We start from the raw sequence: 51383 nt of genomic DNA, 5'->3' as shown, positions 1-51383 counted from the left end.
GTATAGGAAAGGTCGAGGTTCCAGAAACGGTCAATGATATCCCAAGTGGAACGAGCGATAGCATGAGGGTTCGGATAGTATTTACGCAGCATTTCAACAACGAAGTTCTGATAGGCGGAATGCCCGCCGGGATTTACAGGTAACATAAAAATCGCCTCCAATCGAAAAATATCTTATAAACAAGGGCGCGAAGCGCCGCATTTTTCGATGGATTTGTCAAGTGTTTTGATAAAAAAAGTGGGGGATTTTAATAAAAAAGGAATCTGAAAGCCTTATTAATCAAGGCTTAGAGATTCCGAGAGATTATCTTAACATTAGGAGGAAAACATAGATCAACATTTTTGTAATTGTATAGTAACAAACTGCAAGCATCATCCACTTAATCATTCGGAGGGCTGCGATTTATGTATTAAGAAAAATCTAAAATCAGGTGAAATCCCGACATGTTTCTGGCTACGGATCTTAGATGACATTTGTGGCAATAAGAGATATCGTTTTGCTGATTTCACTGATTTCTATCAGAAGCATAAAGCAGCTTATGAAAAGAAAGAAGCCGAAGGAAAAACGGAAACAAACTAAAGAAATATTTTTGTTCAGGGCTAGATTTTTATCTTTATTAAAACAATCCCCAAAACTTTCATTGGAATAGAAGAATATGTTCTTACAGTGTGATAAATAATTAACCGGCAATTCTGTTTGCCTGCCTTGTGTTTACGCTTACCTGCCCGCTCTATATCTGGTCTATATTAGGAATGTAAAGAAAAGAGCAGGCCGACAACTTTATCAGGATTCGGCCTGCGTACAAGTTTTAGCGAATTCAAATGAATTCTGTTTATATTACAGCCATACAGCCCAGTCGCCATAATCGAATGTTCCGCTACCGTGATGCAGTTGCCCTCTGGCTTGGAGCTGTCGGAAAGCATCGCGCATCTGGATAAGGATTTCAGGTTGAATGTCCAAAGTATGGTGTGCCGGGAACACACGCTTCACCGGCAGAGCCGAAACCTTCTCCAAAGAAGCGAGATACGCCTCCGGATCGGTGGATGGATAGTAGGCAAACAGCGTATCTTTATAGACCAAGTCGCCGGTAAAAAGATGGCCGCGATCCTTTTCCCAAAAGCACATATGCCCCGGTGAATGTCCGGGAGTATGCAGTACCTGAATGCATCGGCCTCCAATATCAATTTTGTCGCCGTCCTTCAGCACCCTTTCCGGTGTACCCTGAAAGAATTCATATTTGTTTACATCATAGCCTTCCGGCAACTCACAGCGGTCCACTACCATGTCTTTGATCTGTTCCATAGTCAGAGGAAATTCGCCGTTGAGCCAATTCAGTTCTTCCTCATGAGCATAAAAAGCCGGAAAATATTTATGACCTCCAATATGATCCCAATGGATGTGCGTGGCAACAACGGTAATCGGCTTGTCCGTCAGCTTACTTACCACGTCATAAATATTACAGATACCGAGGCCGGTATCAATCAGAAGACTGCGCTCAGAACCATTCAGAAGATAGCAGTGCGTTTCCTCCCAATGTCGATACTCGCTGACGATATATGTATCTGTGTTAATGCTGTCTATTGTAAACCAATCGTTCATAGATTTATTCCCTTCAAATTCTTATTTGTTGTTATCATACCATATACAGGTATGTTTTTCCACCATCCTTATGCAAGTTAACCGGACTATATTGGATCTATAACAAACATAGAGCCGTTGCATCGAGAGGCAGATGCAACGGCTCATTTTCAAGATTAGCGCGATTTTCTATGGTGGTAGATCCAACGCAGTTTCAGAGGGGGTGATCATAATCTCCCCGGTAAATGGCGATTCGTTATACTCAATCCTCAAAAACTGGTTTGATATATTTTTTGATAAGTTCGATTCTATCCTTGGCATCCGGTATGAAAAGTGAAGCAATGGAAATCACAATTTTTTTCTTTGTATTGACATAGATTACATTGCCGCCGTCGCCCAGAGCCGCATAACTATCTCCGTCAATGATCCACCAAAGATAGCCATAGGCCAGATTGCCCCATTGGACGCATCGGCTATGTTCCCTTGTGCTCTCAGCTATCCACCCAGCCGATACAATTTGTTCGCCGTTCCAAATGCCGTCGTCTAGATATAGTTGACCTATTTTTGCCATATCTGCGGATGTCAAGAAAAGACCCCAGCTTGCCGTGTTTATTCCTTGCGGGTCAACAACCCAGCCACTGGTGTTTTTATCATTCATAACGGCGATATGCTCTTCTTTATTACGCAGCACCACATTGTGCGTAACATTGATCTCCAGTGGCGAGAATAAATGTTCCGTAGCGAATTCAAGTATGGACTGTCCTGTCGCCCTTACAAGGATACCTGACAAAATATGGGTTCCTCCTATGGCGGAATAATTGAATTTCCCGATAGCTTTATCCCCGCCCAATAAATCGAGTGCATCCTGAATCGGATTCTGGCTTGTGAAGAACTTTTCGTATGGTTCCGTCTTATATTTATATGGAGCTGTCATGGTAAGCAAATTTTTAATCGTAATTCCCTGTATTGTTTTTTCACCAGTTTTAACAGTGTAATCGGGGAAAAAGTCCAATACCTTCCGGTCTACACTTTTGATGTAGCCTTTATCAATGGCAATACCAATCAACGCAGAAAAAACACTCTTTGTCACCGAATACACATGAATAGCGTTATCCGCGGTATATCCATTAAAATAGTTTTCATATAATTTTATGCCGTTTTTTTGTACAATAATGCCCGCGATATTGCTGTAGTCACTGTTTATTATATTTTCAAGCTCTTTAATTTTTTCTTTATTCATAAAATTTTCTCCTTTTAAGTTATAAAGGATATCCTCAAATAAAGGATAAGGCTATTAAAAATCAATTGCAAGAGCTTTTTTAAATTAATAAAAATTTCACATCCATCCGTAATAATCTTTCCAATAGCTGAATGCTCCCATATCAAGGAAGCCTCTGGCTCAGCACGTGAAAACTATGTTTCAGGAATGTTTGATGAATATAGCTCAATAAATACACGGTAATTAAAGAGCAAGAGTAAAGCAGAAAAGAAAGATAATAAACAAAAGCAGTTTACCAGGCAGCTCATTAATACAAAGACCGTTAGCCTAGTAGTGGTGGGGTAAGAAAAATACCGTTACGAAAACGCATTTCTATGGAGGCATTCATTATTTCACTTTTCGTATGTGATTCTTCTTAAGCCATAGTTGCTATGAATGACAGAAACATTTCACTGTTGTTGTTTAAGGTATAGATATTTTCTGTTTCAAAGAAAACACCAACTGGCGATGGCATGGCAGCTAGCTGACGGACATATCCGATACAGTCCAGGAGGTTGCGGGCGAAGCGGGAGACTGATTTGGTTACAATCAAATCTATCTTTCCTTCTTTTGCAATTCAGTATCTTTTATCTGTGTTTCATTTGCTTTCATAATCGATTTTGCTCCATAAATGATTTATTTCATAAATTATACATGCCGTACAGTTAAAAGAAAATGAACCACAGGCTAATAAGTATACCTGTGGTTCATATTTTGAAAAATATTATAGATTTTTTGTCTTTAGCCATTGATTTTCATGAAGGATTTTTTTTGTGGCGAGAGCAATTTCACAAATTATTACTTTTTCATAGCTTGTACAGTCACTAAGTATTTTTTTCATATCTGTATGATACTCTAGGGGATCGCTATTTAGATGTCCGCAGAGAAGCTGGTCTACTGTTACGTCAAGAGCATTTGCCAGTCTTACAATTACTTCCAGGCTTGCCTGCTTTTTAGCGGTTTCAATACGGCTAATGTAGGTAGTAGACATTTCAATCTGTTCTGCCAATGCTGCCTGTGTGATTTTCTTATTGGAACGTGTTTTTTTTATTTGGCGTCCAATATGTTTGAAGTTTAGCATCATATTATGTTCCTCCTATGTATTGTTTTTAATTTATTTATATAGCATTTAATGCTTCCGATACTGTTATTGATAAAGATATTAACAAAGATTTATCACCTAACAAGAGGAGCATCCTGGATATTATGATTAATCATGGTGGTACATTGTATAAAGCAAAACACAAGTGTAGTAAATGTGGTACCGAAAAAAGCGATAACCCCAAGGATCATCTTCAAAAGCTGCTGTGCTTGGATTGATTTTTCCGCGAAATAACATGGCTCACTGGGTGATACGATGCAGTGAGGAATGGCTGGCTCCAGTCTATAACAGAATTCACACGGAATTAATGAAGTGTGAATGTCTGTATACGCCATGTTTTGAATCACTTACAATATTAACTCCCAATCATTTAATTTAACTTGATTTTTATTTTCCAAGTGGTAAAATTAAAAAGAAAGCAATAATAATTTAGCATTGTTTACAAATTAAACTCCCATGCCTTGCACTGCTCGGCACCACAATAAATGAAACCGTGCAATGGCAATAAGCAGGAAGTACGTTAATTCGGTGCAACTACTTCGGGCAAGTTATATTCCGGATAAAGCTTCATGACTCCGCTTCAATAGAGAATGATGAAAGTACTGGCAAACGACTTTTTGAAAGACTAGAAAAAGAAATTCAAAGAATTAGTGCTCATCGTGGAGCAAAACGGGCTTATGTTGCAGCTGCACATTCCATGCTGGTGGCCATTTACCATATCCTAAAAGATGGATTAAAATTTCAGGATTTAGGGTCTGAATATCATAATCAGTTCAACAAGGAATGAAAGATAAGAACCTACCTGAAAAAGTTAAAGGCATTAGGCTGGGAACAACCATGCGCCATGGAAGGTCAGCCAGCTTAATCATAATTTTGTGTTCTAAAAGCTTGATAGGGGGAAGTCTGTGCTTTTTTGGCTACCCGGTAGTTATTTTTTCATAGTAAAAGCTGGATGATGTTTAACAGAATCAAATTAAATTATAAACATGATAATGTGGTTTATACTTAATGAAGAAGGCAGGATATTTTATGGATAGAGCAGGATTGATATTAGAGGGCGGAGGAACAAGAGGTGTATTTAGTGCTGGGGTATTGGATTATTTTATGGAACAGGAATTGTATCTACCCTATGTAATCGGAGTATCAGCTGGGGCAGGAATCGGTGCAAATTATGTTTCGCGTCAGCATGGAAGAATTAAAAAAACCATGATTGATTATTTAAGAGAAAACAGTTATTTAAGTATTAAACACCTGATACGAAAAGGATGTTTTGATATGATCCCTCTAAAGTAGACAGAAAAAATAATTAAAAATATTAGGATAACGCGATCAGATTACTGGTCGCGTTTCCTTATATACTTTAAACNGTCACCGAATACACATGAATAGCGTTATCCGCGGTATATCCATTAAAATAGTTTTCATATAATTTTATGCCGTTTTTTTGTACAATAATGCCCGCGATATTGCTGTAGTCACTGTTTATTATATTTTCAAGCTCTTTAATTTTTTCTTTATTCATAAAATTTTCTCCTTTTAAGTTATAAAGGATATCCTCAAATAAAGGATAAGGCTATTAAAAATCAATTGCAAGAGCTTTTTTAAATTAATAAAAATTTCACATCCATCCGTAATAATCTTTCCAATAGCTGAATGCTCCCATATCAAGGAAGCCTCTGGCTCAGCACGTGAAAACTATGTTTCAGGAATGTTTGATGAATATAGCTCAATAAATACACGGTAATTAAAGAGCAAGAGTAAAGCAGAAAAGAAAGATAATAAACAAAAGCAGTTTACCAGGCAGCTCATTAATACAAAGACCGTTAGCCTAGTAGTGGTGGGGTAAGAAAAATACCGTTACGAAAACGCATTTCTATGGAGGCATTCATTATTTCACTTTTCGTATGTGATTCTTCTTAAGCCATAGTTGCTATGAATGACAGAAACATTTCACTGTTGTTGTTTAAGGTATAGATATTTTCTGTTTCAAAGAAAACACCAACTGGCGATGGCATGGCAGCTAGCTGACGGACATATCCGATACAGTCCAGGAGGTTGCGGGCGAAGCGGGAGACTGATTTGGTTACAATCAAATCTATCTTTCCTTCTTTTGCAATTCAGTATCTTTTATCTGTGTTTCATTTGCTTTCATAATCGATTTTGCTCCATAAATGATTTATTTCATAAATTATACATGCCGTACAGTTAAAAGAAAATGAACCACAGGCTAATAAGTATACCTGTGGTTCATATTTTGAAAAATATTATAGATTTTTTGTCTTTAGCCATTGATTTTCATGAAGGATTTTTTTTGTGGCGAGAGCAATTTCACAAATTATTACTTTTTCATAGCTTGTACAGTCACTAAGTATTTTTTTCATATCTGTATGATACTCTAGGGGATCGCTATTTAGATGTCCGCAGAGAAGCTGGTCTACTGTTACGTCAAGAGCATTTGCCAGTCTTACAATTACTTCCAGGCTTGCCTGCTTTTTAGCGGTTTCAATACGGCTAATGTAGGTAGTAGACATTTCAATCTGTTCTGCCAATGCTGCCTGTGTGATTTTCTTATTGGAACGTGTTTTTTTTATTTGGCGTCCAATATGTTTGAAGTTTAGCATCATATTATGTTCCTCCTATGTATTGTTTTTAATTTATTTATATAGCATTTAATGCTTCCGATACTGTTATTGATAAAGATATTAACAAAGATTTATCACCTAACAAGAGGAGCATCCTGGATATTATGATTAATCATGGTGGTACATTGTATAAAGCAAAACACAAGTGTAGTAAATGTGGTACCGAAAAAAGCGATAACCCCAAGGATCATCTTCAAAAGCTGCTGTGCTTGGATTGATTTTTCCGCGAAATAACATGGCTCACTGGGTGATACGATGCAGTGAGGAATGGCTGGCTCCAGTCTATAACAGAATTCACACGGAATTAATGAAGTGTGAATGTCTGTATACGCCATGTTTTGAATCACTTACAATATTAACTCCCAATCATTTAATTTAACTTGATTTTTATTTTCCAAGTGGTAAAATTAAAAAGAAAGCAATAATAATTTAGCATTGTTTACAAATTAAACTCCCATGCCTTGCACTGCTCGGCACCACAATAAATGAAACCGTGCAATGGCAATAAGCAGGAAGTACGTTAATTCGGTGCAACTACTTCGGGCAAGTTATATTCCGGATAAAGCTTCATGACTCCGCTTCAATAGAGAATGATGAAAGTACTGGCAAACGACTTTTTGAAAGACTAGAAAAAGAAATTCAAAGAATTAGTGCTCATCGTGGAGCAAAACGGGCTTATGTTGCAGCTGCACATTCCATGCTGGTGGCCATTTACCATATCCTAAAAGATGGATTAAAATTTCAGGATTTAGGGTCTGAATATCATAATCAGTTCAACAAGGAATGAAAGATAAGAACCTACCTGAAAAAGTTAAAGGCATTAGGCTGGGAACAACCATGCGCCATGGAAGGTCAGCCAGCTTAATCATAATTTTGTGTTCTAAAAGCTTGATAGGGGGAAGTCTGTGCTTTTTTGGCTACCCGGTAGTTATTTTTTCATAGTAAAAGCTGGATGATGTTTAACAGAATCAAATTAAATTATAAACATGATAATGTGGTTTATACTTAATGAAGAAGGCAGGATATTTTATGGATAGAGCAGGATTGATATTAGAGGGCGGAGGAACAAGAGGTGTATTTAGTGCTGGGGTATTGGATTATTTTATGGAACAGGAATTGTATCTACCCTATGTAATCGGAGTATCAGCTGGGGCAGGAATCGGTGCAAATTATGTTTCGCGTCAGCATGGAAGAATTAAAAAAACCATGATTGATTATTTAAGAGAAAACAGTTATTTAAGTATTAAACACCTGATACGAAAAGGATGTTTTGATATGATCCCTCTAAAGTAGACAGAAAAAATAATTAAAAATATTAGGATAACGCGATCAGATTACTGGTCGCGTTTCCTTATATACTTTAAACAGGTATAGTAGATGGGAAGGCACATTAGTACTGTGCTTATATTGAAAAGCTACGCCCCATTACCGGCTGCCTCCGCCTCCTCCGCCAGAGAAACCTCCACCGCCTGCAGGACTTACGCCGCCGGTCCCGGCCATGTTTGATTTTGGCGTCGCAGCGCTCGAAATATGGTTCGTCATGGTCATAAGGTATATCATACTGTAGGCGTTGCAGCCGTACATGCCTGCGAAGGAATCAAAATGTGCAGGATCAAGGTCTTTCATACTTTCGAGGACCTGCTCTCCAATGTCAAACAAGGTGGCGAACACAAGATAATCCCCCCAAAGCTCTCTTGGAACTGTCCTGTCTTCCCTTTGCCTGCGCATTTCCGTCAGGTACTTTTGGAATCCAAGTATCCTGACAGCCTGCTCAAAACCCGAAACAGTAAATCGGACAGTACTTTTTATGTCCGTTGCTGCTGCACCTGAACGGATTAATTCTTCCTTGCCGTCACTTTTCACTTCTTCCGCCCATGCAGTGAGCTTTTCATAAAGCGCCTCCGCCCGTTTTTTTATGTCAGAGGTCCAAAGAATGCCGTCCCTATCGGTGTCGAAGGTTAAGATTTCATACAGCGACTGCTCCACCCCTGGGTCAGGTGTTTTATCCGGGCTGAATACGATAGCTTCTTCTTTTTTAGGTCTTTTTACATTTCGCTCTCTTTCGCGCTCTTCAATGCGGATATATCCCGCCTCCTGCCAGCGGATGAGATATGCGCCCATAAGCTTTTCACAGGAAATGCCTTTGCGCAGCAATTGCATGGTGGAATATATAGCAGGAATGCTGCCGCCAAAAGGGACTGACCAGTCCGCGTGTATTTGTGTCTTTCCGGGAAGCCGCACTGTAGTACCGTCTGCCAGCTTGTATCGTGAAGAAAAGAAGGCAATTAAAATGAAGGTCATGACAATAACCGCCCCTAAAACAGCAAAGACTATATATAAAGCCGTATCTGAGTTTTCATTTTCTGCGGATTTCTGCAACTTTTCAAAAGACATATCGGTTTTGGGGGCCAGCGGGAACAAGCTTCTGTCAAAGCGGCAGAGTACATTCACATAGTCCCTGCTGCCCAAAGCTTCAGAAGAAAAAACATTAAGACTGCCATCGTTCCCGTTCCCGGCTTCTCCCGTAAAGCCATAAGCCCAGATGCGGGCGTTGTCTGCCGTCAGGCGTGTATCCGGCATCCAAATCTTAATATAAGTTGATTCCGGAGCACTTGAAAGCTCTGATATAAACTGATGATAAAATCCAGCGTAGTCGCCATAATCTTTTACCAATCCCTCCAGGGTATATCGGATGGTATATTGATGGTCACCGTAACTGCCAATGCCCCAGCAGAGTTCATATCCATCGGAAGTTTTCAAGATGCCGCAGGTACCGGATTTTTCCTCTCTGGAGAGATTTGTGTCCCAGTCGTCCAGAGTTTTGTATTGCGTTCCTGATTCGTCCCATACAAGAAGAGAATGGACGCTCATTCCATCCATGTTATCCAAAGCCTTGTAATATTCTGTGCCGCTGGATACACCGCGCACATCCCAGGTCTCCGTTATGACCGCAGAACCATCACTCTGAAGAATGACATCCAGATTAATAGACGGTATGGCATCTTCTGCCGCAAATACCGGAGTTGCACCCAGGACGAACAGTACTGTGAACAGTACGGAAATAGTAAGCAATCTTTTTAGTTTTAATTTCATTGGCCTTCTCCTGTCTTGTAAATATCTATCAATAAGTTGTAGACATACCCATTATAATAAATAGCGAGCAGTTCAAGTCTCTGCTTATAGTTGAGCATACCACATATTTTAGTGATATTCTACCATCTTTATGTAAGTATTGTCTGGACTATTTTTTGTATATAGGAAAAATCAAATGGAAGCCTAACATTACGTCAGGCATTGAATATTTAGTTAAAACATGATAGACTGTCTAATAACATTAAAAGTGAATTTTCGTTGAAAGGAGTGAACAATTTGAATTATCAGGAATTATTACAAAAGAAGGCTCTGTACGACCAGAATAAGGATTCACTCCCAGAGGTCACAGTAAAAAGCTACGCAAAAGCGTTTGATCTGGAATACACGCACCATTCCACAGCAATCGAAGGAAATACTTTAACCCTGCTGGAGACAAAGGCGGTGCTGGAGGAAGGGCTGTCTGTTGGAGGTAAGACCCTCCGGGAGATTTATGAAGTCGTTAATCACGATAAGGCGTACCAGTATGTGAAGGATTGTATTGCGCAGGGAAAACCGCTGGAAGAAAGAATCGTAAAAGATATCCATGCCATTCTAATGGAGAATATTATGACAGGCGGTATTTACCGTAGTGTGGATGTCTATATTTCCGGTGCTGCCCATACGCCTCCGACGCCGAATGAAATGTATCGGCAGGTCAAAGCATTCTACATGGATCTGCAGGAAAAAAAGGCAGAGAACATCATTGAGCTTGCAGCCTGGACACATGCCGAATTTGTTAAAATACATCCTTTTACTGATGGAAACGGCAGAACCTCCAGACTAATTATGAATTATCAGCTGATGGCACATGGGTTCCTCCCCGTTTCAATCCCAAAGGAAAGACGTCTGGAATATTTCAATGCCCTGGAAGCCTATGCAGCAGGTCAGGAATTGAATCCATTCTCCGATATGATCGCTACACTGGAAGAACAGCAGCTTGACCGATATCTTGGGATGACCAAAGTTTTAGAGCAGACACAGCGGCAACAATTTTAATACAATATAGAAAATAGAAAAAGACCGGCTAATGCCGGTCTTTTTCTATGGGTGCTATAGAATCCAAAGGGCCTTTAATAACATGACACAGTCCCTTGCACCCTGAATATACAGGTACTCCTGAACGGGAATGCCTTAATGCGTCATTATCCTTTGATACATCGACATATTTACTCGGACTGATACCAAAAACATGCATAAAGGAACGGTAGAAAGTCCTCATACTGTTAAAGCCGGCACCCATAGCAGCCTGCGTAACGGATTCCTCACCATCTAAGAGCATACCCGCAACCTGCCTGCAGCGTAATGCGTTGACATATTCACTGATACTGCACCCTACATGCTTGTTAAAGATGTGAGAAAACCGACTGGTACTGTAACCGAACTCATCGGCAACGGATTTAAGAGACAGTGGGTTTTTGTAATTGTTGTTAAGATAGGTGAGAATATTACGCACCAAAGCATCATCATCTTTTGCTAATAAATTTTCCAGCGGAATGTTTTCTGTCAGCAAAGCCAGAATCACATGAATATACCCTCTGGCAGCCATTGAATCGGGTTTTTTATGCTGCAGGCCGCAGCAGTATCTCATGCAGCGGGCCACTTCCCGGGTTATGGATTTATCCGATATTCGGCATAAGGAAAAGGTCTTTCTCCTTAATATCTTTTGAAAGGCCGGTATATAGGAAAGAGGGATAATCATCACAATTGTATCTGATCTTTCAGGTGTTAAATACCGGTGTACAGTATAGCTTGGCACCAGCAACAGTTCTCTGCCTTGTATACAGTGAAATTTTCCGTTTAAGGTTGCCTCCATGATGCCGCTGCGCACATATACAAGTTCCAGGGCACTGTGGAAATGTGGGGCACAATTATTATTCAGTGAATACCAGGAGGAAGGCTCAGCCTGGCTGTCCCGGGATATTTCGTAATTATACAATTGATTATACATTTGAATTCTCCTTTTACAGAAAATACATTGCAGCAAATTATGGCACAAATTATGTCTTTTACGGCAAGCCAACACTCTTTTATTGTATTATAATTAAATCATAAAAAAATTACAAGTACCTTATTACTCAACTTTAACAATGAAAGGATAAAGCATATGAAACCATTAAAGCTAGGAATTATAGGGTGTGGAGGCATTGCAAATGGAAAGCACCTGCCGTCCATTCAAAAAGAAGGCAGCGCCGAAGTGGTGGCCTTTTGCGACATCATTGAGGAGCGTGCCAATGAAGCTGCAAAAAAATATGGCACAGAGGATGCCAAAGTATTTACTGATTATCATGAATTAATCAAGCTGGACTTAGATGCGGTTTATGTTTGTACGCCCAACCGTTCCCATTGTGAAATCACGGTGGCCGCACTCACTGCAGGTAAACATGTAATGTGCGAAAAACCCATGGCAATTAATTACACTCAAGCTATGGAAATGGCAGAGACAGCGAAGCGAACCAATAAACTGCTTACCATCGGTTATCAGAATCGCTATCGTGCAGACAGTGCTTATCTCAAACAGGAATGTGTAAACGGTGAATTGGGAGATATATATTATGCAAAAGCAAAAGCTATTCGCCGGCGCGCAGTTCCAACTTGGGGCGTATTTTTAAACGAATATGAGCAGGGCGGCGGTCCTTTAATCGACATCGGAACTCATGCACTTGATTTAACGCTGTGGATGATGAATAACTATAAGCCCAAAAGTGTGGTAGGTACCGTATATCATAAGCTCAACGGTGAGACACAGCCTGCTAATGCCTGGGGACCATGGAATCCGGATCGGTTTACTGTAGAGGACAGTGCTTTTGGATTTATCATTATGGAAGACGGTGCTACGATTACGCTAGAGGCCAGCTGGGCACTCAACTCACTGGATGTACATGAGGCTAAAACTGTTTTGTGCGGTACCAAAGCCGGTGCGGATATGTTGAATGGACTGATGATCAACGGTACAAAAAATGACCGTCAGTACGAGTTAAAACCCCACCTGGAAGCTGGAGGAGTTGCTTTTTATGAAGGGAATGTAATTACTCCGGAAGTGATAGAACAACAAACTTTCTTTCGTGCTATTCAAGGTAAAGGTGAGTTGGTGGTGCTGCCGGAGCAGGCTGCGGTAGTTACACAAATTCTGGATGCTATTTATCAATCTGCCAGAGAAGGACGTCAGATTATATTATAAAATAACAGGAGGTATTATATGAGTCTAATTAAAGAGTTCAACCTTCAGCTCTATTCGCTGCGCGAGCTGACCAGGAACGGTTTTTCCGATGTACTGAAAAGGGTTGCTGAAGTCGGCTATACCGGAGTGGAGTTTGCCGGCTATGGAAACCTGACAGCCGGACAAATGAGTGGATTATTGGAAGAAAACGGTTTAAAATCTATCAGCAGCCATGTACCTCTGGAACGGTTAATCAATGCTCTGGATGAGGAGTTAAGCTATAACCGCCAGATTGGAACGCAGGCCATCGTCGTGCCTTATTATCCCGTTGAAACTGTCCATGATGTGGAAATTCTGGCAGAACAGCTTGCACCGATTGCCAAAGCCGTACGCAGCGCAGGTTTTGCCTTTGGTTATCACAATCATGCCCATGAATTTGCAAAATCAGAAGATGGGATAGCTCTTTTGGATTTATTAATGCAATTGACGGATCCCCAGGATGTTGTATTGGAATTGGATGTGTATTGGGCAACCTATGCTGGAGTGGATGTGCTGGAATACATACAAAAACAAAAGGACCGTATCCGCCTGCTGCACTTAAAGCAGATAGCCGACTTTGAAAGCAAGAGGTGTGTGGATTTAGACGAAGGCGTGCTGGATTTTGGAGCAATTGTACGCAAAGGGTTGGAAACCGGTGTGCAGCACTTTATTCTGGAGCAGGAGGAGTTCGCTGTCTCACCGTATCAAAGCATAGAAAAAGGCTATAAACACATCATGAACTTATAGATTTTCGAAAGGAGAATTGGTATGAAATTAGGAGTGTTAACAGTTCCGTTGTATGATCGAAGCGCTGAAGAGGCATTCCGGTATCTGAGCAGTCTGGGGGTACAGACAGTAGAGATCGGTACCGGAGGCTCACCGGGCAGCAAACATTCTAACCCGCAGGAATTGCTTTCAAGTGAGAGTAAATTGTCAGCTTATAAGGATATGCTGAAGAAATATAATTTGGAAATTAGTGCATTGAGCTGCCATTCCAACCATGTACATCCGAATGCGGAAATCCGTGCTCAGGCCGCTGACGATTTTACTCAGACCCTGCGCTTAGCAGAAAAGATGGGAGTCGACACCGTGGTGAGCTTTTCCGGGTGCCCCGGTGACTATGAGGGTGCAAAATACCCTAACTGGGTGACTTGCTCCTGGCCCACGGATTACCAATATGTCCTGGACTATCAGTGGAACGAGGTTCTGATTCCATTTTGGAAGGGCGCAGTTGCTGAGGCAGCCAATTACGGTGTCAATAAGATCGCGTTGGAGTTACATCCTGGGTTTTGTGTATACAATACCGCTACACTGCTGCGTTTAAGAGAAGCAGTTGGTGATGCGATTGGTGCAAACTTCGATCCAAGCCACTTGTTCTGGCAGGGGATTCGTCCGGCAGAGGCTATCAAAGCACTCAAAGGAGCAATATATCATTTCCATGCAAAGGATACCAAAATTGATGCCGCAAATACGCAAATCAATGGGGTATTGGATACAGGGAGCTATGGTAACCTCTCTGACCGCAGTTGGCTGTTCCGTTCAGTCGGCTGGGGGCACGATGCCGGTGAGTGGAAGGAAATCATTACTGCTCTGCGTTTGATTGGCTATGACGGAGCCGTCAGCATTGAGCATGAAGACTCTTTCATGTCCATTGAGGAGGGACTGGAAAAAGCCGTTGCATTTTTAAAAGATATCATCATTCATGATCGGCCTGCACAAGCATGGTGGAATTAAAAATCAGGAGAATATTAATATTATGGATAACAAAAAACTCAATATCGCCTTGATTGGATATGGGGGCATGGGAAGCTGGCATACTAAGACACTTTCAAATATTGATGAAGCCAGCTTATGCGGTATTTGGGACATTGACCCGGTCCGAAGGGAAGCTGCAGCCGCGGACGGAATTCATGTCTATGGATCACAGCAGGAATTATTGGCCGATGAATCGGTGGAAGCAGTAACCATAGCCACCCCAAATGATACCCATTTGCCTATTGCACTTGCAGTTATGGGTGCCGGCAAGCATGTGGTTTGTGAAAAACCTGTGGCGCTTGGAAGTGACGAATTAGAACAGATGATCAACTGCGCTAAAAAGAACGGTGTATTGTTTACAGTACACCAAAATCGCCGCTGGGATGAGGATTATCTGACTGTCAAAAAACTGTATGATCAGCAAATAATGGGCAAAATATTTAATATTGAGAGCCGGGTACACGGCTCCCGTGGAATACCGGGTGACTGGCGTAATCAAAAGCAGCATGGCGGTGGAATGGTGTTGGACTGGGGTGTACATCTGCTGGATCAGATGACTATGATGCTTAAGGGGCGTAAACCCAAAAGTGTTTTTGCGCAGCTGACGAATGTCACTAACGAAGCGGTAGACGACGGCTTCCGTGCCCTCTTTCAGTTTGATGACCAATTGACCTTTTTGGTAGAAGTGGGCACCAGCAACTTTATCTCTATGCCTCGCTGGTACATTCAGGGAGAAAACGGCTCTGCCATTATACATGACTGGGAGCGGAATGGTGAAATTGTCATGGTTTCGGATTGGGAAAAACGTGATGCTGTGCCGGTGGTAACCGCAGCAGGTCTGACCAAAACCATGGCACCCCGTACTGATGAGACAGTTAAAAAATATCCGTTACCGGAAGTTCATTCCGATATTCGGGATTTTTACCGAAATATTCGCGCCTGCATCCATGAGGGAGCACAACCGCTCATTCGTCAGGATGAGGTTATGGAAGTCATGAAAATCATGGAGGCCATCTTTCGTTCCGCAGAGCAGAATTGTGTAGTATACTTATAGTAAACCTATTGATGATATTTTAAAATACATCTAATTGTTATATATGCTGCTTATAAAAAGACACCGCTCACAGTGCTCTGAACCCGAAGCTTTGAACAGATTTTATGCTGGCTTCGAATTTGCTAATGAAATTTTTCAAACAAAAGATTGAGATTTCCGTTCCCATCGTATATGATAAAGATATGATATCGTTTTCAGGAATATTTCATATTAATATGCATTTTACCGGAGGGAGCTCGTTATGACAATCAGTGAGATCGCTAAGATGGCGGGAGTTTCGGCTGCGGCTGTGTCCAGATATTTAAATCAGGGATATATCAGTGAGGATAAGAAAGAAAAGATCAGGAGGGTTATTGAGGAGACGGGGTACCGTCCTTCCGTACAGGCCCAGATGCTGCGCACCAAGAAGACCAGGATGATCGGCGTGGTGCTTCCGAAGATCGATTCGGAGGCGGTCAGCCGTGTGGTTGCGGGCATCAGCCAGGGGCTGTCTAAGCGGGAGTATGAGCTGCTGCTGGCGAATACGGAAAATAATATTGAAAAGGAACTGGATTATCTTAAAATTTTTAACAATGACAGGGTGGATGGCATCATCTTCATCGCCACCCTGCTGACGGCCAGGCACAAGGAGCTGATTAAGGCGCTCAATGTGCCTGTGGTCGTGGTTGGACAAGCCTGCGAATATGCTTCCTGTATTTACCACGATGATAAAAATGCGGCCAGGGCGCTGGCAGAGCTTTTGCTCAAACGGGGACGGAAGAGGATCGCTTACCTTGGAGTGACGAGGAGGGACGCAGCGGCGGGAGAGCAGCGCTATCAGGGATTTATGGAGGCCATGGGGCAGGCGGGCAGGAAGCCCGAAGAGACGGATATGTACGAATGCGAATTTACCATGGTATCCGGCTATAAGCGGTGCAGGGAGGCATTTTCAAGGAATCCGTCTATTGATGGGGTGTTCTGCGCAACTGATACCATTGCCTTAGGCGCTATGAAATATCTGCGGGAGCTGGGAAAACGGCTTCCTGAGGAGGTGAGCCTGACGGGAATCGGCCATACGAGGATTTCGGAAATAACAGTTCCGACTCTGACCACGGCCCATTATTATTATGAGGAAAGCGGAAAAGAGGCCGTCTCCCTGCTGTTTGAGCTGCTGGAAAATGAAAATGTGCCGAAGAAACGGGTGATGATGGGATTTGAGGTGAAGGAACAGAAGTCGGTTTGAGAGAAGCGGTAAAGGCTGTTTAAAAAAAAGAGTCATTTGTTGTAAAAAAGCGTTTTAAGAAGAGACAGTTTAGTAAAATGTAACAATAATATGAAATTGATTTCATATATATTACCAATATATTTTTACAATTAACCATTGTATAATTCAATTACAATATGAAATCGATTACATATAGGGCGTAGGAAATAAGGAAAGGGAAAGCGGCAGGTTCCCTACGCCTCCTTAAACGTAATCAAAAACGCTTTTTTCAAAGGGAAAGGGAAGGTATTCAAATGGACTATGGCAAAACAGCGGCATCAATCATTTCATGTATCGGCGGGAAAGAAAATATTATTTCAGCGGCTCATTGTGCCACCAGGCTCCGTCTGGTGATCGGGGACAATGGAAAGTGCAGAAAACAGGAAATTGAAGCCATCGACGGAGTCAAGGGCGTGTTCGAGGCCTCGGGCCAGCTTCAGGTCATTTTAGGCACGGGAGTGGTCAACAAGGTGTATGATGAGTTCGTCAAACTGGCGGAAATTCAGGAAGCTTCCAGGGAGGAGGTAAAGCAGGCTGCGGCTTCCAGACAGAACGTGTTCATGCGGGCTATCAAGACATTGGGAGACATCTTCGTCCCCATCATTCCTGCCATCGTGGCAAGCGGACTGCTGATGGGCTTGCTGGAAGGGTTTTCTAACGTATTCCCGGCCATGTCCCAGTCAGGCACCTACACCATCATCCATTTATTCAGCAACGCTGCCTTTGTATTCCTGCCGGTCCTGATCGCCATCAGCGCGGCAAAAACCTTTGGCGGCAACATGTTCCTGGGTGCGGTTATTGGCATGATTATGATCCACCCGGACTTGATGAACGCCTGGAGCGTGGCAGGGGCTGACTCCGTGCCAACGGCCAGCGCCTGGTTCGGCCTTTACAACATCAACTTGGTGGGATATCAGGGGCACGTGATTCCCGTGGTCATTGCGGTATTTGTAATGAGCTCAATTGAAAAAAAACTCCACAAGGTGGTGCCGGAGATGATCGATTTATTCGTAACGCCCCTGGTAACCGTTCTCGTAACAGGCTACTTATCCCTTACGATTTTAGGCCCTGTATTTTCCGCTCTGGAAAATCGGGTGCTGGGTGGAGCGCAGTTTTTGATCAGCCTCCCTTTTGGAATCGGCGCTTTCTTTATCGGGGGCGTTTACGCTCCTACCGTGGTAGCGGGAGTCCATCATATGTATAATGCCATAGAGGCAGGCATGCTAAGCTCCACAGGAGCCAACACCTGGATGCCGATCGCAACGGCCGCCAATGTGGCCCAGGGCGCGGCCGCTCTGGCTCTGGCCATAAAGACCAGGAATAAAAAGACAAAGGCCCTGGCCTTTCCTGCTTCCCTCTCTGCTTTCTTAGGAATTACAGAGCCTGCCATCTTCGGTGTGAATATCCGCTACGTAAAGCCATTTATTGCCGGCTGTATCGGCGGGGGGATAGGTGCTTTGTACGCGTCTGTCATGGGAATCAGCGCCACCGCATACGGCATTACGGGGCTGTTCGGATTCCTGATTACCGCCAATTATGCGCTTTCTTATCTGATTACCATGCTCATTGCAGGAGGTGCTGCATTTGTTATATCCTGGATTCTATATAAGGATGATAACGGAAAGGTTTGAGAAAAATGAGAGCTGACCGCGGCATGTTTTATCCCGCTTACCATCTGGCCCCCCCTGACGGGTGGCTCAACGATCCCAACGGTCTGTGCCAGATGGATGGGACTTTCCATTTTTATTTCCAGTATGTGCCGGAAAGCCCGGAGGGCGGCTTAAAACACTGGGGCCATTATGAGTCCCGTGATTTGGTCCGCTGGAATTATACCGGCATCGTTTTATCCCCGGACAGTCCCTATGACAGGGACGGCGTGTATTCCGGCTCGGCCCTGACAGAGGACGGGAACATTTACCTCTATTATACGGGTAATGTGAAAGAGGAAGGGGATTACGATTACGTATCAGAGGGCAGAGGGGCCAACACCATACTGGTGAAGACCCGGGACGGCCATTTCATGGGTGAAAAGCAGTGCCTGATGACAAATGAGGACTATCCCGCTGATGTGAGCTGCCACGTAAGGGACCCAAAGGTATTTAAAGAAAATGGTCGGTATTACATGGTTCAGGGAGCCAGGACCAACAGGGATCAGGGCGTTGTCCTGGTGTTTGAATCCGATGACAGGCTGCATTGGCGGTACATCAACCGCATTCAGACCGGAGGTGACTTCGGATATATGTGGGAATGTCCTGATTTATTTGCCCTGGACACTGTTTCCGTCCTTTCCGTATCGCCACAGGGTTTAAAGGCAAAGGAGCTTCGGTTCCAGAATCGGTACCAGTCGGGATATTTCCTGATGAAAGGGGATTATAAGGCGGAAGGCGGTTATGAATTGTCGGAGTTTCGGGAATGGGATATGGGCTTTGATTTTTATGCTCCTCAAACGTTTTTGGATGAAAAGGGGAGAAGAATCCTGGTTGGATGGGCAGGGATGATTGATTGCGAAGAATATAACAATGCACCGGCCATAGAACAGGGCTGGCAGCATATGTTCACTCTTCCCAGAGAGCTGACTCTTAAGGAAAATGTCATCTGCCAAATGCCTGTGGAAGAGGTCCGGGGGCTGAGAAGGTCCGAAGAGCTTATACAGGATAAAAAATTTTTCTGCACTATGGCTTCAGAGATTCAGATAGATAACATGGAGAACGAGACCATGGAAATCAGTTTCTGCGGCAGTCTCATACTGGCCTATAACAGGGAGAAGCAGGTCTTTTCCATGGAATTCAAGGACGGATCAGGCAGCGGCAGGAGCGTTCGAAGGGCAGAGTTAAAGGATCTGAAATCTCTGGATATCCTGATGGATCATTCCATTATGGAGGTCTATATTAACGGTGGATTCTCCGTGTTCACCACCCGGTTCTACATGGAGAACGAGGAGCTGGAAGTAAAGACGGATGGGGTTACGGGCATTGTAAGGAAGTGGAATTTGGAAAAATAGAAATAGAACATGAATGAGTTAAACCCCGAAAGCCTCCAATCCATATTCCAGTGGGCAACGAATATAACTAATAAAATTAATAGTAACTAATAAATTTACTGATATATTCCTCTTTCAAAGTATTCTGTTTATAATATAGCCAAGCTCATGAAAGAGCAAACAAATTTATTTTAGGAGGAACAAACAATGAAAGTAAATGCATATCTTGAAATCACGATGAAAATTGAAAATGCAAATCGTCCTGCTGCAGCAAAGGTATATACAGATTATCGCGAGCCATTTCTTAAGAAGATTGAAGGTGCATTGACAAAAGACTTGCTGATCCGGGAGGAAGATGTTCAGGTATTGCACGGATTTGACAGTGTAGAACATGCACAGGCATATTTAAGCAGCGAGATGTTCAAAAATGATGTATTTGTTGGACTTAAACCACTATGGAGTGCAGATCCGGATGTTAAAATCTACAGTGTTGCTTAATGGTATCTAATATTAAAATTCTGTGCGGTTATGAAACTGCACAGAATTTTTTTCTAAACAACATCTCTAAAATTTTTCATTTTCCATTCACAAATTTCCATGCACAATATATATGAAACAGGCCTAAAATACCATAGTCCAAGCACAATAAATCAAAAAAACAGCGAAAATAATATTGATGGATTTATAGTACTTTTTCTGTATTTTCATGCCAAACCATGCCCATAATAAGGACGCGAGCGAACCGACGGAGGCAATTATCATTTCCGTACCCAATAGAGCGGCAAAAGAATTATAATACGGTACGACATATCCCGTAAGGCAGGTCATACCGTAAAAATATATTTTGACGTTAACAAACTGCAATAAGAATCCCGTACAGAACAAAGGCTCCTTAGCCTTGCCGCTTTCATCCGGCCTGCTTCTGACAATATGTATGGAAAGCCACAAGAGATAAACCGCGCCAAAATACTTCATTATAGTCAGTATGGGTGACAGGTAATGACTCAGTCCGAAAATAGCAGCGGCGCAAATGGCCTGTACGCAATAATATCCGCATACGATGCCGAAAAATAGCATTTTTCCCCTTTTCCATCCATAGGCCGTTATGGTGGTAAGCGTTAAAATGTTTCCCGGACCAGGCGTGAAAGAATTAATTAACATGTAGGCAATGAGTGCAGTTAGTGTAGAAACAGGCATAGCAATACTCCCTCCATTATATCTGGCTTATTTTGAAATCTTCTGAAATTTTTTGAGATAAAAATAGTATAGCACCCAAAAGCGCTATACTAAATTATGAGTTTTGTATGTATTGATATAGGTTGAAACTATATACCCTCTGCGTATTTTTCTAACGCAGCAAGATAGATGTGCCCCAGTTCATTTAGAACCATATCCTTGTGCGTAATTGTGCCTACCTCTATCTTTTCGTCCACATCCAGCTGTACGGCAATGATATCATTGCCGTGTAAGTAAGCTGGAAACACTCCGGACGAAATCGTATAAGCATTCAGACCAATGATAAAATTCACGACAGCAGCGCGGTCGCTTACGCGTATCTGTTTTGCTGCCGTTCTTGTGGACAGGATTTCCTCAGAATAATAAAAAGAATTGTAAATGCCCTGATTGTAGGTGATGCATGGGTAATCCTCCAGTTCATCAAGCGTAACCATGTCCTTACCCGCCAGTGGATGGTTCCTGAACAGAAACACATGTGGCTTTGCATTAAAAAGGTGTTTGAATATCAGGTCGTTGTCGGACAACAGTTTTTCAATGACAGTTTCGTTCGCATAGCTCAGATAAATAATACCGAGGTCACTACGGAGACTCTTCACGTTTTCAATTATATCATGGGTTGTACCCTCGTGAAGCGTAAAATCATAAACCTCTCCGCCAAACTGCTTTACCAATTCCACGAATGCATTTGCGGCAAATGTATAGTGCTGTGTGGAAACGGAAAAGCGTTGCTTCCCATTCTGTTCATTCAGATACTTGCCCTCCAGCATATCCATCTGCTGCAACACCTGACGGGCATAGCCGAGAAATTCCAACCCCTCTTCCGTGATCTGCATTCCCCTCGGAGTACGCAGGAACAGAGTCCTCTTTGCTTTCAATTCCACCTCTTTAATGGCATTTGAGAGACTCGGCTGAGAGATAAACAGTTGCTTTGCAGCCTCATTTATGGAGCCGCATTCCGCTACTGTAACAATATATTTTAGTTGCTGTAATGTCATAGAACCCCTTCTTTTCCTAAAGATAGATATAACAACGTAAATAGTTACAGGCATATGTTGATTCATATAATATAACAAGTTATTTATCAATAAGCAAGTGTGCAAAATGCACTGGAAAAAATAGATAAAGGCATACAATCAATAAATGAAATATTGGAGGAATTATAATGATAAACCAAATGAAAGATTTATCACAACGTAAAGCTGCAACAGCCGATAAAATTATAGCTTCTGTCATACTTTTCCGCTCTGGTATTTGCAGCTTTGTGCTATCTGGCAACTGATTTTGCAAATTTACTTTTGCCCAACTACGAAAATTTTAAAGCAATTATTGATACGGTACTTAGCGCACCTATGGCTATTGGGGAATTGTCACTTGCCTTTTGGCTTTTATTGAAAGGAGGCAAGCGGCATAATATATCAAGCTGTGACAATAAAGCGTTCAAGCTGGCACAATGTGACATCTCAGATGTGTTGACCTGTGTCAAATTTAATGATAAAATTAACTGGATTTAATTAAAATTTAAGTTAAAGAGAGACACAGGCATGTCAAAAATTAAGAAGAATGTGACGTTGCAAATGATAGCAGACCGTGCAGGGGTCAGCACAGTAACGGTATCCAATGTACTCCTGGGGAAAAAGGGTGCAAGTGAAGAGGTGCGCGGCAGTATTCTGGCTCTTGCAAAAGAGATGGGATATCACAAGAAAGAGGGGGATGAATCTGGCGGATCAAAACGGATTGGGGTCGTGATTGCGGAACGTTATGTAAAGGAAACCCCCTCCTTTTATATGGATATTTATAAACGGATTTCCCAGGAAGCGGCAAGACAAGGAGCTTTAACTATACTGGAGGTAGTAGACCAAGCCAGGGAGCGGCTGGAGGAGCCCCCTATTGTATTTTCTAATGCCGCAATCGATGGAATCCTGATGTTAGGAGAAGTAAATCCGGGATTTCTGGAGACAGTCCGGACGAATTCGCTGCAGCCTGCGGTATGTGTTGATTTTTATGACGCGGACAAGGATATGGATTTTATCATTACAGACGGTTTCCGGGGAATGCAGGCAATTACGCAACGGCTGATTGATTATGGCCACCGTCAGATTACGTTTGTAGGAACCCCGGGAGCAACGGGCAGCATTATGGATCGCTATATGGGATACTGCAAGGCTCTTTTGCTGAATCATATTCCGGAGCTGCCGCCTCTTCAAGATCGGAAAAAAGAGGGATATGCTTCAGTAGCGGAATTTGAATTGCCGGAGGTTTTGCCTACAGCCTATGTATGCAACTGCGAAAAAAGTGCTGCACTGCTGATAAAAAAACTCAGGGAAAAGGGAATCGCCGTACCGGATGAAGTGTCGGTTGCTGCATATGACCGTGTGCATGGAAGCCAGGTAGAAGGTTTGGAATTAATGACCTATGAGAATGATGAGAAAATAATGGCGGAAATCAGCGTTTCTACTTTACTGAAACGAATTCATAAAAACGGTACTCCAGCAGGAATCCGTCTGATGCAAGGGAAAGTACATGAAGGAAATTCGATTATGTATAGGAGGAAGCCAGATGGCAGGTTCTGTTAAGCTGAAAGATATTGCGGATGCGCTGGGAATTAGTGTGGTAACCGTATCCAATGCCCTTTCCGGTAAAAAAGGCGTCAGTCATGATATGAGAAACCAGATTATTGTAAAGGCACAGGAGCTCGGATACGATAAGGTGAAAAGCGTGAAACCGTTACGTTCTACTTTGACGATCGGGGTGGTAGTGGCACACCGGTATATTGATGTGGGTGGTTCTTTTTATTGGGCGATGTACCAGCAGGTCGCATTTGCAGCAGCAAAGAAGCAGAATCTGACGATGCTGGAGATTATCGGAACAGAGACAGAACAGCAGATGGAACTGCCTAAGATGCTTAAAGAAGGTAACATTGACGGACTGATTGTCATTGGAAAGATGGAGGAAACATTCATCAAAAAAATGATTGGTATGATAAAGCTTCCGGTAGTGTTGATGGACTTTTTTTCAGATGCTCTGACTTGTGATGCAGTTATGTCAAACAACTACATCGGCATGTATAAGATGACCCGCTATCTTTTGAAGCGTGGACATCGGGATATTGCATATGTAGGAGAGATTGCCACTGATGAGAACTTGTGTAACCGTTACTTTGGTTACCGGAAAGGGTTGGAGGAGTGGGGGATTTCCCTGAATCCGGATTGGGTGATTGATGATCCCAGGCTGGTGCAGAGAGCGGCGGAGTTCGTGCTTCCGAAGGTGATGCCAACGGCCTTTGTCTGTTGTAATGATTTGACGGCAGGCATCGTGTATGACAAGTTGATATCAGCAGGGTACAGGATACCGGAAGATGTTTCGGTAGTAGGATATGATGATTATCTGTATGGGCATCCTTTTGCAAAGAAGCTTACTACTTACCACGTTGATATGAAGGAAATGGCGCAGACAGCAGTCAGGATTCTTCTTAAAAAAATTAGAGGTGACCGTAGTTATTGTGGTGTACGCTATCTGGATAGCTTTGTTGTGGAACGTGACAGCGTGAGAGCAATAGAAAAATAAATCTGGTAGAAGAAACGGCAGCGGCAACGCTGCCTTTTTTGCTGTTAAAATAACTTAATTTATTGTGAATAATTTAATTAAAGAAAAAGTAAAAAACAAATCAAAACGATTACATGGCTACATAATGCACAAAAAACACATGAAAAAAATCATAAAGCGGACAAAAATGCGGTAAAAACAACTTTACACTTGAGATTAAAATATGGATATGCTAAGATTAAATAAACTTAAAAAATAATTAAAAATAAAGTAGGGGAGAAGGATATGAAATTAAAGGAAAGAAAAAAAATTATTGCTTGTACATTGGCCGGAGTGATGGCATTTTCCGTTACTGCGTGTGGAAACGGAGGAGATACCGGGATCGGAGCGAAGGGAAAAATGGCTGAGAAGGTGAGTCCGGGTATTACCTTTGAACAGATTAAGCTGGGAGAGGATTATACGGATTTAAGTGCAGATTTGAAATTCCTTACGCATAAGACAGATGTTATTGACACTACCTTTACCAAGTATGTGAAAGAGTTCAATAAGATTTATCCGAATATTCACATCGAATATGAAGGAATCACCAATTATGCAGATGATATCACCACCAGGCTGACCACCGGAGATTGGGGGGATATCTGCATGATTCCGACGACGGTAGATAAAGATGAACTTGAGAACTACTTTACCTGCATGGGGGATTACGACACGCTTTCTAAAGAATACACTATGCTTCAGAATTACAGCTACGGCGGAAAGGTATATGGAATTCCTTCCATGGGAAACATCCAGGGAATTGTTTACAATAAAAGGATATTTGAGGAGGCAGGAGTGACAGAGGTGCCCAAAACCCCGGATGAGTTTCTGGCTGCGCTCCAGAAAATAAAGGACAATACCGATGCGATTCCGCTGTACACTAATTTTGCAGCCGGGTGGACCATGGGGGCCTGGGATGCTTATATCGATGCATGTGCGACTGGGCAGGCGGATTTTGCACATGAGGAAAGAGTGAAGGGCGAAAATCCCTTTGCTGACAGAGGGGATCAGACAGGACCTTATGCTGTATACAATACACTTTATCAGTCAGTAGCACGGGGCCTTACAGAGGACGATCCGACGACCACCGATTGGGAGGGCAGCAAGGCCCGTTTGAATAACGGTGAGATTGCCTGTATGGCCTTGGGTTCCTGGTCCATTATCCAGATGAAGAATGCGGGAGAACATGGGGATGATGTGGCGTATATGCCATTTCCGATTTCTGTAGATGGAAAGCAGTACACCAATGTAGGTCCGGATTACAATTATGGCATTAACTGCAATCGTACGGCTGATGAGCAGACGGCTGCAATGGTGTATGTAAAATGGCTGGTGGAAGAATCTGGATTTGAAACGGATGAGGGTGGTGTGCCGATTCAGGCAGATGCAAAACTGCCGGATTTTCTTGAGTCGTTTCATGAGGTAGGGCTTTTATATGATGTTCCAATTCCAGAGGGCGAAGAAACCTTAGACAATGATGTGAATAATGAGTCTGAGCTGGGAATTAATGTTTCCGGAGGCATGGCAAAAAGCGTAGTAGAAGCGGCTATTGACGGGCATCCGGCCATGGATGAGCTGGCGGCGGAGTGGAACGGGAAGTGGACAGCAGCACAGGAAAAATTCGGAATTACCCATTAAATGTGGCCGGGAGGGAAGATCATATGAAGGAAGAGAAAACTTCATTGAGCTTTACGGAACATATAGGGCGCTTTGTAAAGTGGATACAATCGGGAAAAGTGAATAAGAGGCTCTGTATTATCACATTTATGCTGTTCCCATTGCTGCTGTTATTGGTATTTACATATATTCCGTTTTTCAAAATGGTTCAGTTTAGCTTTTATGATATGAAATATATCGGTAACAGGGAATTTATAGGTCTTGGAAATTATGCCGAAGTGTTCTTGAGAAAAGATTGCTTTCAGGCGCTGAAGCTGAGCGCATATTATATTATTGCATCCTTTGTGCAGCTTGGATTTGCATTGTGGTTTGCATCCGTTCTGAGTTTTCGTGTCAGGGGAGCAGGCGTGTTTAAGGGACTGATGTTCTTTCCTTATCTGGTATGCGGAATTGCAGTTGGCTTTATCTTTAAATTTTTCTACACCAGAGGTTTTGTGCTGGATACAGTGCTGCAGTGGTGCGGATTTAATCTGGAATCTCTTCCTTACTGGCTGAAAAATAAGAGTATCAATAATATTTCTATTGCGGCAACGTCGGTCTGGCGTTATATGGGACAGAATATGGTGCTGTTTATCGGAGCGATTATGTCCATTGACAGCACTCTCTATGAAGCAGCGGCTATTGATGGGGCTTCCGGCTGGAATAAGTTCCGTTATATTATATTCCCCGGTATCAAAACTATCATTGTGCTGAATATGATTCTGGCGATTACCGGTTCACTGAGCGTATTTGAGCCTCCATATGTAATCACAGGTGGTGAATTTGGTACAGGTACCTATTTTGTAATCATGAATAAGCTGGCACATGAGAGCCAGAAGGTTGGGCTTGCCTCTGCAATGGCAATCGTACTTTTTGCATTAATTTTGTTGGCAACATTGATTCAAAAGCTGGCAGAGCGGTATTTCTTTGGAACAGGAGATCAGGACTCGATCCGTTGCCGGAGAAAGCAGAAGAAGCGGAAGGCGCAGAAAGGAGGCAGACTGTGATGTCAAAGAGCAGTCAGGCGAAAATAAAGAAATCTGCGTGGTCCTTGGTTCAATATATGACTTTGATTGCAGGTGCGGTCATTTCGGTGCTGCCAGTGGTTGTTTGTGTGATTACAGCCTTTAAGACACCGGAGGAATACGCATCGACCAATGTCATGACCTTTCCAAAAAGCTGGCTGTATTTTGATAACTTTATTGAGGCATGGCATAAGGCTAATATGGGGGTTGCTTTTCGCAACTCGGCAATCATTCTGGTGTTTGTATTAATTGGTTCTGTACTGACAGGCTCCATGCTGGCATATGTCCTGAGCCGGTTCAAATTTCCGGGAAATGGGCTGATTCGGAATATGTTCCTGTTTGCTTCCCTGCTTCCGGGAATTGCAATGCAGGTGTCTGTTTATCAGATTATGTACAGCCTGGGCTGGATTAACAGCCTGCCGGGATATATTGTGATGATGTGCGGAACCGATGTCATGTCCATTTATATTTTTATTCAGTTTTTTGAAAATATTTCAACAGCCCTGGATGAGTCGGCAATTATGGATGGATGTACTTATTTTGGCGTTTTTTTTCGGGTACTTCTGCCGCTTTTAAAACCGGCTGTTATTACGGTAATGATTTTAAAAGGCGTAGGCACCTACAACGAATATTATGCAGCGAACTTATATCTGCAGGACAAAAACCGCCTGGTTACGGTAGCTACCTCGCTGTTTAAATTCACCGGGCCACTGGGAAACCAGTACAACTATATCTGTGCCGGAGTGATTATAACGATGATTCCTGCGCTGCTCATCTTTATTCTGTGTCAGAAGCAGATATACAGCGGACTGACCCAGGGGGCGGTGAAAGGATAAGCGCGTCCAGAAAAGGGCGATTGGTTTAGTGGGTGGAAATCCCATACGGCAAGGCGTAGCGAGCCACCGTTAGCGAGTCTTGGGTGTTGTCTGGTAACAGGCAAGGCTAAGCGTAGACAGTCAGGAAACAGGGTTGCAATGCTATCGAGCTTCGAAATTTTACAAAGTCTTAAAGGCCGACGCAGTTTATCCATGCGGAAGGCAACATCATAACAAGCGTTAAGCGAGTTTGTTATGGCTTTGACGGAGTCCAAGGGCCAATCATGTTTTACAATGACTAATCAGTCAACTGGAGAGAGCCTGTGATTTCCTGCAAAGCAGATAACTGCTGCATGCAGGTATGACGTACAACGATGACAAGGAGGAAATCAAAGGAGTCACAGGCAGTCGGACACTCTCATAGTACCAAAGAAGCCAGTAATGATGGCGGAGGGAAGGGGAGTGCATAATAACACTCTTTCTGAGGGCACATTTACCGCACTCAGGGGCGGGAGGATAAATGCAAACGAAATTAGAAAGAATAGCAGACAAATCGGCTCATGAAAGCCGACCGGTATTTACATCACTGTATCACTTGCTGAATGAGGAACTATTGCTTCAATGCCATAAAGAATTAGACGGAAAGAAAGCAACAGGAGTCGATGGAATAACAAAAGAGGAATACAGCCAAAACTTAAGAGAAAACATCAGAAATCTGGTGAAAAGACTTAGGAACAAGGCATATAAGCCGAAACCGACCCTGCGGGTGTATATACCGAAAGCAAATGGAAAGAAGCGTCCACTGGGTATTGCAGTCTATGAAGATAAAATTGTGCAATTAGGACTAAAGAAGATATTGGAAGCGGTATATGAACCAAAGTTTCAGGAGAACATGTACGGATTCCGGCCGAAACGCGACTGTCATATGGCAATCAAAGAAATGTGTATCAGTATCGTGCGAAAGCGTATCAACTATGTTGTAGATGCAGATATCAAAGGTTTCTTCGACCATATGAGTCACGAATGGACAATGAAGTTCGTTGAATACTACATCAAAGACCCGAACATACTCTGGCTGATAAAGAAGTATCTGAAAGCAGGAGTGCTGGAAGAAGGGAGGTATCAGACGAATGAATGGGGATCCGCCCAAGGAAATATCATCAGTCCGATATTGGCAAATATCTACATGCACCATGTGCTGGTGTTGTGGTACAAAGCATACTTTGAGAAACGCGGAACGGGAATGAGTTTTCTGGTAGTGTATGCAGATGATTACCTGGCAGGCTTTGAACATAAGGGGGAAGCCAAACGATACTACGAAGAGATGCAGATACGGCTGTGTAAATATGGGTTGGAACTAGAGACGAGTAAAAGCAGACTTGTAGAATTCGGGAGATATGCGAAAGAAAGAAGAAAGCGAAAAGGGGAGGGAAAACCCGAGACCTTTGATTTCTTGGGATTTACATTCTATTGCGGAGAAAACCAGGAGGGAAAGTTCTGTGTGATACCGAAAACCAACGGGAAACGAATGCGGACAAAACTGAAGGAGATGAAACAGTGGCTGAAGAACAATCGAACAAAGCCATTAAAAGAGATAATGCTGATCCTTAATCGTAAGCTGGTTGGACACTACAGATACTACGGTGTGACGTATAACATACCATCGCTGATGAAGTATCACTATTACACAACGCGCCTGTTATACCGCTGGATGAATCGAAGGAGTCAGAAGAAAAGCTACAATTGGGAGGAATTTAAGCAGATGCTGGATTATTATCCGCTGGCATATCCCAAGAGGTATTACAATCTCTATGCGTAGCGGGAATCTGTAAATGTTATTATGAAGAGCCGTATGCGGGAAAGCCGCACGTACGGTTCTGGAAAGGACTTCGCATTGTGAGGTGCGATTTTACTAAACGGAGGGAATGAAACGATGAGCAATGTAAAGATTATAGGACCAAATGTACCGAATGTACCGTGGCAGGAGCGGGGAGCAAATGCAAAAAGCTGGATGCCGGTATGGAGATATGATGAGAATCCGATTATCGGAAGAAATCCCCTGGAGGGAGTTGCCCGAATTTTTAACAGCGCTGTAATTCCTTATGGAGATGCATTTATCGGAGTGTTCCGCGCAGAGCAGATCAACGGGGTGCCGCATATCTATCTGGGCCACAGCAAGGATGCAATTCATTGGGAGTTTGAAACAGAGAAAATCCGGTTTGTGGATGAGGATGGCAAACCGTTTATGCCGATTTACGCATACGATCCCAGGCTGGTAAAGGTGGAGGATACCTATTATATGATGTGGTGCCAGGATTGCTATGGCGCTTCCATCGGTATGGCAAAGACAACTGATTTTAAAACCTTTACAAGAATTGAAAATCCATTTTTGCCTTTCAACCGGAATGCCGTGCTGTTTCCGAGAAAGATTGACGGAAAGTTCATGATGCTGTCCAGGCCCAGCGATAGCGGACATACGCCATTTGGTGACATCTATCTCTCAGAAAGCCCGGATATGGTTTACTGGGGAAAACACAGACATGTGATGGGAAAGACCGGTGACTATTGGTGGGAGAATGTGAAAATCGGCGGAGGCGCTGCTCCTATTGAGACAACAGAAGGATGGCTTTTGTTTTATCACGGTGTGACAGGAACCTGCAATGGACTGGTATACAGCATCGGAGGAGCAATCCTGGATATGGATCAGCCGTCTGTTGTTAAGTACCGCTGCACGAACTTTTTACTGACTCCGGAAGAGTGGTATGAAGAGCGGGGATTTGTGCCTAATGTAACCTTCCCGTGTGCAACCATTCACGATGCCCGGAGCGGAAAGATTGCAATTTATTATGGAGCTGCAGACAGCTGCGTAGGCCTGGCCTTCACAACCGCTCAAGAGGTTGTGGCATATATTAAGGAGCATAGCGCAGTATCAGAAAGCGATACGGAAACCGGACTTCGGTAAAGTGAGGATAAGACCATAATGGAAGAATGTGTTTTGAAGTGATAAGGAGGCTGCATGATGAACGGATTTACCATTTTCAGTATTCCAATAATGGTACCGGGACTCCGGGGCATATCCGGATTCCGGAAGCAGAAAGGAAGCGTTATGGCACAGGAAAAACGGACAAAAGGGATTGTTAACAGAGGAAATTGGAGCCGTCTGAAACAGTGTATGATACGGGCGTCCAAAGGTGAACGGATTGTGGTAGGCTTTCTGGGAGGTTCCATTACCCAGGGAAGTCTGGCTGCAGATGCCACGCGTTGCTATGCATATTTGACCTTCCAGTGGTGGAAAGAAAAGTTTCCAAAAGCAGACATCAAGTATGTGAATGGAGGGATTGGAGGTACTTCATCGCTTTTTGGAGTTGCAAGAGCAGAGAAGGATGTATTGACGGAGCAGCCGGACGTAGTCTTTGTGGATTTTTCAGTCAATGATGATGCAACAGAATTTTTTAAAGAGACTTACGAGGGGGTTATCCGGAAACTGTACCAGTGGCATACCGATCCGGCGGTAGTGGTTTTAAATAATGTATTTTATGATACGGGGATTAATGCACAGGAATATCACAATACAGTGGCGGCTCATTATGAAATTCCCTGTGTGAGTATAAAAGAGAGCATTTATGCAGAAATCCAGGAGGGAACCTATCAGGCAAAAGACCTGACTTCAGATTATCTTCATCCCAATGACAGAGGCCATGCGCTTGTGGCGGGAGAACTGATTAAGCTTCTGGAACTGGTTTGGGAAGAGCGGGATAAGGAAGAGAAAACGCCGGTTTATCCCAGGCCGCTGACAGCCAATACATACCAGAATGCTGTCCGATATGAGAATGGGAACAGTTCGCCAAAGCTGTGGGGCTTTTATATGGATCTTCGTAAAAAAGAAAATGTATATGACCATTTTAAAAGTGGCTGGATTGGAAGTAAAGTGGGTGATCGAATCTGCTTTCGGGTTGAATGCGGAAACCTGGCGGTGCAATATCGGAAATCTGTGAAGCATCCTGCGCCCATAGCCAAAATTACAGTGGATGGAAAAGCAGAGGACGCTATGATTTTAGATGGTAGTTTTGATGAAACCTGGGGTGACTGTCTTTACTTGCAGCCGGTTCTGCACCATACAGAGATATGTGTCCATGAAATTTTAATAGAAATTATTGAGGCTACAGACCATGACGCAGAGCCTTTTTACCTGATGTCTTTAATTTGTGCCTGAAAAAAGCGGGGAGATAATGATGGAAGCCAGAAAAGAATATCAGCTATGGTGTAAAAATCCTTATTTTGATGAGACAACCAGGAGCGAACTGCTTGCTATTAAGGCTGATGAGAAAGAGATTAAAGAGCGGTTTTATAAAGAACTGGAATTTGGTACAGGGGGGCTCCGGGGAATCCTTGGGGCCGGGACGAACCGGATGAACATCTATACGGTACGTAAGGCAACCCAGGGGCTGGCCAATTATATAATCCGGGAAAAAGGAGAAAAAAAGGGCGTGGCCATTGCCTATGACTCCCGGAATTATTCAACAGAATTTGCCAGGGAAGCTGCACTTTGTCTGGCAGCAAATGGAATTACTGCTTATGTGTTTGAGTCTTTAAGGCCAACGCCTATTCTTTCTTTCACAGTGAGAGAGCTTGACTGCATTGCCGGAATTGTGATTACAGCCAGCCATAATCCGCCGGAATACAACGGTTATAAGGTGTACTGGGAGGACGGCGCACAGATTACTGCACCAAGAGATAAGGAAATTATTGGAGAAGTGAGTGCTATAACAGATTATGACCAGGTCAGGACCATGGAGCTGGAAGCAGCAAAAGAGCAGGGACTGTACCGGGTAATTGGAACAGAGCTGGATGACCGTTATATGGAAGAATTGAAAAAGCTGGTAATTCATCCGGAAATTATCCGGGAGCAGGGAAAGAAAATGAAGATTGTATATACTCCGCTTCACGGAACCGGGAACCTTCCGGTACGCCGTATTCTGAAAGAACTGGGATTTGAACAGGTTTATTCAGTACCGGAGCAGGAACTGCCAGACGGGAATTTCCCTACCGTGAGCTATCCGAATCCTGAAGATAAAAAGGCATTTTCTCTGGCGCTTGAACTGGCAAAGAAAGTGGATGCGGATGTGGTTCTTGCAACCGATCCGGATGCAGACCGTTTAGGAATCTATGCAAAGAGTGGTGAGAATGGGGAATATAAGTCATTTACCGGCAATATGTCGGGAATGATCATTCTGGAATATATTTTGTCACAGAAAAAAGCAAAGCAGGAGCTGCCTGAGAATGGGGCAGTGGTAACTACCATTGTTTCCGGTAAAATGTCAAAGGCAATAACAAAAGCCTATGGCGTAGAACTGATTGAGACATTGACAGGGTTTAAGTATATTGGTGAACAGATTAATTTTTTTGAGCAGAGCGGAAGCCGCAGGTTTTTATTTGGTTATGAGGAGAGCTATGGATGTCTTGTGGGAACCCATGCCAGAGATAAGGATGCAGTAGCTGCAGTGATGGCGCTGTGTGAGGCAGCAGCTTATTACCAGGCTCAGGGAATCACACTTTGCCGGCAGATGGAACGCTTGTACGAGAAATACGGTTATTACAGAGAGAACCTTTGCACAATCACCTTAAAAGGGCTGGATGGAGCGGAAAAAATTAAAAAGATTTTGAAAGCAATCAGAAAGAATCCACCGGCTTTCATTGGCACCTGTCAGGTGAAAGCGTTTCGTGATTATGAAACGGGCGTGATAAAGGATATGAAGAGCGGATCGGAATATCCCACTACACTTCCTGTTTCTAATGTGTTATATTTTGAACTGGAGGAGGGAGCATGGTGCTGCATCCGTCCATCAGGAACAGAACCTGAGGTAAAATATTATACCGGTGTAAATGGGCTGAGCGGCGTTGATGCGGCAAAGAAGCTGGCGGAACTTACAGCGGCAGTCAGTGCCTTGATATAGGAGTGTCTATGGTTAAAATTGATTGTTTGGGTGATATCTGTCCGGTCCCTGTTCTTAGATTAGGAAAGGTCATTGATTCCATAAAAAACGGGGAGAAATGTATGGTGGTTACGGATCATAGCTGTACGATTTCAAATATTGAAGCTTTTTGCAAGGCGAATCATTTAAATTATCATACGGATGAAGTCATTAACGGTGTATGGGAAATCACTGTTTCTGCTAGCAGATAGTCTCTTTTAGTATTGTTTCAATATATTTAATGAGTTTTGACGATTCATAATTGAGAGGAACGCTGGCTGCATTTTTTATGGAATAATATTCATTGTCAAATTCCAGGCATTGACATTCAATAATGCGGAGCTGTTTGTTGTAGATTTCCTTCTTGATTGCCATATAGGGAAGAAAAGCAAGCCCGAAGCCATTAATAGCGGACAGTTTAATGGATTCCGTCGATTCAAGAGTATAAGGAATATGAAGCTGATTGATGCTGATTCCGTTTTTATTCAGCATTTTGTCCAGTACCTGTCTTGTCTTCTGGGTTTTTACCAGCATCAGCAGAGGATAATGATAAAGATCCTGGCAGTCTAACTGGGAAGGAACCTTCATTTTTTCCCCTGCAACCAGAAAAACATGGTCAGAAAATACTTTTCTGGCAGATAGATTTTTATCCTTGGGTCTGCCTATGATAATTCCCATATCAGCAAACCCTTTTGCTACTTTTTCTTCTATGATTCTGCTGGACATCATCTCCATATTAAGGGTATATTCCGGATATTTGTTTTTTACATGGTAAAACGTGCATGGCAGGGCATAAGAATATACGCAGGGAGAAGCAAGGATGTGTACGGTCTTATTTTGATTCTGTGCGTTGTTGATATCAATGATCAGCCTGTCATAGGACGATAATATCTCCAGAGCACGGTTGTAAACAATCATACCAATGTTAGTCGGAATCACACCTTGATAGTTCCGATCGAAAAGCCGTGCGCTGAATTCCTGTTCCATGACTCGCAGCTGCTGGCTTAATGCGGACTGGCTGATGTTCATCTGCTCGGCAGTTTTTGAGATACTGCCGGCTTCCACTATTCTTATAAACATTTTCAGATTATGAATGTTCATGGTAACCCGCCTTTCTGAATTTAACTCTAAACCAGTTGATTAATCTGTTAAAATCTTAACAGCTTTTACCCCTTTCATTATAACAAATATGTCTCCCTGTGGCTAGTGCGATAAAATAATAGGTTATAAGTAAATCTTATGGCATATCAGATTCTTGATTAACCGAATTTTGATAAGTATGGTATAATTCGAATTGTAATTTTGTTATTATATTAACAAGTATAATTTATGAAAGGGGGATTTACGTGTCAGAGATTAATACAGGCGTAAGTGGGGAAAGAGTGCGTAAACCAAGGAAACCCAAAAAGAGTCAGATTCCATATGCAATTCTGATTACAATTCTGATCATTGCTTTTGGCTTTTATTTGGCAGGAGGGAGCAATAAACTGCCTGTTTATTGGGGATTTGGTATTGCATTCGGGTATATTCTGCAGCGTTCTCGTTTCTGCTTTACGGCAGCATTCCGTGACCCGTGTATCACAGGAAGCACATCTGTAACAAGGGCCGTACTGGTGGCAGTCGCAGTTGCCAGTGTCGGTTTTTGGGCGATCAAGTATGCCGGTGTCATGGCAAATGCAGAATCCAATTTCAACATGACCGGCGTGGCGCCCATGGGTTTGCCCCTGGTGATCGGTGCGGTCATGTTTGGCATTGGAATGGTCATTGCCGGAGGCTGTGCATCCGGAACTTTGATGCGCGTTGGAGAGGGCTTTGCAATGCAGGTACTGTCCCTGGTGTTTTTTGTAGCAGGTTCTTTCTGGGGCGCACACGATATGAACTTCTGGAGCAGATTCAATGAAAACGCTCCGAAAATCTTTTTACCGGATGTGTTTGGCTGGTTCGGTGCAATCCTTGTACAGGGATTGATCATTATTCTTTTATACATAGCAGCCGTTAAATGGCAGGAAAAGAAAATGGGAAGTGCAGAATAAAATTTAATTATAAAGGAGATATCACATGGCGGAATTTACATTAGATTGTCTGGGAGAGGCTTGTCCGGTCCCGCTTATGAAAACAGAGAAGAAGATCGGTGAGTTATCGGTAGGAGATGTTTTGGCCGTATCCATTGATCATAGCTGTGCAATGAAGAATGTTCCTGAATGGGCAAGGAAACAGGGACATAACGTAGAAATTGAAGAAGTGGATGATGGTGAGTGGGAAATTGTCATTGAAAAGACGAAGTAGATAGCTTCTGTGAAAGCAGGTGAATAAATTTGAAACAATTTTTTATAAAGCTTGGTGATCATCCGATTTACAAAAAACTGTTAAAAGAACCCATAACATACGTGGCCGGAGCCGTTCTGCTTGCCGTTTTTCAAATCGCTCATTTTGCAGCCCTGGGTAGCGGCTGGGGAGTGACAAGCGCATTTGCCAACTGGGGTACCTGGGTCTACAAAGAACTTGGGGGTGACGCAAGCGGCTGGGTATATTATGCTTCTGAAAAAATGCAGAAGGAGTTAAATACCGGCTTTCTGGCAGACGGTGCTTCCATCCGGAATTTGGGCATTGTGCTGGGAGCCCTTGCAGCAACGTTATTTGCATCACAGTTTAAGATCAAGAAGATCAAGTCATTACGGCAGGCAGCAGCTGCAATCCTTGGCGGTTTGTTAATGGGCTATGGGGCAAGACTTGCAAATGGCTGTAATATAGGAGCGTTATTTACCGCTATATCATCGTTTTCCTTATCCGGATGGGTATTCGGGGCATTTCTGCTTGTAGGAGCTTTTCTGGGAAGCAAATTATTAGCCAGATATTTTATGTGATTTGTAATCATGGGGCGATCATATTTGATTGCCCCTAAAAAAATATGAATCCCCGGTCATGGGTAAAGAGAAAAACGGCTGTGGTTGCTTAAAAAAGAGCATTCAGAAAGGAACGGGTTATAATGACTAAAAAAACGGAATCATATGATGTTGTAATTATAGGAGGCGGTGCAGCCGGCTTAACTGCGGGAATATATTGCGGCAGAGCCAAGCTTAAAACTTTGATCATAGAAAAAACTCTGGTAGGCGGGCTTGCCACATATACCAATGAAATAGAGAACTATCCCGGTTTTCCGGATGGGGCAACAGGGCTTGAACTGATGGAATTATTTTATAAACAGGCTAAGAAGTTCGGTGTAGAATTTAAATTGACTGATGTAAAGTCCGTATCTTTGGAAGGGGATATAAAGCAGGTAGAAACGTTTCGTAACATTTACCAGGCTAGGGCTGTCATCATCGGAAGCGGCGGAAAACCCCGTCTGACCGGTGCAAAAAACGAGGAATTATATCTTTATGATAAAGGGATATCTTTCTGTGCGACCTGTGATGCAGCGGCGAATACAGGGAAGACCGTTATGGTAATAGGAAGCGGAGATGCAGCCATTGAAGAGGGAATATTTTTAACCAAATTTGCAGATAAGGTAATGGTATCCGTTATGCATGAGAATGGCAAAATGGACTGCAACGAGATTGCAAAGGCGCAGGCTCTTGCTAATCCGAAAATGGAATTTATCTGGAATACGGTTGCAGACAGTTTTGAAGGTGACGAAAGGCTGCATACGGTTGTGTTAAAAAATGTGAAAACAGAGGAAAAAATCCCTGTTCAAGTGGACAGTTGTTTTCTGTTTATCGGTTACCTGCCAAATACAGAATTATTCCGTGAAATTCTGGACATGAATAGGGGAGGTTATCTCATAACAAATGAACGGATGGAAACAAACATACCCGGAGTATTTGCTGTAGGAGATGTACGTGACAAATACTTAAAGCAGGTTGCAACAGCGGTGGGAGATGGAGCCGTTGCCGGATACGGCGCGGAAAAATATATATCGGAAAGTGAAATTTTTGATAAGCAGATTATGAATGAGGGAAAACCTTCCCTGGTGTATATTTATAATGCAATTGATCCCCGTGCAAGAGAGCTGCTGCCGGTTTTCAAAGAGTTTGAACGGGATCATTGCGACATCCGGGTATCATGTATTGATATATATAAATCAGATGGAATTGCAAAACGCCTTGATGTTGAGAATGCCCCCTGTATCGCCTGGATCAAAGAAGGTCAGATTATGGCGAAGTATTATGATGAAATAACTCCGGAGCGCATAAACAGCATTTGCAAATAGAAAGCAGATTGATAGATCAGGTAAAAATCTTTGTTAAGGAAATAAGAGGCTGTTGAAAATTTTGCAACAGCCTCTTGTTCCGGTTAAGGTGCCAGATAGATATTTGGAACCGGCGGTGTATTCATGCCGTCACCCAGATAAAAATCTGTTAAATGAGATTCTAGGTAACCCTTGCTGGCCATATTACTCCGGTATAACGGATTTTGAGCCAATGTATAGATACGTTTATCAGTAGGGCCATAGAATACTGGAGCACGGCGGTCACTGAGGACTGAAGAGTGGTAATCCGTAGTCCTTAATAAACGTTTAACTCTTTTTACACTGTAATCCCAATTATTAATATCGCCGCCTATGCTGTAATCAAACTTTTCAATTTTACCGTCGTTAAAGCTTTCGCTTAGCAGGTCCCCATCCCACCATAGACGGAAAGCAGGGTAAGGCCTGTTATCCGCTGTCGATTGGCTGTTATCCGCCGGTGTAAGCTGGGTATTCGTGGGGGCATTATAGATACCGGAGAAGGACCAGACCTCGTAACCCGGATAACGGGGATCCACATCTCCGATGACGCCTCTTCCTACATCACCGGCGGGGGGCGTTGTTGAATGCTGCCATATCATGGATCCGCTGCCGGCATCATAATAATACTCCAGCAGACCGTAAGGGTTGTCTTGCTGTATGCCATAACCCTGAAGGCCGGGACGGTCTTTGTCAAGCGATAAAGTACTTTGGTATTGATTTTGATTCATGGTTGGCTGGTTTTATGGATTTAAGTATTTCTATTAATAAAACAGTAGAGCTGATACAGAAACATCCCTTGGTTCCGGAAGGGATCGTGGTTTATGGATTAGTAATAGATTCTGTAACGGGCGAATTAAAAAAGGTTGATTAACTGCATAAAACCATATGAGGGAATGAGCGTATTTTACTTCGGCTTCTGCCTGTTTAAGATACGCTCAATTGTTATCTGTTTATCTGGTTATTGTATTCCCCTTATGTTGATGGCGGTTACGTACGCATGATCTCTTTAAATGCGTACATTCCGATTGTGCTGCCAGTGCCCCTTATTATAGCCTTCTCAAGTACCAAAGCAGCGGCTGTGCCTACCTGTGTAACAACTGCATCTCTCGACATATTGCTGGTGTGTGTTCCCAAGGCAAGGCAGAAAATCGTATCACCGTCCCATTGTGTATGATTGGGGGATATGGCTCGGGCCATACCATCATCGGAGAGTTGGGCCACCCGGTTGGCTTCTGCTTTTGTCAGCCGTTCGGTTGTAGCCACTACTGCGATTGTGGTGTTGCTGTAATATAGTGGTGATGGTACCCCCTCCATCATGAACCGGGTTTGATTAACAAATGTGCCGTCAGAATTCAAGGCTCCTGCAATAATATGTCCCCGATTCCATATATCTCCCAAAGCATTGACTACAGCCAGAGCGGCAACTACGGGACCATCTGGAATTTGTATAGAAGCAGTACCAAGTCCTCCCTTCATTGGAACCCCGTAGATTTTTCCTATTGTTGCTCCTGCACCGGCCCCTACATTTCCTTCTTTTATGGGGCCTGCGCTTGCAGACTGACAGGCGGCATAAGCCAGTGCAGCATCGGGCGGAGGAGAGTCCTTGGCGTAGAGGAGGTCGAATATGACCGCAGCAGGTACCAGTGGCACCTCATCAATTTTATGCTCAACGAGCCAGCGCATGACTCCGCCGGTTGCCGGGAGTCCGAAGAAGCTGCCGCCTGTAAGAAGAACGCCGTACACGGGATACTCTGAAGCACCTGGACGAATGATATCTGTATTCTGGGTACCGGGGCTGCCCCCGCTTACATCAACGCCGGGAACTGCTCCCTTAGGGCAGAGAATCACCGTACATCCGGTACGACCGCTTTTATCTTCAGCGTTTCCTACCAGGATCCCGGGAACATCGGTGAGACCTCCCCATATGTTATCTTTTGAATTTTGTTTCTTAACATTCATAATTATTCCCTTAGTTTTTAAAGATTTTATAAAGAACACAGATTATATTAGTTACACCGATTCTTATTTTTCAATATATAGTCTGGCGGTATACTTTGTGGATATCGAAAGATGTTATCCGGATCGTATTCAGCTTTAACCTGGGTCAGTTTTTTAAAATTACTGCCATAGTAAGCTTTGCACCAGTTATTGATGGCAAGGTCAGGTGTATTAACATATACGCCTCTGGTAAAAGGCCTCATTGCCTTACGGAAGTCCTCTACCCATCGAATACCCGGACCGGCTCCTTCTGGTGTATTCCATGTGGAATAAAATGAAATATTCGAGAGAGCTTTACGGTAGAAATATGCTGTGGCTTTGTTAGGAACTTCTGCAACTGCCCCGCCCAGTCCATGGAAAAATACAGAGACCGAGGAGGTCGGAGGCTCATTGATAAAGCGCTCGATTATAGTTATCGCTTCATCAGGAAGCAGATGATAAACGAAGGGACCTACACTCTTAAAAGGCTCAGGAGAATCTGGCTGGGTGGCTGCTATTTTGGCTGCTGCCTCAAGCCAGGGTATTTCTTCGATGAACACTTTTTGCGGTGATCCTGCATGGAGCAGTGGGTTCAGAAGCTGCTGCAGTTCCTCAGACGATCCCAGAAATACTCCCTGCATCAACAGCAGGGTACTCTCACCTGATGCTATGGTAAGCAGCGGGGTAAGCCTTTTATCAGAACAAGGAAGCGTATATTTTTGCCAGCTTTGCAGTACTGGTTTTAAGTCTTGAATATCCCAATTAATTTCAGCATAAGCAACTGTGTCAATCGGATGAGTACGGAAGCAAAAAGAAGTACAGATTCCAAAATTGCCGCCTCCACCACCACGCAAGGCCCAGAAAAGATCGGCGTTTTCATTAGAATTAGCATGTAGTAAACAGCCATCAGCATTGACCATTTCTACATCGAGCAAATTGTCAATTGCCAGACCCAATGGCCGCGACAGGCTGCTCTGACCACCGCCAAGCGTAAATCCGGCAATGCCTGTAGTCGGGCAAAGACCGGGGGGCACTACCAAACCCTGTTCACCCAATATCTGGGCTAATTCAAAGTCACGCAAACCGGTCTGCACCTTAGCAGTCCCGCACCTGCTGTCTATCTCAACATGTTTCATATCGCTGACATCAATAACAATACCGGCATTCAAAACTGATAAACCTTCGTAATTATGCCGTCCGGAACGTATACGGATTGGAACATCATTATAACGGGCCCAGTGTATGGCGTTAATTACATCCTTTATTTCCTGGACAAAAACGATAACCAGTGGGTATCTGTTGAAAAAGGTATTAAATTCCTGACGTGCTATATTGTACTGGGGTTCTTTCGGTAATACGATTCGTCCTGTAAGTTCGGGACCTTTTTTATAATGCATAACAGCATATCCTCACATCTTTATTCAAATAAATAAAACCGTTTCATTTTTTATTATATGAATTAAATCCTGAAATTGTTATAATTATGTGAAAATAATAAGTGCCCTGATTGAGAGAAGGAATTACTCTGATCAGGCATAAACCGGTCTGTTTCTGTAAATTCACCATAAAAATTCAAGGGGTGCCAGTAGTTCCGTTTTTGATTATGTTTATATTGGTTATGATTGGAGTTTATACTGGAACCATGGGCAATGATGTATTATCGACAATTGCTTTTTTAATGGCTTTGGGAGGATTACTGTTTGAAATAGGGAATCATTATTTATGATATTTGCAGTTCAACGCAAAAGCAGATTGATGAATGGTGGCAGCAGCAGTATGATAGACCGCCATATATCAGCATGACAACTACATTTATTGACAGTGCATGGCAAATGGTTCGGCAAGGTCTGGGATATGCTGTCTGTTTTCTTTCTCCTGTACAAGCAGAATCTTTAGATTTGTGTAAATGTACTATGGCTGATCAATTTGGAAATCCAGTGAAAAGAACAACATATTTTTTATATCACGATAAAAAAGAACTGCCAGATTATGTTAAATCATTTATACAAATGATTCTGGATGATTTATCCGGTCATTCAAGTAATTAAGGAAATAATAAATGCCCTGTGGTTTTCCAAGGCTTTTTAATCGTTTCAGCAATTAAATATATAGGATAAATAATATGATCATTATATAAAACATATATTTTACATTATGTTTATAAATCTTTATAATCAATGTATCCACTTTTAAAATGGCTGCGGTTCGCTCTGTGTTTAAACTTATTGATGCAGTTACTGATTAAAAAACATATCTGAAAGAATGAGTATGGCACAATATTTGGGCTGAAATAAGATTGGAGAAATTATGAGCTTTGAGCGTTTGTTTGAGATGCAGGGTATGTTATTCAGCTTAATGATTCTGGGATTGCTGTTAAAAAAGATGGGAATCGTAGAAGAGAAGAATGAGGGGCTTTTGACAGACCTGGTAATTTATGTAACACTTCCATGCAGCATTATCCGTTCCTTTGAGATAGAGTTTAACCAGAAAATTCTGGTGAACTGCATGGTCATACTTGTTGTGGCTGTAGGGATACAGGCCGGAACTTATATATTGAGCTTTATTCTTTATCCGGGAATGGAAAAAAGGCGCAGGAACGTCCTTCAATATGCCACAATCTGCTCCAATGCAGGAATACTTGGCAATCCGATCGCGGAGAGCATATTTGGCTCCCTTGGACTTTTGTATGCATCGATTTATCTTATTCCGCAGCGGATATTCATGTGGTCTGCGGGGCTTGCCTATTTCACAGAAAGTCCGGACAGAAAAACACTTTTGAAAAAAATAGCAACTCATCCCTGTATTTTGGCAGTGGCAGTAGGAATGGTACTGATGGTTACAGGAATCAGGCTTCCTTCTGTGGCGGAACAGACTGTGAAAACCCTGGCTTCCGCTAATACGGCGTTGTCTATGTTGTTTATTGGAAGCATTTTAGCAGGGGTTCGTTTTCGTTCTTTATGGAATCGTGTTACGATATATTATTCTCTTATCCGTCTTGTATTGATCCCCGGCCTTATATATCTGTTGTGTCTGGGATTTCGTCTGGAGCCGGTGGTGACTGGGGTATCCGTAGTGCTGGCAGGCATGCCGGCAGCCAGTGTAACTGCCATACTTGCAGCGAAATATAAGTGTGATGCAGTGTTTGCAGCAAAAGGCGTGGTTTCGTCTACTTTACTATCCATGATTACTATACCGGTCTGGTGTCTGATCCTTCATTAATCCATGTAGGAAAAACTATAGATAAAAACTTATGGGAATTATAATAACTATATATTTTACTTATAGTACAAGTACTATTATAATTATATTGAGAAAGTGTCAGAAAGGAAACATAGAAAATGGAAGACAGCAAGAGGATCTTATTGAAGAGAATATCACAATATACAGTTCCGGAACTGTGTGATGGTATGGAAGTATTTGAAGCTATGGATTGCCAGATAAAACCATGGATAGGAAGAAAAAAAATTATTGGGTTTGCTTTGACAGTGAATGTACCTGCTGGGGAAGGCGGAATTGTGGCAGATGCAATTGAAATGGTTAAAGAGGGAGACGTGATTGTAATTGCCGGGAAGGGGAATTTAAAAAGCTCTTACTGGGGGGATCATAGAAGTTACTGTGCCAGAATGATGAAGGCAGAGGGTGTTGTTGTGGATGGAGCCTTCAGAGACTTAGAAGGATGTGAAGAGGTGGGATTCCCTGTGTATGCCAAGGGGCTTACCTGCGGAACTGCCGGTAAAAGCGGAGTAGGACAGATTAATGTGCCTGTGAGCTGTGGAGGTATTATTATCCGTCCGGGAGATATCATAGCCGGAGATATGAACGGAGTATGTGTCATAAGACCGGAGGAGGCCGGGGACATCCTGGAACGTACGGAGCGCAAGGTTGCTGCTCAGAAGAAAGTAGTGGAGGAAATGGAGCGTACAGGTTGTGTGATTACCAGAATAAAGTGGAACAAGAAGGGATAAAAGTCAGAGTACATTGGAGGGGGCTCGATGGAGCTGAAACAGTATCAGTATGTGCTTAAGGTTGCAGAGCTGAAAAGTATTACAAAGGCGGCAGAGGAGCTTTACATAACTCAGCCGTCTTTAAGTCATTATATAGCGAAAATAGAGGAAGAACTGGGAGCTTTAATTTTTAACCAGGGAACCACTCCTATTTCCTTAACTCCTGCTGGAGAGGTGTACATAGAAACAGCCAAAATGATATTGGGGCTTGACTGCAGGATGAAAGAAAATATACGTGATATTGTGGACAGCAGAAAGGGTGTCATCACCATAGGGATGGCTTTTGTTACATATTTGTTCGGATGATAGGCAATGCCAAGGGTCCATACTGAGCCGGTGGATGGGACCGGAAAGTAATTAGGAGGGGGCATTGGGTCTGCCTGTTTCGGCTGGATTGTGGGATTTCATCCAATTGAAAGCGCCATAACAGCTGGGCTATGCATGTCAAACATGGGCGGAGCGGGAGATTTGGCTGTTCTGGGTGCTGCTAAGCGCATGAATTTAATCAGCTATGCTCAGATATCTTCCAGAATTGGAGGAGCCATGATACTTCTCATTGGAAGTTTGGCCTTTTCTTTCCTGAAATAAACGATAGGATGCGCTAGAATAGGTATAGCAAAAAGCCTATGGAAAACATATTAAAAGATATATTTTTCCTATATAATTTGAAGTGTTATAATTATTGTATAAAAAGCAGATAACATGCCATACATTAAAATTCAAAAGGAAAAAGGAGAAAAGAGATGAGTTTTGATAATCATATCACAGCAGCACAAGAAAAATTCGGTGAACTGATCCAATCAGAGTATGAACGAATTGAGCGCATGAAAGCTGACACGAATATTACGGATTTTGATAAATTAGATAAAATCATAGTTGGAATACTGCCGGGAGACGGCATTGGTCCGATTATCATGAAACAGGCTCTGCGGGTACTTAACCGCCTTATGGAGACAGAGATAAAATCAGGGCATCTGGAATTACGGATGATTGAAGGCATGACCATTGAGAACAGAGCTGCTAAGCTTAAGAGCCTTCCCGATGAAGTATTTGAAGAAGTGAAGAAGTGTAATGTACTTTTAAAAGGACCGATGGTGACACCAAGGGCATCTGATCCATGGCCTAATTTAATCAGTGCGAACAGTTTGCTGCGCCGGGGTCTGGAATTGTTTGCAGCAGTGCGTCCCATCCGCATTCCGGACAAGAACATTGACTGGACTTTTTTCCGGGAGAACATTGAAGGCGAGTACATATGGGGAAATAAAGGAATACAGGTAAATGCGGATCTGGCGGTAGATTTCAAGGTGCAGACCAAGCAGGGAAGCGAACGCATTGCACGGGCTGCGTTTGAATTCGCAAGAAAGAATGGAAAGAAGAATGTGACGATTGTTACAAAAGCCAATATTGTGAAGCTGGCAGACGGTAATTTCATCAAAGCAGTCCGAAAGGTTGGGGAAGAATATCCTGAAATCGAAATCCAGGAACGCCTGGTAGACGCTATGTGTGCTAAGATGCTGGATCCGGAGTTCAATAAGGGCATTGAAGTGATTGTACTTCCTAATCTCTATGGAGACATTGTAACAGATGTGGCTGCGGAACATCAGGGAGGACTGGGAACTGCTTCTTCTTCCAACCTGGGTAACAGATATGCCATGTTTGAAGCTATTCACGGAACCGCTCCTTTCCTCATTGACCATGGACGCGGGGACTATGCGGATCCATGCAGCCTGATCCGTGCGGTAGGGATGATGATGTCCCATATCGGTTACGCAGATAGAAAAAATATCCTGGATAAGGCGCTGGATGTATGTACCATAACAGAACGCAAGAAGGTAATAACCACAGACAAGGACGGAGCAAGTGCGGAAGCGTTTACAGATTATCTTCTGGAAACCATTGATAAGATCAGATAGAGGAGGGGGACAGAATTGAGAAAATTCAAGACAGTGTTCATGAGAGGCGGTACCAGCAAAGGCTGCATGTTCCGGAAGGAGGATCTTCCAGAGGACAGAAATGAATGGGACTCCATTTTTTTGCAGGCAATGGGCGATCCGGATCCGAAACAGATTGATGGCCTGGGAGGTACGGTATCATCCAATAACAAGATTGTGATCGTATGGAAGAGCGATGAAAAAGATGTGGATATAGAGTACCTGGTGGGCCAGGTTATTGTAGGTAAGAGCCAGGTGGATTACAAAAGCAATTGCGGTAATATGACAGCTGCTGTAGGTCCCTTTGCGATCGAGGAAGGGATGGTGCAGGGAAACGGGCCGGTCACCACAGTGAGGATGCTTAACAGGAATACGGATAAGTACATCAATATAGAGGTGCCCTGCGAGAACGGGACATTTGCACAGGAAGGCGATTGTCATATTGCAGGTGTGGACGGTACAGCTGCGGAGCTGAAAGTAAACTTTTTAAATCCTGCCGGAGCGAAAACCGGAAAGCTGCTTCCAACGGGAAATGTGCTGGATGTGCTGGAAATTCCCGGTTTTGGTGTCATCGAAGCCAGTATTCTGGATGTATCAAACCCTATGGTACTTGTGAGGGCTGAGGATATTGGATTGACAGGAGCAGAGCTGCCGGAAGAGGTGAACAGGAATGAGCAGGCTTGCGAGCTTCTTGAGAAGATCAGAGGGACCGCTTGCTGTATGATGGGATTTGCAAAAGATCTTGAGGATGCGAAAGCCAACAGCCCGGCAGTTCCAAAAGTCGGCTTCTTCACCAGGCCTTCTTCTTTTACGGACATAGGAGGCGAGCGGATTCGGGCAGAGGATATGGACATCTGTGCCAGAGTCATCTCTGTGTTTAAGTGTCATAAGGCCTGTCCCCTCACTTCAGCCAGCTCCATTTCCGTGGCGGCTCAGCTCAAGGGCAGTATTATTGAGAAAACCCTGGGGCTGCCTTTTAACAGCAATGGTTATGTGAAAATCGGGCATCCGAGTGGGATCATGACCATGTATCCTGACTTCGTTGAGGAAAAGGGCGGGATAAAACTTAACGGCGTGGCTGTCCAGCGCACGGCAAGGCGGATTATGGATGGTACGGTTTATATCAGAAATTAAACCAGGAGATATCCTAAATAAACGCAGGGCAGATGAGGCAGAAGGAATGCTTCACCTGCCCTGTACTTCTTATTGGAAAGGATGGCAAGATGAAGAAGAAAATAGCACTTGTAAGCGTAACTTTAAATGCGGTGAACCCTATGACAGATTTTCTGAATCAACAGGAAGAACCAATAGAAATCCGTAATTATCTGGATAGTTACCTGCTGCAAAAGGTGAGAGAGGATGGCGGCATGAATGATTCCTCCATGAAAAGGATGTTCCAGATGCTGGCAACTGCCTGCGAAGATGGGGCGGACGGTATCCTGATGACTTGTACCATTTTTTCTCCATATGCAGAGCACTTTTCCGCTTTATTGTCTAAGCCTGTCATATGTCCGGATGGAGCTATGCTGGACCGTGCAGCATGGAATGGAGGGAAAACTGCTATTCTCTGTACCTTTGAGGGAACAGTCAATACGACCAGGGAAATGTATTTTTCGTATTGCCGTAAATATCAGAGGCCTGAACGAGTGGATATGCATGTACTTTCCGATGCTTATGAGGCGATGCAGCGAGGAAGATTTAAGGAATGCGACAGTATCATACAGAACAAAGTAAGGGAGCTGGATGGACAGTATGATCAAATTGTGCTGGCTCAGATTTCCATGTCGCAGGCTGCTGCCGGCGTAAAATTGAACCACGCAAAATTGTACACCAGCCCAGACAGTGCATACCGGGCTATCAAAGAGGCGATGCAGGAGAGGGGGTAATTCATTTTGGAAAAATTACTTTTGGGATGTGTGGCAGATGATTTTACGGGGGCGTCAGATGCAGCTTCCTTTCTGGTAAAGGCAGGGCTTAAGACTATTCTGTTAAATGGAATTCCCCAGAAAAAAATGGAGGATGACGGCAGCATACAAGCAATGGTCATTGCTTTGAAAAGCAGGACAGAACCGGTAAAGGAAGCGGTTGAACAGTCCATACGTGCTTTTGAATGGCTGAAACAGGCCGGGGCGGAAAAATTTTATTTTAAGTATTGTTCTACGTTTGATTCTACCAGACAGGGAAATATTGGTCCGGTAACAGATGCCGTGATGGAGTACTTTCGCATACCGTACACACTTCTTTGCCCTTCCCTGCCGGTGAATGGAAGGACTGTAAAGGGAGGGAGGCTTTTGGTAGATGGGATACCCCTGCATAAAAGCCATATGAAGGATCATCCCCTCACTCCTATGTGGGACGACAGCATAGAGGGGTTAATGAGGCAGCAGGGGAAATATCCATGTGTTTTGGCAGAAATCCCCATGTTGGAGGACCAAAAGGCCTTCAGCTGCCTGAAGCAGAGAATGGAAGAATTAGCAGAAGAAAAGGGCCATGCATATCTGATACCGGATTATTACCAGGATGGGCACGGAGATTTGATAGCAGAACGCTTTGGGACGCTGGAGCTGTTCACCGGCGGTTCCGGCCTTGCAGGAGCCTTGGGAAGACATCTGGCGAAGCGTACTTTAACCGGTACTTCGAATCGTCATACAGAAAAGGTAAAAGGAAAAGCCCTGTTGCTGGCAGGAAGCTGTTCTGCCATTACTTTAAAGCAGATAGAGGCTTATAAACGTACAGGGAAGCCCTGTTACCGGATCTATCCTCAAAAACTGTTATCCGGGGAGGAAGGGGTGAGCCGTATTTGGGAATGGATCAGGGAGCAAAAAGAAACTCCGCTGATCTACAGCTCTGCACCTCCGGAGGAACTCCGGGAAAATCAAAAATTGGGGGAAGAAAACGCGGCTGGTAAAATTGAGGAGGCGCTTGCTGCTTTGGCCGTAAAAGCAGTGGAAGAGGGCTTCGCACGTATTATTTCTGCCGGAGGGGAAACTTCCGGCGCTATTACAAAGGCTTTGGGATGCAGCTCCTATCTCATAGGAGAGAGCGTGGCTCCCGGAGTGCCCATTATGACACCTCTGGAACGACCTGGTTTGCGGTTGGTGTTAAAGTCCGGGAATTTTGGACAGGAAGAATTTTTTGAGGAAGCTTTGCGTATGACAGGAATGATATAAAATTGGAGGTATTGGATCATGGACCAATTGAAACAGCAGATTATAGAGGCGGGACAGGGAATCATGGATAAAGGGCTTACCTGGGGGACTTCAGGGAATATAAGCCTCAGGCACGGTGACAGGGTATGGATTACTGCCAGCGGAACAGTGATGGGAAGTCTGACTGAGGATGATATCATTGTTTGTGATTTGGAGGGGAATCAGGCAGAGGGAACCAGAAAACCTTCCAAGGAGACAGGAATGCATCTGCAGGTATACCGGAAACGCCCTGACGTGGGAGGAATCGTACATAGTTCCCCATTTTTTGGAACTCTTTGCGCTTGTTCTGATATTCCGTTAAAAACAAACCTTTTTATAGAATCCATGTATTATGATGCCAATATTCTTTCCGTACCATATTTCCATGCAGGGAGTAAGGGGCTGGCAGATGCGGTCGCTGAAGTGGCGGACAGAACAAATATAATCCTCATGGGAAACCATGGATTACTGGCCTATGATACAAACCTGAAGGAGGCATTGACTGCGCTTGAGATAACGGAACAGGTCTGCCGGATGAATGTTCTTTCCAGAATGGGAGGTTTTTCATTGAAGGAGGTAGAGCCGGAGATGGTCAGGGAGTTTTTGACAGGAGGATATTATAAAAAACGGCCTTAAATCCCATTGGTTAATAGATGGGAAAGCAGTCCTGCATGTTAGGAGGACTGCTTTTTTTAATTTACTTCTTATCTGCCGAAACGGGAAGCATTTGATATGTCTGTTAAACCATACAAAAAAACCTATAATAAACATATAAATATATATATTTTTCCTATATCAGTTTTAATGATATAATTTTAACAACAAGCAAAAAGTCCCTTATAACAAGGGCTGTTGCAACAAATGAGGAGAAGATCGGAGGATATGGACAATGGGAATGAATCTGTCCAAAAAGATTATTAAAAACCATCTGGTTAAGGATGCCGGGATGGCTGTGGAGGAAGAAATTTATCTGAAAATGGATCATACACTGACACATGATATTACGGCGGTCATGGCTTATCTGGCATTTGAGGCATTGGACCTTCCCAAAGTCAGGACAGAATGCAGCGTCAGCTATCTTGACCATAATCTTTTGTATGTAGATAATAAGACACCGGATGATCATATTTTTCTTCAGTCCATCGCTAAAAAATATGGGGTGTATCTGTCCAGGCCTGGAAATGGAATATGCCATTCTGTTCACTATGCAAGGTTTGGTATTCCGGGAAAGACGATTATTGGATCTGACAGCCATACCACCACGGCCGGAGGAATCGGCATGCTTTCCATTGGAGCCGGAGGCATGGATGTGGCAACGGCCATGGCAGGAATGCCCTTCCGGCTGAAAATGCCAAAGATAGTGAAGGTCAATCTGATCGGGCATTTGGAACCGGGGGCAGCGGCGAAAGACATTATTCTGGAAATGCTCAGGCGTTTAAGTGTTAAGGGTGGTCTGGGAAAAATCTTCGAATACGTGGGCGAGGGAGTAAAGAGTCTGGAAGTGCCGGAGAGGGCTACTATTACGAATATGGGAGCTGAGCTGGGTGCTACCAGCTCCATATTTCCGGCGGATGACGCAGTGAAGCGTTTCTTTGAATCCCAGGGCCGTGCGGATGAATTTACTGAGCTTCTGCCGGATGAGGACGCTGAATATGACGAAGAAATGACGATCAACTTAAGTGAGCTGACGCCGCTTGTTGCGTGTCCCAGCCAGCCTGACCAGGTGCGCCCGGTATCTGAGTGCCAAGGTGTGAAAGTACAGCAGGTTTTCATAGGAAGCTGTACCAATGCATCCTATGCAGATATCAGGAAGGCGGCAGCTGTGCTGAAAG

Annotated in this window: 50 protein-coding genes and 3 pseudogenes (1 of these 53 only partly in view); 39 read left to right on the top strand and 14 right to left on the bottom strand. The window is 43.3% G+C overall.

What is annotated here, in order from left to right:
• Positions 1-327 precede the first annotated feature (327 nt).
• Together BQ9856_RS25760 and BQ9856_RS24280 are read left to right on the top strand one after the other, a co-directional pair.
• Positions 328-579 carry a DUF6485 family protein gene (locus tag BQ9856_RS25760; RefSeq protein ID WP_077613368.1) on the top strand — a complete coding sequence of 84 codons (252 nt, stop codon included), beginning with the start codon at positions 328-330 and terminating at the stop codon, positions 577-579.
• Positions 580-683: 104 nt separating this feature from the next.
• Positions 684-758, top strand: a pseudogene (locus BQ9856_RS24280) (DUF3852 family protein); the annotation flags it as partial.
• A gap of 79 nt (positions 759-837) precedes the next feature.
• On the opposite strand, the gene BQ9856_RS13245 reads toward BQ9856_RS24280, so the two are convergent.
• From BQ9856_RS13245 to BQ9856_RS13230, 4 genes and pseudogenes are all read right to left on the bottom strand, one after another.
• Positions 838-1599, bottom strand: coding sequence for an MBL fold metallo-hydrolase (locus BQ9856_RS13245; protein ID WP_077611461.1), 762 nt, complete (start codon positions 1597-1599; stop codon positions 838-840).
• Between the two features lie 241 nt (positions 1600-1840).
• Positions 1841-2818 carry a serine hydrolase domain-containing protein gene (locus BQ9856_RS13240; protein ID WP_077611460.1) on the bottom strand — a complete coding sequence of 326 codons (978 nt, stop codon included), beginning with the start codon at positions 2816-2818 and terminating at the stop codon, positions 1841-1843.
• A gap of 304 nt (positions 2819-3122) precedes the next feature.
• A pseudogene (locus BQ9856_RS13235) lies at positions 3123-3407 on the bottom strand (recombinase family protein); the annotation flags it as partial.
• A 153-nt stretch (positions 3408-3560) separates the two neighbouring features.
• The gene (locus tag BQ9856_RS13230) at positions 3561-3920 is read right to left on the bottom strand and encodes a helix-turn-helix domain-containing protein (RefSeq protein ID WP_077611459.1); all 360 of its coding nucleotides are present in this window, start codon (positions 3918-3920) and stop codon (positions 3561-3563) included.
• Between the two features lie 1047 nt (positions 3921-4967).
• Here BQ9856_RS13230 and BQ9856_RS13220 point away from each other — a divergent pair.
• Positions 4968-5231, top strand: a complete 264-nt coding sequence (locus BQ9856_RS13220; RefSeq protein ID WP_077613367.1) for a patatin-like phospholipase family protein — start codon at positions 4968-4970, stop codon at positions 5229-5231.
• Positions 5232-5764: 533 nt separating this feature from the next.
• Here BQ9856_RS13220 and BQ9856_RS13215 read toward each other — a convergent pair.
• Positions 5765-6049: pseudogene (locus BQ9856_RS13215) on the bottom strand (recombinase family protein); the annotation flags it as partial.
• A 153-nt stretch (positions 6050-6202) separates the two neighbouring features.
• Positions 6203-6562, bottom strand: a complete 360-nt coding sequence (locus BQ9856_RS13210) for a helix-turn-helix domain-containing protein (protein WP_077611459.1) — start codon at positions 6560-6562, stop codon at positions 6203-6205.
• Between the two features lie 1047 nt (positions 6563-7609).
• On the opposite strand from BQ9856_RS13210, the gene BQ9856_RS13200 reads away from it, so the two are divergent.
• Positions 7610-7873: a patatin-like phospholipase family protein gene (locus BQ9856_RS13200; RefSeq protein WP_077613367.1), complete on the top strand. Its 264-nt coding sequence runs from the start codon at positions 7610-7612 to the stop codon at positions 7871-7873.
• A 132-nt stretch (positions 7874-8005) separates the two neighbouring features.
• Here BQ9856_RS13200 and BQ9856_RS13195 read toward each other — a convergent pair whose 3' ends face one another.
• Positions 8006-9673, bottom strand: a complete 1668-nt coding sequence (locus BQ9856_RS13195; protein WP_077611458.1) for a DUF2207 domain-containing protein — start codon at positions 9671-9673, stop codon at positions 8006-8008.
• Positions 9674-9949: 276 nt separating this feature from the next.
• Here BQ9856_RS13195 and BQ9856_RS13190 point away from each other — a divergent pair, with 276 nt between their 5' ends.
• On the top strand, positions 9950-10708 hold the full coding sequence (locus BQ9856_RS13190) for a Fic family protein (RefSeq protein ID WP_077611457.1): 759 nt from the start codon (positions 9950-9952) through the stop codon (positions 10706-10708).
• A 28-nt stretch (positions 10709-10736) separates the two neighbouring features.
• On the opposite strand, the gene BQ9856_RS13185 is transcribed toward BQ9856_RS13190, so the two are convergent.
• Positions 10737-11660 carry an AraC family transcriptional regulator gene (locus tag BQ9856_RS13185; RefSeq protein ID WP_077611456.1) on the bottom strand — a complete coding sequence of 308 codons (924 nt, stop codon included), beginning with the start codon at positions 11658-11660 and terminating at the stop codon, positions 10737-10739.
• A 156-nt stretch (positions 11661-11816) separates the two neighbouring features.
• On the opposite strand from BQ9856_RS13185, the gene BQ9856_RS13180 reads away from it, so the two are divergent.
• From BQ9856_RS13180 to BQ9856_RS13145, 8 genes are all read left to right on the top strand, one after another.
• Positions 11817-12890 carry a Gfo/Idh/MocA family protein gene (locus BQ9856_RS13180; RefSeq protein WP_077611455.1) on the top strand — a complete coding sequence of 358 codons (1074 nt, stop codon included), beginning with the start codon at positions 11817-11819 and terminating at the stop codon, positions 12888-12890.
• Between the two features lie 18 nt (positions 12891-12908).
• Positions 12909-13655 (top strand): sugar phosphate isomerase/epimerase family protein, encoded by a 747-nt coding sequence (locus BQ9856_RS13175; protein WP_077611454.1) that lies wholly within the window; start codon positions 12909-12911, stop codon positions 13653-13655.
• Positions 13656-13676: 21 nt separating this feature from the next.
• Positions 13677-14642, top strand: coding sequence for a sugar phosphate isomerase/epimerase family protein (locus tag BQ9856_RS13170; RefSeq protein ID WP_077611453.1), 966 nt, complete (start codon positions 13677-13679; stop codon positions 14640-14642).
• A gap of 22 nt (positions 14643-14664) precedes the next feature.
• The gene (locus BQ9856_RS13165; protein ID WP_077611452.1) at positions 14665-15717 is read left to right on the top strand and encodes a Gfo/Idh/MocA family protein; all 1053 of its coding nucleotides are present in this window, start codon (positions 14665-14667) and stop codon (positions 15715-15717) included.
• 241 nt (positions 15718-15958) lie between these two features.
• The gene (locus tag BQ9856_RS13160) at positions 15959-16939 is read left to right on the top strand and encodes a LacI family DNA-binding transcriptional regulator (protein ID WP_077611451.1); all 981 of its coding nucleotides are present in this window, start codon (positions 15959-15961) and stop codon (positions 16937-16939) included.
• Between the two features lie 275 nt (positions 16940-17214).
• Positions 17215-18591 carry a sucrose-specific PTS transporter subunit IIBC gene (locus tag BQ9856_RS13155; RefSeq protein ID WP_077611450.1) on the top strand — a complete coding sequence of 459 codons (1377 nt, stop codon included), beginning with the start codon at positions 17215-17217 and terminating at the stop codon, positions 18589-18591.
• A 5-nt stretch (positions 18592-18596) separates the two neighbouring features.
• On the top strand, positions 18597-19961 hold the full coding sequence (locus BQ9856_RS13150) for a glycoside hydrolase family 32 protein (protein WP_077611449.1): 1365 nt from the start codon (positions 18597-18599) through the stop codon (positions 19959-19961).
• 186 nt (positions 19962-20147) lie between these two features.
• A complete protein-coding gene (locus BQ9856_RS13145; protein ID WP_077611448.1) occupies positions 20148-20438 on the top strand; it encodes a hypothetical protein in 291 nt (96 codons plus the stop codon).
• A gap of 123 nt (positions 20439-20561) precedes the next feature.
• On the opposite strand, the gene BQ9856_RS13140 is transcribed toward BQ9856_RS13145, so the two are convergent.
• Together BQ9856_RS13140 and BQ9856_RS13135 are read right to left on the bottom strand one after the other, a co-directional pair.
• Positions 20562-21137, bottom strand: a complete 576-nt coding sequence (locus BQ9856_RS13140; protein ID WP_077611447.1) for a LysE family transporter — start codon at positions 21135-21137, stop codon at positions 20562-20564.
• A gap of 128 nt (positions 21138-21265) precedes the next feature.
• Positions 21266-22171 (bottom strand): LysR family transcriptional regulator, encoded by a 906-nt coding sequence (locus BQ9856_RS13135; RefSeq protein ID WP_077611446.1) that lies wholly within the window; start codon positions 22169-22171, stop codon positions 21266-21268.
• 231 nt (positions 22172-22402) lie between these two features.
• Between BQ9856_RS13135 and BQ9856_RS25755 the strand changes: the two genes are divergently transcribed.
• The 11 genes from BQ9856_RS25755 to BQ9856_RS13080 all read left to right on the top strand — a co-directional run bounded on the left by BQ9856_RS25755 (position 22403) and on the right by BQ9856_RS13080 (position 34438).
• Positions 22403-22687 (top strand): DUF4386 family protein, encoded by a 285-nt coding sequence (locus tag BQ9856_RS25755; protein ID WP_077611445.1) that lies wholly within the window; start codon positions 22403-22405, stop codon positions 22685-22687.
• Between the two features lie 30 nt (positions 22688-22717).
• Complete coding sequence (locus BQ9856_RS13125) at positions 22718-23749, top strand: LacI family DNA-binding transcriptional regulator (RefSeq protein WP_077611444.1); 1032 nt, start codon at positions 22718-22720, stop codon at positions 23747-23749.
• Complete coding sequence (locus BQ9856_RS13120) at positions 23733-24740, top strand: LacI family DNA-binding transcriptional regulator (protein WP_159441994.1); 1008 nt, start codon at positions 23733-23735, stop codon at positions 24738-24740. Before BQ9856_RS13125 ends, BQ9856_RS13120 begins: the two co-directional genes overlap by 17 nt.
• 264 nt (positions 24741-25004) lie before the next feature.
• The gene (locus tag BQ9856_RS13115) at positions 25005-26396 is read left to right on the top strand and encodes an ABC transporter substrate-binding protein (RefSeq protein WP_077611442.1); all 1392 of its coding nucleotides are present in this window, start codon (positions 25005-25007) and stop codon (positions 26394-26396) included.
• A gap of 23 nt (positions 26397-26419) precedes the next feature.
• Positions 26420-27421 carry a carbohydrate ABC transporter permease gene (locus BQ9856_RS13110; RefSeq protein WP_077611441.1) on the top strand — a complete coding sequence of 334 codons (1002 nt, stop codon included), beginning with the start codon at positions 26420-26422 and terminating at the stop codon, positions 27419-27421.
• Positions 27421-28275 carry a carbohydrate ABC transporter permease gene (locus BQ9856_RS13105; protein WP_077611440.1) on the top strand — a complete coding sequence of 285 codons (855 nt, stop codon included), beginning with the start codon at positions 27421-27423 and terminating at the stop codon, positions 28273-28275. Before BQ9856_RS13110 ends, BQ9856_RS13105 begins: the two co-directional genes overlap by 1 nt.
• Before the next feature lie 499 nt (positions 28276-28774).
• Positions 28775-30073 carry a group II intron reverse transcriptase/maturase gene (ltrA, locus tag BQ9856_RS13100; protein WP_077609315.1) on the top strand — a complete coding sequence of 433 codons (1299 nt, stop codon included), beginning with the start codon at positions 28775-28777 and terminating at the stop codon, positions 30071-30073.
• 114 nt (positions 30074-30187) lie between these two features.
• The gene (locus BQ9856_RS13095; protein WP_077611439.1) at positions 30188-31216 is read left to right on the top strand and encodes a glycoside hydrolase family 130 protein; all 1029 of its coding nucleotides are present in this window, start codon (positions 30188-30190) and stop codon (positions 31214-31216) included.
• 54 nt (positions 31217-31270) lie between these two features.
• Complete coding sequence (locus BQ9856_RS13090; RefSeq protein ID WP_235839205.1) at positions 31271-32467, top strand: SGNH/GDSL hydrolase family protein; 1197 nt, start codon at positions 31271-31273, stop codon at positions 32465-32467.
• Positions 32468-32486: 19 nt separating this feature from the next.
• Positions 32487-34208 carry a phospho-sugar mutase gene (locus BQ9856_RS13085; protein ID WP_077611438.1) on the top strand — a complete coding sequence of 574 codons (1722 nt, stop codon included), beginning with the start codon at positions 32487-32489 and terminating at the stop codon, positions 34206-34208.
• An 8-nt stretch (positions 34209-34216) separates the two neighbouring features.
• Entirely contained in the window at positions 34217-34438 is a 222-nt protein-coding gene (locus BQ9856_RS13080) for a sulfurtransferase TusA family protein (protein WP_077611437.1), read from the top strand.
• Here BQ9856_RS13080 and BQ9856_RS13075 read toward each other — a convergent pair.
• On the bottom strand, positions 34428-35327 hold the full coding sequence (locus BQ9856_RS13075; RefSeq protein ID WP_077611436.1) for a LysR family transcriptional regulator: 900 nt from the start codon (positions 35325-35327) through the stop codon (positions 34428-34430). The two genes, BQ9856_RS13080 and BQ9856_RS13075, sit on opposite strands and share 11 nt — an antisense overlap.
• 245 nt (positions 35328-35572) lie before the next feature.
• Here BQ9856_RS13075 and BQ9856_RS13070 point away from each other — a divergent pair, with 245 nt between their 5' ends.
• The 4 genes from BQ9856_RS13070 (at position 35573) to BQ9856_RS13055 (ending at position 38433) form a co-directional block, all read left to right on the top strand.
• Entirely contained in the window at positions 35573-36259 is a 687-nt protein-coding gene (locus BQ9856_RS13070) for a YeeE/YedE thiosulfate transporter family protein (protein WP_077611435.1), read from the top strand.
• Between the two features lie 25 nt (positions 36260-36284).
• The gene (locus BQ9856_RS13065; RefSeq protein WP_077611434.1) at positions 36285-36512 is read left to right on the top strand and encodes a sulfurtransferase TusA family protein; all 228 of its coding nucleotides are present in this window, start codon (positions 36285-36287) and stop codon (positions 36510-36512) included.
• Between the two features lie 29 nt (positions 36513-36541).
• On the top strand, positions 36542-37090 hold the full coding sequence (locus BQ9856_RS13060) for a YeeE/YedE thiosulfate transporter family protein (protein ID WP_200801309.1): 549 nt from the start codon (positions 36542-36544) through the stop codon (positions 37088-37090).
• Between the two features lie 122 nt (positions 37091-37212).
• Positions 37213-38433: an FAD-dependent oxidoreductase gene (locus BQ9856_RS13055; protein ID WP_077611433.1), complete on the top strand. Its 1221-nt coding sequence runs from the start codon at positions 37213-37215 to the stop codon at positions 38431-38433.
• A gap of 83 nt (positions 38434-38516) precedes the next feature.
• Here BQ9856_RS13055 and BQ9856_RS13050 read toward each other — a convergent pair whose 3' ends face one another.
• The 3 genes from BQ9856_RS13050 to BQ9856_RS13035 all read right to left on the bottom strand — a co-directional run bounded on the left by BQ9856_RS13050 (position 38517) and on the right by BQ9856_RS13035 (position 41825).
• Positions 38517-39179, bottom strand: a complete 663-nt coding sequence (locus BQ9856_RS13050; RefSeq protein WP_159441993.1) for a rhamnogalacturonan lyase family protein — start codon at positions 39177-39179, stop codon at positions 38517-38519.
• 259 nt (positions 39180-39438) lie between these two features.
• Positions 39439-40410: a P1 family peptidase gene (locus BQ9856_RS13040; RefSeq protein WP_077611431.1), complete on the bottom strand. Its 972-nt coding sequence runs from the start codon at positions 40408-40410 to the stop codon at positions 39439-39441.
• Positions 40411-40457: 47 nt separating this feature from the next.
• A complete protein-coding gene (locus BQ9856_RS13035) occupies positions 40458-41825 on the bottom strand; it encodes an FAD-binding oxidoreductase (RefSeq protein ID WP_077611430.1) in 1368 nt (455 codons plus the stop codon).
• Positions 41826-42140: 315 nt separating this feature from the next.
• On the opposite strand from BQ9856_RS13035, the gene BQ9856_RS25750 reads away from it, so the two are divergent.
• The 11 genes from BQ9856_RS25750 to BQ9856_RS12980 form a co-directional block, all read left to right on the top strand.
• A complete protein-coding gene (locus BQ9856_RS25750) occupies positions 42141-42476 on the top strand; it encodes a LysR family transcriptional regulator substrate-binding protein (protein WP_077611429.1) in 336 nt (111 codons plus the stop codon).
• A 259-nt stretch (positions 42477-42735) separates the two neighbouring features.
• A complete protein-coding gene (locus tag BQ9856_RS13025) occupies positions 42736-43647 on the top strand; it encodes an AEC family transporter (RefSeq protein ID WP_077611428.1) in 912 nt (303 codons plus the stop codon).
• Between the two features lie 119 nt (positions 43648-43766).
• Complete coding sequence (locus BQ9856_RS13020; RefSeq protein ID WP_077611427.1) at positions 43767-44393, top strand: RraA family protein; 627 nt, start codon at positions 43767-43769, stop codon at positions 44391-44393.
• Between the two features lie 27 nt (positions 44394-44420).
• Positions 44421-44738, top strand: coding sequence for a LysR family transcriptional regulator (locus BQ9856_RS13015; protein WP_077611426.1), 318 nt, complete (start codon positions 44421-44423; stop codon positions 44736-44738).
• Between the two features lie 63 nt (positions 44739-44801).
• Positions 44802-45020, top strand: a complete 219-nt coding sequence (locus BQ9856_RS13010; RefSeq protein ID WP_077611425.1) for a 2-hydroxycarboxylate transporter family protein — start codon at positions 44802-44804, stop codon at positions 45018-45020.
• Positions 45021-45175: 155 nt separating this feature from the next.
• On the top strand, positions 45176-46345 hold the full coding sequence (locus tag BQ9856_RS13005) for an isocitrate/isopropylmalate family dehydrogenase (protein ID WP_077611424.1): 1170 nt from the start codon (positions 45176-45178) through the stop codon (positions 46343-46345).
• Positions 46346-46360: 15 nt separating this feature from the next.
• Positions 46361-47497: a 2-methylaconitate cis-trans isomerase PrpF family protein gene (locus BQ9856_RS13000; RefSeq protein WP_077611423.1), complete on the top strand. Its 1137-nt coding sequence runs from the start codon at positions 46361-46363 to the stop codon at positions 47495-47497.
• Positions 47498-47586: 89 nt separating this feature from the next.
• Complete coding sequence (locus tag BQ9856_RS12995) at positions 47587-48249, top strand: aspartate/glutamate racemase family protein (protein WP_139348693.1); 663 nt, start codon at positions 47587-47589, stop codon at positions 48247-48249.
• 6 nt (positions 48250-48255) lie between these two features.
• Positions 48256-49533 (top strand): 3-oxo-tetronate kinase, encoded by a 1278-nt coding sequence (gene otnK / locus BQ9856_RS12990; RefSeq protein WP_442855527.1) that lies wholly within the window; start codon positions 48256-48258, stop codon positions 49531-49533.
• 18 nt (positions 49534-49551) lie between these two features.
• Complete coding sequence (locus BQ9856_RS12985; protein WP_077611420.1) at positions 49552-50187, top strand: class II aldolase/adducin family protein; 636 nt, start codon at positions 49552-49554, stop codon at positions 50185-50187.
• Positions 50188-50440: 253 nt separating this feature from the next.
• Positions 50441-51383, top strand: the start of a protein-coding gene (locus tag BQ9856_RS12980; RefSeq protein WP_077611419.1) for an aconitate hydratase. Its footprint extends 1007 nt past the window's final position; only the first 943 of its 1950 coding nucleotides appear in the window; the start codon lies at positions 50441-50443; the stop codon falls past the right edge of the window.

Source organism: Clostridium sp. Marseille-P2415 (genome assembly GCF_900155545.1).
Taxonomy (GTDB): Bacteria; Bacillota; Clostridia; order Lachnospirales; family Lachnospiraceae; genus Lacrimispora.
The sequence above is the reverse complement of the archived record's forward strand: the minus strand, read 5'-3'. Positions and strand labels throughout refer to the sequence as shown.

Excerpts from the sequence above, each read along its gene's own strand:
- BQ9856_RS13245 (WP_077611461.1), bottom strand. The coding sequence starts at position 1,599 with ATGAACGATTGGTTTACAATAGACAGCATTAACACAGATACATATATC.
- BQ9856_RS13240 (WP_077611460.1), bottom strand. The coding sequence starts at position 2,818 with ATGAATAAAGAAAAAATTAAAGAGCTTGAAAATATAATAAACAGTGAC.
- BQ9856_RS13230 (WP_077611459.1), bottom strand. The coding sequence starts at position 3,920 with ATGATGCTAAACTTCAAACATATTGGACGCCAAATAAAAAAAACACGT.
- BQ9856_RS13220 (WP_077613367.1), top strand. The coding sequence starts at position 4,968 with ATGGATAGAGCAGGATTGATATTAGAGGGCGGAGGAACAAGAGGTGTA.
- BQ9856_RS13210 (WP_077611459.1), bottom strand. The coding sequence starts at position 6,562 with ATGATGCTAAACTTCAAACATATTGGACGCCAAATAAAAAAAACACGT.
- BQ9856_RS13200 (WP_077613367.1), top strand. The coding sequence starts at position 7,610 with ATGGATAGAGCAGGATTGATATTAGAGGGCGGAGGAACAAGAGGTGTA.
- BQ9856_RS13195 (WP_077611458.1), bottom strand. The coding sequence starts at position 9,673 with ATGAAATTAAAACTAAAAAGATTGCTTACTATTTCCGTACTGTTCACA.
- BQ9856_RS13185 (WP_077611456.1), bottom strand. The coding sequence starts at position 11,660 with ATGTATAATCAATTGTATAATTACGAAATATCCCGGGACAGCCAGGCT.
- BQ9856_RS13180 (WP_077611455.1), top strand. The coding sequence starts at position 11,817 with ATGAAACCATTAAAGCTAGGAATTATAGGGTGTGGAGGCATTGCAAAT.
- BQ9856_RS13175 (WP_077611454.1), top strand. The coding sequence starts at position 12,909 with ATGAGTCTAATTAAAGAGTTCAACCTTCAGCTCTATTCGCTGCGCGAG.
- BQ9856_RS13170 (WP_077611453.1), top strand. The coding sequence starts at position 13,677 with ATGAAATTAGGAGTGTTAACAGTTCCGTTGTATGATCGAAGCGCTGAA.
- BQ9856_RS13165 (WP_077611452.1), top strand. The coding sequence starts at position 14,665 with ATGGATAACAAAAAACTCAATATCGCCTTGATTGGATATGGGGGCATG.
- BQ9856_RS13160 (WP_077611451.1), top strand. The coding sequence starts at position 15,959 with ATGACAATCAGTGAGATCGCTAAGATGGCGGGAGTTTCGGCTGCGGCT.
- BQ9856_RS13155 (WP_077611450.1), top strand. The coding sequence starts at position 17,215 with ATGGACTATGGCAAAACAGCGGCATCAATCATTTCATGTATCGGCGGG.
- BQ9856_RS13150 (WP_077611449.1), top strand. The coding sequence starts at position 18,597 with ATGAGAGCTGACCGCGGCATGTTTTATCCCGCTTACCATCTGGCCCCC.
- BQ9856_RS13145 (WP_077611448.1), top strand. The coding sequence starts at position 20,148 with ATGAAAGTAAATGCATATCTTGAAATCACGATGAAAATTGAAAATGCA.
- BQ9856_RS13140 (WP_077611447.1), bottom strand. The coding sequence starts at position 21,137 with ATGCCTGTTTCTACACTAACTGCACTCATTGCCTACATGTTAATTAAT.
- BQ9856_RS13135 (WP_077611446.1), bottom strand. The coding sequence starts at position 22,171 with ATGACATTACAGCAACTAAAATATATTGTTACAGTAGCGGAATGCGGC.
- BQ9856_RS13125 (WP_077611444.1), top strand. The coding sequence starts at position 22,718 with ATGTCAAAAATTAAGAAGAATGTGACGTTGCAAATGATAGCAGACCGT.
- BQ9856_RS13120 (WP_159441994.1), top strand. The coding sequence starts at position 23,733 with ATGGCAGGTTCTGTTAAGCTGAAAGATATTGCGGATGCGCTGGGAATT.
- BQ9856_RS13115 (WP_077611442.1), top strand. The coding sequence starts at position 25,005 with ATGAAATTAAAGGAAAGAAAAAAAATTATTGCTTGTACATTGGCCGGA.
- BQ9856_RS13110 (WP_077611441.1), top strand. The coding sequence starts at position 26,420 with ATGAAGGAAGAGAAAACTTCATTGAGCTTTACGGAACATATAGGGCGC.
- BQ9856_RS13105 (WP_077611440.1), top strand. The coding sequence starts at position 27,421 with ATGTCAAAGAGCAGTCAGGCGAAAATAAAGAAATCTGCGTGGTCCTTG.
- ltrA (WP_077609315.1), top strand. The coding sequence starts at position 28,775 with ATGCAAACGAAATTAGAAAGAATAGCAGACAAATCGGCTCATGAAAGC.
- BQ9856_RS13095 (WP_077611439.1), top strand. The coding sequence starts at position 30,188 with ATGAGCAATGTAAAGATTATAGGACCAAATGTACCGAATGTACCGTGG.
- BQ9856_RS13090 (WP_235839205.1), top strand. The coding sequence starts at position 31,271 with ATGATGAACGGATTTACCATTTTCAGTATTCCAATAATGGTACCGGGA.
- BQ9856_RS13085 (WP_077611438.1), top strand. The coding sequence starts at position 32,487 with ATGGAAGCCAGAAAAGAATATCAGCTATGGTGTAAAAATCCTTATTTT.
- BQ9856_RS13080 (WP_077611437.1), top strand. The coding sequence starts at position 34,217 with ATGGTTAAAATTGATTGTTTGGGTGATATCTGTCCGGTCCCTGTTCTT.
- BQ9856_RS13075 (WP_077611436.1), bottom strand. The coding sequence starts at position 35,327 with ATGAACATTCATAATCTGAAAATGTTTATAAGAATAGTGGAAGCCGGC.
- BQ9856_RS13065 (WP_077611434.1), top strand. The coding sequence starts at position 36,285 with ATGGCGGAATTTACATTAGATTGTCTGGGAGAGGCTTGTCCGGTCCCG.
- BQ9856_RS13055 (WP_077611433.1), top strand. The coding sequence starts at position 37,213 with ATGACTAAAAAAACGGAATCATATGATGTTGTAATTATAGGAGGCGGT.
- BQ9856_RS13050 (WP_159441993.1), bottom strand. The coding sequence starts at position 39,179 with ATGAATCAAAATCAATACCAAAGTACTTTATCGCTTGACAAAGACCGT.
- BQ9856_RS13040 (WP_077611431.1), bottom strand. The coding sequence starts at position 40,410 with ATGAATGTTAAGAAACAAAATTCAAAAGATAACATATGGGGAGGTCTC.
- BQ9856_RS13035 (WP_077611430.1), bottom strand. The coding sequence starts at position 41,825 with ATGCATTATAAAAAAGGTCCCGAACTTACAGGACGAATCGTATTACCG.
- BQ9856_RS13025 (WP_077611428.1), top strand. The coding sequence starts at position 42,736 with ATGAGCTTTGAGCGTTTGTTTGAGATGCAGGGTATGTTATTCAGCTTA.
- BQ9856_RS13020 (WP_077611427.1), top strand. The coding sequence starts at position 43,767 with ATGGAAGACAGCAAGAGGATCTTATTGAAGAGAATATCACAATATACA.
- BQ9856_RS13015 (WP_077611426.1), top strand. The coding sequence starts at position 44,421 with ATGGAGCTGAAACAGTATCAGTATGTGCTTAAGGTTGCAGAGCTGAAA.
- BQ9856_RS13005 (WP_077611424.1), top strand. The coding sequence starts at position 45,176 with ATGAGTTTTGATAATCATATCACAGCAGCACAAGAAAAATTCGGTGAA.
- BQ9856_RS12995 (WP_139348693.1), top strand. The coding sequence starts at position 47,587 with ATGAAGAAGAAAATAGCACTTGTAAGCGTAACTTTAAATGCGGTGAAC.
- BQ9856_RS12985 (WP_077611420.1), top strand. The coding sequence starts at position 49,552 with ATGGACCAATTGAAACAGCAGATTATAGAGGCGGGACAGGGAATCATG.